54 protein-coding genes (2 of these 54 cut by a window edge) are annotated in these 57671 nt (G+C 44.6%); 15 read left to right on the forward strand and 39 right to left on the reverse strand.

Annotated elements, in window-relative coordinates; translation table 11 throughout:
* The 3 genes in view from AC0YN6_RS24200 to yyaC are tightly spaced (at most 23 nt apart) and all read right to left on the reverse strand, a layout consistent with a single transcriptional unit that may run on beyond the window.
* Positions 1–129: the 5' portion of a DUF6483 family protein gene (locus AC0YN6_RS24200; RefSeq protein ID WP_475749992.1), read on the reverse strand. The gene continues 516 nt to the left of window position 1, outside the view; 129 of the gene's 645 nt are visible here — the first part of the coding sequence; the start codon lies at positions 127–129; its stop codon lies beyond the left edge, outside the window.
* A 23-nt stretch (positions 130–152) separates the two neighbouring features.
* Entirely contained in the window at positions 153–1013 is an 861-nt protein-coding gene (locus AC0YN6_RS24205; RefSeq protein ID WP_475749993.1) for an alpha/beta fold hydrolase, read from the reverse strand.
* Between the two features lie 14 nt (positions 1014–1027).
* Entirely contained in the window at positions 1028–1606 is a 579-nt protein-coding gene (gene yyaC, locus AC0YN6_RS24210) for a spore protease YyaC (protein ID WP_475750094.1), read from the reverse strand.
* A gap of 156 nt (positions 1607–1762) precedes the next feature.
* Between yyaC and AC0YN6_RS24215 the strand changes: the two genes are divergently transcribed.
* The gene (locus AC0YN6_RS24215) at positions 1763–1990 is read left to right on the forward strand and encodes a DUF1128 family protein (protein WP_475749994.1); all 228 of its coding nucleotides are present in this window, start codon (positions 1763–1765) and stop codon (positions 1988–1990) included.
* 115 nt (positions 1991–2105) lie between these two features.
* Here AC0YN6_RS24215 and AC0YN6_RS24220 read toward each other — a convergent pair whose 3' ends face one another.
* The 4 genes from AC0YN6_RS24220 to AC0YN6_RS24235 all read right to left on the reverse strand — a co-directional run bounded on the left by AC0YN6_RS24220 (position 2106) and on the right by AC0YN6_RS24235 (position 6580).
* Entirely contained in the window at positions 2106–2558 is a 453-nt protein-coding gene (locus AC0YN6_RS24220; RefSeq protein ID WP_475749995.1) for a hypothetical protein, read from the reverse strand.
* Between the two features lie 191 nt (positions 2559–2749).
* Positions 2750–4339, reverse strand: a complete 1590-nt coding sequence (locus AC0YN6_RS24225) for a UDP-glucose--hexose-1-phosphate uridylyltransferase (protein ID WP_475749996.1) — start codon at positions 4337–4339, stop codon at positions 2750–2752.
* A 32-nt stretch (positions 4340–4371) separates the two neighbouring features.
* On the reverse strand, positions 4372–5361 hold the full coding sequence (gene galE, locus AC0YN6_RS24230; RefSeq protein ID WP_475749997.1) for a UDP-glucose 4-epimerase GalE: 990 nt from the start codon (positions 5359–5361) through the stop codon (positions 4372–4374).
* A gap of 46 nt (positions 5362–5407) precedes the next feature.
* Positions 5408–6580 (reverse strand): galactokinase, encoded by a 1173-nt coding sequence (locus AC0YN6_RS24235; protein ID WP_475749999.1) that lies wholly within the window; start codon positions 6578–6580, stop codon positions 5408–5410.
* A gap of 194 nt (positions 6581–6774) precedes the next feature.
* Here AC0YN6_RS24235 and AC0YN6_RS24240 point away from each other — a divergent pair, with 194 nt between their 5' ends.
* Positions 6775–7644, forward strand: coding sequence for an AraC family transcriptional regulator (locus AC0YN6_RS24240; protein ID WP_475750001.1), 870 nt, complete (start codon positions 6775–6777; stop codon positions 7642–7644).
* An 89-nt stretch (positions 7645–7733) separates the two neighbouring features.
* Positions 7734–8963: an NAD(P)/FAD-dependent oxidoreductase gene (locus tag AC0YN6_RS24245; RefSeq protein ID WP_475750002.1), complete on the forward strand. Its 1230-nt coding sequence runs from the start codon at positions 7734–7736 to the stop codon at positions 8961–8963.
* 109 nt (positions 8964–9072) lie between these two features.
* Here the strand turns inward: AC0YN6_RS24245 and AC0YN6_RS24250 are convergent, their stop codons facing one another.
* On the reverse strand, positions 9073–9627 hold the full coding sequence (locus tag AC0YN6_RS24250; protein WP_475750004.1) for a hypothetical protein: 555 nt from the start codon (positions 9625–9627) through the stop codon (positions 9073–9075).
* A gap of 192 nt (positions 9628–9819) precedes the next feature.
* Here AC0YN6_RS24250 and AC0YN6_RS24255 point away from each other — a divergent pair, with 192 nt between their 5' ends.
* On the forward strand, positions 9820–11004 hold the full coding sequence (locus tag AC0YN6_RS24255; RefSeq protein WP_475750006.1) for a magnesium transporter CorA family protein: 1185 nt from the start codon (positions 9820–9822) through the stop codon (positions 11002–11004).
* A gap of 58 nt (positions 11005–11062) precedes the next feature.
* Here AC0YN6_RS24255 and AC0YN6_RS24260 read toward each other — a convergent pair whose 3' ends face one another.
* The gene (locus AC0YN6_RS24260) at positions 11063–12031 is read right to left on the reverse strand and encodes a Gfo/Idh/MocA family protein (RefSeq protein WP_475750008.1); all 969 of its coding nucleotides are present in this window, start codon (positions 12029–12031) and stop codon (positions 11063–11065) included.
* 148 nt (positions 12032–12179) lie between these two features.
* Here AC0YN6_RS24260 and AC0YN6_RS24265 point away from each other — a divergent pair, with 148 nt between their 5' ends.
* Positions 12180–12995: a lipase family protein gene (locus AC0YN6_RS24265; protein WP_475750010.1), complete on the forward strand. Its 816-nt coding sequence runs from the start codon at positions 12180–12182 to the stop codon at positions 12993–12995.
* A gap of 97 nt (positions 12996–13092) precedes the next feature.
* Here the strand turns inward: AC0YN6_RS24265 and trhA are convergent, their stop codons facing one another.
* The 12 genes from trhA to AC0YN6_RS24325 form a co-directional block, all read right to left on the reverse strand.
* Positions 13093–13740 (reverse strand): PAQR family membrane homeostasis protein TrhA, encoded by a 648-nt coding sequence (gene trhA / locus AC0YN6_RS24270; protein ID WP_475750011.1) that lies wholly within the window; start codon positions 13738–13740, stop codon positions 13093–13095.
* A 79-nt stretch (positions 13741–13819) separates the two neighbouring features.
* A complete protein-coding gene (locus AC0YN6_RS24275; RefSeq protein ID WP_475750013.1) occupies positions 13820–14515 on the reverse strand; it encodes a lipase family protein in 696 nt (231 codons plus the stop codon).
* A 266-nt stretch (positions 14516–14781) separates the two neighbouring features.
* On the reverse strand, positions 14782–14985 hold the full coding sequence (locus tag AC0YN6_RS24280; RefSeq protein ID WP_475750014.1) for a hypothetical protein: 204 nt from the start codon (positions 14983–14985) through the stop codon (positions 14782–14784).
* A gap of 36 nt (positions 14986–15021) precedes the next feature.
* Complete coding sequence (locus AC0YN6_RS24285) at positions 15022–15939, reverse strand: TRM11 family SAM-dependent methyltransferase (RefSeq protein WP_475750016.1); 918 nt, start codon at positions 15937–15939, stop codon at positions 15022–15024.
* 26 nt (positions 15940–15965) lie between these two features.
* The gene (locus AC0YN6_RS24290; protein ID WP_475750017.1) at positions 15966–16295 is read right to left on the reverse strand and encodes a LapA family protein; all 330 of its coding nucleotides are present in this window, start codon (positions 16293–16295) and stop codon (positions 15966–15968) included.
* A gap of 119 nt (positions 16296–16414) precedes the next feature.
* Positions 16415–17494: a glycosyl hydrolase family 18 protein gene (locus tag AC0YN6_RS24295; RefSeq protein ID WP_475750019.1), complete on the reverse strand. Its 1080-nt coding sequence runs from the start codon at positions 17492–17494 to the stop codon at positions 16415–16417.
* 36 nt (positions 17495–17530) lie between these two features.
* On the reverse strand, positions 17531–19198 hold the full coding sequence (locus tag AC0YN6_RS24300; protein ID WP_475750021.1) for a polysaccharide deacetylase family protein: 1668 nt from the start codon (positions 19196–19198) through the stop codon (positions 17531–17533).
* 39 nt (positions 19199–19237) lie between these two features.
* On the reverse strand, positions 19238–21109 hold the full coding sequence (locus AC0YN6_RS24305) for a glycosyltransferase (RefSeq protein ID WP_475750023.1): 1872 nt from the start codon (positions 21107–21109) through the stop codon (positions 19238–19240).
* A gap of 22 nt (positions 21110–21131) precedes the next feature.
* Complete coding sequence (locus AC0YN6_RS24310) at positions 21132–22445, reverse strand: nucleotide sugar dehydrogenase (RefSeq protein ID WP_475750025.1); 1314 nt, start codon at positions 22443–22445, stop codon at positions 21132–21134.
* A 27-nt stretch (positions 22446–22472) separates the two neighbouring features.
* Positions 22473–23936, reverse strand: a complete 1464-nt coding sequence (locus tag AC0YN6_RS24315; RefSeq protein ID WP_475750027.1) for a polysaccharide deacetylase family protein — start codon at positions 23934–23936, stop codon at positions 22473–22475.
* A gap of 217 nt (positions 23937–24153) precedes the next feature.
* On the reverse strand, positions 24154–25236 hold the full coding sequence (locus tag AC0YN6_RS24320; protein WP_475750029.1) for a Gfo/Idh/MocA family oxidoreductase: 1083 nt from the start codon (positions 25234–25236) through the stop codon (positions 24154–24156).
* A gap of 92 nt (positions 25237–25328) precedes the next feature.
* Positions 25329–25898 (reverse strand): hypothetical protein, encoded by a 570-nt coding sequence (locus AC0YN6_RS24325; protein ID WP_475750031.1) that lies wholly within the window; start codon positions 25896–25898, stop codon positions 25329–25331.
* Between the two features lie 374 nt (positions 25899–26272).
* Between AC0YN6_RS24325 and AC0YN6_RS24330 the strand changes: the two genes are divergently transcribed.
* Positions 26273–27205 (forward strand): hypothetical protein, encoded by a 933-nt coding sequence (locus AC0YN6_RS24330; RefSeq protein ID WP_475750033.1) that lies wholly within the window; start codon positions 26273–26275, stop codon positions 27203–27205.
* A 112-nt stretch (positions 27206–27317) separates the two neighbouring features.
* The gene (locus tag AC0YN6_RS24335) at positions 27318–27563 is read left to right on the forward strand and encodes an NHLP leader peptide family RiPP precursor (protein WP_475750034.1); all 246 of its coding nucleotides are present in this window, start codon (positions 27318–27320) and stop codon (positions 27561–27563) included.
* 45 nt (positions 27564–27608) lie between these two features.
* On the opposite strand, the gene AC0YN6_RS24340 is transcribed toward AC0YN6_RS24335, so the two are convergent.
* From AC0YN6_RS24340 to AC0YN6_RS24365, 6 genes are all read right to left on the reverse strand, one after another.
* The gene (locus tag AC0YN6_RS24340) at positions 27609–29507 is read right to left on the reverse strand and encodes an ATP-binding protein (protein WP_475750036.1); all 1899 of its coding nucleotides are present in this window, start codon (positions 29505–29507) and stop codon (positions 27609–27611) included.
* A gap of 192 nt (positions 29508–29699) precedes the next feature.
* The gene (locus tag AC0YN6_RS24345) at positions 29700–30446 is read right to left on the reverse strand and encodes a hypothetical protein (RefSeq protein WP_475750037.1); all 747 of its coding nucleotides are present in this window, start codon (positions 30444–30446) and stop codon (positions 29700–29702) included.
* Positions 30443–31324 carry an ATP-binding cassette domain-containing protein gene (locus AC0YN6_RS24350; protein ID WP_475750039.1) on the reverse strand — a complete coding sequence of 294 codons (882 nt, stop codon included), beginning with the start codon at positions 31322–31324 and terminating at the stop codon, positions 30443–30445. Before AC0YN6_RS24350 ends, AC0YN6_RS24345 begins: the two co-directional genes overlap by 4 nt.
* Positions 31321–31689 (reverse strand): GntR family transcriptional regulator, encoded by a 369-nt coding sequence (locus tag AC0YN6_RS24355; protein WP_475750041.1) that lies wholly within the window; start codon positions 31687–31689, stop codon positions 31321–31323. Before AC0YN6_RS24355 ends, AC0YN6_RS24350 begins: the two co-directional genes overlap by 4 nt.
* 222 nt (positions 31690–31911) lie before the next feature.
* Entirely contained in the window at positions 31912–32709 is a 798-nt protein-coding gene (locus AC0YN6_RS24360; protein ID WP_475750043.1) for an alpha/beta hydrolase, read from the reverse strand.
* 14 nt (positions 32710–32723) lie between these two features.
* On the reverse strand, positions 32724–33635 hold the full coding sequence (locus tag AC0YN6_RS24365; RefSeq protein ID WP_475750045.1) for a Gfo/Idh/MocA family protein: 912 nt from the start codon (positions 33633–33635) through the stop codon (positions 32724–32726).
* Between the two features lie 198 nt (positions 33636–33833).
* Here AC0YN6_RS24365 and AC0YN6_RS24370 point away from each other — a divergent pair, with 198 nt between their 5' ends.
* The 4 genes from AC0YN6_RS24370 to AC0YN6_RS24385 all read left to right on the forward strand — a co-directional run bounded on the left by AC0YN6_RS24370 (position 33834) and on the right by AC0YN6_RS24385 (position 38650).
* Positions 33834–34892, forward strand: coding sequence for a SepM family pheromone-processing serine protease (locus AC0YN6_RS24370; protein ID WP_475750047.1), 1059 nt, complete (start codon positions 33834–33836; stop codon positions 34890–34892).
* A gap of 179 nt (positions 34893–35071) precedes the next feature.
* Positions 35072–35821, forward strand: a complete 750-nt coding sequence (locus AC0YN6_RS24375) for a DNA-binding response regulator (protein WP_475750049.1) — start codon at positions 35072–35074, stop codon at positions 35819–35821.
* Positions 35822–36778: 957 nt separating this feature from the next.
* Positions 36779–37744, forward strand: a complete 966-nt coding sequence (locus AC0YN6_RS24380) for an ATP-binding protein (RefSeq protein WP_475750051.1) — start codon at positions 36779–36781, stop codon at positions 37742–37744.
* A gap of 27 nt (positions 37745–37771) precedes the next feature.
* On the forward strand, positions 37772–38650 hold the full coding sequence (locus AC0YN6_RS24385) for a tetratricopeptide repeat protein (protein ID WP_475750052.1): 879 nt from the start codon (positions 37772–37774) through the stop codon (positions 38648–38650).
* A 53-nt stretch (positions 38651–38703) separates the two neighbouring features.
* On the opposite strand, the gene AC0YN6_RS24390 is transcribed toward AC0YN6_RS24385, so the two are convergent.
* The 6 genes from AC0YN6_RS24390 to AC0YN6_RS24415 form a co-directional block, all read right to left on the reverse strand.
* A complete protein-coding gene (locus AC0YN6_RS24390; protein ID WP_475750054.1) occupies positions 38704–39726 on the reverse strand; it encodes an S-layer homology domain-containing protein in 1023 nt (340 codons plus the stop codon).
* 163 nt (positions 39727–39889) lie between these two features.
* The gene (locus AC0YN6_RS24395) at positions 39890–41332 is read right to left on the reverse strand and encodes a nicotinate phosphoribosyltransferase (RefSeq protein ID WP_475750056.1); all 1443 of its coding nucleotides are present in this window, start codon (positions 41330–41332) and stop codon (positions 39890–39892) included.
* A gap of 139 nt (positions 41333–41471) precedes the next feature.
* Positions 41472–42071, reverse strand: a complete 600-nt coding sequence (locus AC0YN6_RS24400) for a response regulator (RefSeq protein ID WP_475750057.1) — start codon at positions 42069–42071, stop codon at positions 41472–41474.
* A 28-nt stretch (positions 42072–42099) separates the two neighbouring features.
* The gene (locus tag AC0YN6_RS24405; RefSeq protein WP_475750059.1) at positions 42100–43218 is read right to left on the reverse strand and encodes a sensor histidine kinase; all 1119 of its coding nucleotides are present in this window, start codon (positions 43216–43218) and stop codon (positions 42100–42102) included.
* A 166-nt stretch (positions 43219–43384) separates the two neighbouring features.
* Positions 43385–44440 carry a Delta(5) desaturase DesA gene (gene desA / locus AC0YN6_RS24410; protein WP_475750060.1) on the reverse strand — a complete coding sequence of 352 codons (1056 nt, stop codon included), beginning with the start codon at positions 44438–44440 and terminating at the stop codon, positions 43385–43387.
* Positions 44441–44686: 246 nt separating this feature from the next.
* On the reverse strand, positions 44687–45919 hold the full coding sequence (locus AC0YN6_RS24415) for an aminopeptidase (protein ID WP_475750061.1): 1233 nt from the start codon (positions 45917–45919) through the stop codon (positions 44687–44689).
* Positions 45920–46077: 158 nt separating this feature from the next.
* Between AC0YN6_RS24415 and AC0YN6_RS24420 the strand changes: the two genes are divergently transcribed.
* From AC0YN6_RS24420 to AC0YN6_RS24435, 4 genes are all read left to right on the forward strand, one after another.
* Entirely contained in the window at positions 46078–46968 is an 891-nt protein-coding gene (locus tag AC0YN6_RS24420; protein ID WP_475750063.1) for an ABC transporter ATP-binding protein, read from the forward strand.
* Positions 46965–47777, forward strand: a complete 813-nt coding sequence (locus tag AC0YN6_RS24425; RefSeq protein ID WP_475750064.1) for an ABC transporter permease subunit — start codon at positions 46965–46967, stop codon at positions 47775–47777. The genes AC0YN6_RS24420 and AC0YN6_RS24425 overlap by 4 nt, the downstream gene beginning before the upstream one ends.
* A gap of 166 nt (positions 47778–47943) precedes the next feature.
* Positions 47944–49047 carry a GerAB/ArcD/ProY family transporter gene (locus AC0YN6_RS24430; protein WP_475750065.1) on the forward strand — a complete coding sequence of 368 codons (1104 nt, stop codon included), beginning with the start codon at positions 47944–47946 and terminating at the stop codon, positions 49045–49047.
* A gap of 259 nt (positions 49048–49306) precedes the next feature.
* Positions 49307–50188, forward strand: coding sequence for an SDR family oxidoreductase (locus AC0YN6_RS24435; RefSeq protein ID WP_475750067.1), 882 nt, complete (start codon positions 49307–49309; stop codon positions 50186–50188).
* A gap of 11 nt (positions 50189–50199) precedes the next feature.
* Here the strand turns inward: AC0YN6_RS24435 and AC0YN6_RS24440 are convergent, their stop codons facing one another.
* The 6 genes from AC0YN6_RS24440 to AC0YN6_RS24465 form a co-directional block, all read right to left on the reverse strand.
* Positions 50200–51069 (reverse strand): SDR family oxidoreductase, encoded by an 870-nt coding sequence (locus AC0YN6_RS24440; protein WP_475750068.1) that lies wholly within the window; start codon positions 51067–51069, stop codon positions 50200–50202.
* A 7-nt stretch (positions 51070–51076) separates the two neighbouring features.
* Positions 51077–51886, reverse strand: coding sequence for an adenosylmethionine decarboxylase (gene speD / locus AC0YN6_RS24445; protein ID WP_475750069.1), 810 nt, complete (start codon positions 51884–51886; stop codon positions 51077–51079).
* Positions 51887–52017: 131 nt separating this feature from the next.
* The gene (locus AC0YN6_RS24450; RefSeq protein ID WP_475750070.1) at positions 52018–54603 is read right to left on the reverse strand and encodes a metallophosphoesterase; all 2586 of its coding nucleotides are present in this window, start codon (positions 54601–54603) and stop codon (positions 52018–52020) included.
* Positions 54604–54608: 5 nt separating this feature from the next.
* The gene (locus AC0YN6_RS24455; protein WP_475750071.1) at positions 54609–55874 is read right to left on the reverse strand and encodes a methyltransferase domain-containing protein; all 1266 of its coding nucleotides are present in this window, start codon (positions 55872–55874) and stop codon (positions 54609–54611) included.
* Between the two features lie 40 nt (positions 55875–55914).
* Positions 55915–56697 carry a nucleotidyltransferase domain-containing protein gene (locus AC0YN6_RS24460; protein WP_475750072.1) on the reverse strand — a complete coding sequence of 261 codons (783 nt, stop codon included), beginning with the start codon at positions 56695–56697 and terminating at the stop codon, positions 55915–55917.
* Between the two features lie 258 nt (positions 56698–56955).
* On the reverse strand, positions 56956–57671 hold the 3' portion of the coding sequence (locus AC0YN6_RS24465; protein WP_475750074.1) for an RtcB family protein. It continues 703 nt past the right edge of the window; only the last 716 of its 1419 coding nucleotides appear in the window; its start codon lies off the right edge, out of view; its stop codon occupies positions 56956–56958.

A 57671-nucleotide genomic window follows, 5' to 3' on the forward strand; every position in this document is an offset into this window, starting at 1 on the left:
CGTATCCAGTAGCTCATCGATGAATAGCAAAGCTTCCTCATGTTTGCGCTCTCGTCTCAAATTCAAAATTTGACCAACCGCTTCTGTCATCTGCTCAATCATTCGCATGAAGTAATCGCGCTGAAACATTAGGATTCCCCTCCCCCTGCAATCTACTGCTTCTTGTTCACAAAGTCTAAAATTGCCTTGATCAGCTGCTTCGGCTCTTCAATCATCCCCATGTGTCCCGCACCCGCAAGCTCTACTTTCGTCGTTAATCCGTTAACTGCTGCAAAAACATTTTCTATAGGAATAACCTTATCGGATGCCCCAGCTGCAAGAAGAACAGGCAACTCTGATTGCTCGATAACTTGTGTACGATTTAGACGTGCCTTCATGCCTTTTGCCGTCCCGATTGCACCTTGCAATGAAGTGCCATAACCGATTTTCTTTCCGAGTTCCACCTCTTCAGACATTGCATCCACATTAGCTGGCGCAAACAACTTAGGGATTAGTCCGTCAACGAATGGTATTATACCGCTCTGCTCAAGTGCTGCAACCGCTTTATCCCGATTTTCTTTAGCTGCTTCACTATCCTCAAGCGCTGTCGAATGAATAAGACCAAAACCAGAAAGCTTCTTGGTATATTTCTCTGCAAAGGCAAGTGTGATGTAACCACCTAAGGAGTGACCGAGCAATACTGCATTGTGAATTTGCAGCCTAATAAGCAGCTCAGCAACATCCTCGGCATACATTTCCATCGTATAGATTTCTTCGCTTGGCGCACTGCTTCTGCCATGCCCGCGTGCGTCAGGTGCAATAATGCGTACGGATTGCTCCAGCTCTTCCACGATATTTTCCCAATATGCAGAACTGCCGCAATAGCCGTGCAGCAATACAACAACCTCGGTAATACCGTCAGCCTCGCCTCCGTCATTTGGATGAGAATCATAATAAGCGAGTTCTACACCGCTATTCAAAAAAAGCTTACGCTGTGCGATTGAGTATACGTTTCCGTCGTCTTCTCTTGTCATTTACTTCATTCTCCTTATACAGATGGGATTTGTATATCGTCATTTACGACTGCCAAATTATCCGTTTGCTTGTCCCAAGCTGTGTCGATTGAATTTGCAACCTCTCGCGCCATACGCATCACTTGATAGAGTGACGTAGTTTGCAGCATCCAATATGCTTTGGGGCCGTTTGCATTCACAACGCCGGCAATACTATAATGCCCGATTGCAGGAAGTCTACGGCCAATTGCCTTGCCTGGCTCAAGCGGTCCTTCATTCACGATGAAACGGCCGATAGAGCTCGGCTTGCCAAGGCATGCATCAATGGCAATAACAATCGCCGATTGATACAGCTGCTGTGCGGCTTGCTCAACAGCATGCGCGTCGCAAGGCTTCTGTAGTGTACCGATTACATTCGGCCAGCCGCGTTCCACCAACATCGTTCCCACTAATGGACCGAAGGAATCACCTGTCGAACGGTCGCTGCCAATGCACACAAATACGATGCTGTCGCGACTGCTATATCTATTTGCAATTGTCTTTAAAAAAAGTTCCAATTCACTCTTCGCTAGTTGTTCCGTTGCCCTTGCACCTGCCCTGTAATCGATTGCTATTCATTACTTCGTTTAATTGTATCCAATTTTAAGATACTGTTCAATTTGTGGTCATTCACATTTGAATCATGTTACAATTGCAGCAAAGCTAAACGTTCGAACAAACCTATTCTCTCGAAGCCGCTTACGGCTCACAAAAAATTTAGGAGGCACTCCATGACGAATTTAGACTTACAGACGCAAGAAAATGTGGCGTTTATGATTGACATCATCAAAACAAAGCTGAAAATGGCTTCCGCTGCTGCCATGCAGGCTTCTAACTTTGACCTCGAAAAATATGAGGATATAAAAGATCTGTACGAGGTAGTCGCATTCAAGGATAAATTCAGCATCAGCGAGGTTGAAGCTCTTGTGTCCGAACTCGGAAAGCTTCGTATGAAATAAAGAACTATTTACAAATATTATATTCCATTATCAGACATTTATTTTCGTTTTTCTACAAAAGAAGAACCGAGCAGGCACCTACGCCGAGCTCGGTTCTTCTTGTTTCTCTCAGGAGCTATTCCTGCTCTTCCGTATCCAAATCTGCAGCTTCTATAGACAATTTAATCGATACTTCTTTATGCTCGCCTTTCAGGAAATGTGCGATTCTCTCCAGCTTATCTGCTAGCGCGGGACCGCTGAGCGTTGTATTCAAATGGTAATCGAAGCTGTCTGAAGGCAGCTTGCGATCAGCGAATGCTGACTGCCCTGACCATCCGCGATCTCCGCCAGAATTCGCTCTACTTACGAGTTGCTCCTGTACAGGATAAAATTTATCTGATTTATTTACGACTCTTTCATAAATACGCAGTTTCTTCAACAGCATATAATATTGCGCGGAATGTTTGAAATTCCAAGCTTCTCGGATGTCTTTAAGCGTGTAATCCATCTTCCAGCGCTTCAATTTCTCTACTTGCTCATCTGTTCCGAGCTGCAAAAAATCGTCCAACGGCAGCATTTTTTCGGACATATTGACCCCTCCGATAAATAGTTTATAGAGTATAAATAAAAATAATTAAATTGCTTTGTTTATTATATAAAAAATACCATAAATTTTGTCCCTTTACAAATTAATATAATTTCACATTCCTTGTATATGAATCAATAGAAAACCTCCATTCAATCGCTATATTGCTAGCGTAAATGGAGGTTCTACTATTATTATGCTCTTTGAAGTCCGATGGACGTTAAGAAACGCTCAAAAGCTGCGACGCCATCTGCTGTACGCTTGTACACGCCTGCATCCTTCAGCACTTCTAGAAACTTGCTTCCGGTTGCGGATTCGACGATTTTTTTTGCTTGTTCCTTCGTATTTGATGTACCAAAACGCTGGATTAGAGACAGCAGCCACTCCGCATGCTTATGAAGAGGATGAGAGTCTGCATACAGCTCCTCTGGTACAGCAACCGATGCACCTGACAAATAAGCTTCGATTTGCTCCAGTTCCTCTTTAAGGCGTCCTGGAAGTACCGCAAGTCCCATCACTTCAATCAAGCCGATATTTTCTTTCTTCACATGATGCAAATGCTGATGCGGGTGGAAGATACCGTCCGGATGCTCGTCGCTCGTACGGTTATTCCGAAGCACCAAATCGACCTCGTATTCGCCGTTATCCCTAAGCCTAGCGATAGGGGTAATCGTGTTATGCGGCGTACGTGTGCCGTCCGATTGTTCTGTAAATGCCAACACATCAACAGCAGCATCACTGTAAGAACGCCATTCATCAAGAAGCCTGCATGCAGCATGAAGAACATCAGCTTTCGATGTGCCATTCACCCTTACCACCGACATCGGCCAGTTCACGATGCCGAAGCGGATGCCCGGCAGCTTAGAATCAACAAACAACACATCTGTTGAGGCAGCCTCCATCGGAAACACATGACGACCGCCTTGGAAATGATCATGGCTTAGAATTGAGCCGCCGACGATCGGCAAATCAGCGTTGGAGCCGATAAAATAATGCGGAAACTGCTCAACGAAATCAAGCAACCGCGCGAACGATGAATGTGAAATAACCATAGGCTCATGTACGCCTTTGAAAATAATGCTGTGCTCATTGTAATACACGTATGGCGAATACTGTAGATACCATTGCTCTTCTTGCAGAGTAAGAGGCAAGACGCGCAGGTTTTGGCGAGCAGGATGATCAGGACGTCCTGCGTATCCAACATTTTCGACACATAACAAGCACTTCGGATATTTCGCCTGCGGCATCGTTTTGAGCAACGCGATCTCCTTCGGGTCCTTCTCAGGCTTCGAGAGATTTATCGTAATCTCAAGATTACCGAATTCAGTCTCGTGCAGCCAATACAAATTTTTACGAATGCGGTCCATCCGGATGTAGTTTGAATCAATGCTCAAGTTATAAAAGGCATCCGTTGCTGCCTGTAAGCTCTCTTCTTTCGCCAAACGTTGAAATGCAGCGCTGGCTTCAGAAGGACGCGGCAGCAAGAAGCCCATAATACGTGCATCGAGCAAGTCACGATAAGTCGTCGTATTATCAGGAATTAGTCCGATTGCGTAGCCATAATCAAGCAATGACTCAAGAAGCGGGACTGCACTATCCAGTTGCTCCACTGCCACTTCACCCTCATACGGCTCCGTAAAGCGGAATAGAACGAGTAGTTCGTTTCTTGCTGCATGCGTATCAAGCGGATCATTGAGCAGCTTGCGCTGCATTGCGAATTGTAGCAAGCGCTCTATCAGAATCAGCGCATCGTTTGCTGATATCCCTTGTTGTTCATTTAACATGTGATGCAGCTCCTTTCCATACAGCAGGTAACCTATTTGTCGTTATAACCATTCGGATTCGCTTCATGCCAGTTCCAAGCGCTCTTGATGATATCCTCCAGCTTGTCGCGCTTCGGATTCCAGCCCAGCTCATTGCGGGCCCGGTCAGAAGAAGCAACGAGAATCGCAGGGTCACCCGCACGGCGAGCTTCGAATACAGCAGGAATTTCTTTGCCAGTAACGGCACGAGCAATATCTATAACTTGTTTTACCGAAAAGCCAGTTCCGTTGCCTAGATTGTATACAGAGCTTTCTGCACCGCCGCGAAGACGATCCACAGCAAGAACATGCGCATCGGCAAGGTCGCTTACATGAATATAGTCACGGATACAAGTGCCATCTGGCGTCTCATAATCTTCTCCGAAGACAGAGATATGTGGACGCTGGCCAAGCGCTGCTTGGAGCACGATAGGAATCAAATGCGTTTCCGGGCTGTGATCTTCACCGATTTGGCCGCTCGCATGAGCGCCAGCCGCATTGAAATAACGAAGCGAAACAAACTTGATGTTATGAGCAACGTCGAACCATTTCATCATTTTTTCCATTGCTAGCTTGGTTTCACCGTATGCATTTGTCGGAAGAGTGCGATCATATTCATCAATTGGCACATTTTCCGGCTCGCCGTAAGTTGCTGCTGTAGACGAGAACACGATTTTACGTACATTGTATTCATTCATTTTCTCAAGCAAGCAAAGCGTGCCAAACACGTTATTGTGATAATATTTGCCTGGATCCTTCATGCTTTCACCAACGAGTGAATTCGCTGCAAAGTGAATGACTGCATCAATCTCATTTTCTTGAAAAACAGTATCCATGAAAGCCGCATCGCGAAGATCACCCTCGTAAAGCTTGCCTCCAAGCAATGCTTTGCGGTGTCCTTGCTGCATATTGTCGACGATTACGATCTCCTCGCCGCGTTCCTGCAATGCCGCTACCGCATGCGAGCCGATATAACCGGCTCCTCCAGTTACTAGTACTGCCATAATTCATTTCCCCTCTCCAACTTGGATGTCGCTGCTTTAATTCTATTTAAACAAGGCGCTCTACGCCATTGCCGATTGTGCAAACATAGAAGTCCGCCGTTAAACCTGTTGCTTCATTGTACTTGCTGCCTACCTCTTCTTTAAACGCTTCAACGCTTTCCTCATGAACAAGTGAAACTGTACAGCCGCCGAAGCCTGCACCCGTCATACGTGAACCAAGAACACCTGGCACATGGCGCGCTGCCGCTACCATTGCATCCAGTTCAGCGCCTGTTACTTCATAAAGATCACGGAGCGAATCATGCGACCCGTTCATTAATTGACCAAATTGGACTAGATCGTTTGCTTTTAGTGCTTTAATCGATTGCAATACACGATCGATTTCCTCTACGACATGCTGTGCGCGCTTGCGGACGATTTCATCCTTGATCAAATGCTTGGCGGAGTTGAATTGCTCCAGATTGATTTGTCCGAGCAGCGTAAGCTCAGGGAATGCAGCTTTCAGGTCCTCTACAGCTTGCTCGCACTGCGCACGGCGTTCATTATAGGCAGAGTCAACAAGGCCGCGGCGCTTATTCGTATTTCCGATAACCAGCTTATAGCTGCCAGAATCAAATGGAATAAGATCATACTCAAGCGTATCGCACATTAACAGAATGGCGTGATTTTTTTTTCCGTTCGCTACTGCAAATTGGTCCATGATTCCGCATTGTACACCATTAAACTCATTTTCGGACTTTTGTGAAAGCAATGCGATTTTCACCTTATCCGCTTGCAATCCTTCAAGCGTTTGAAGAGCAAATGCTGTTACGACCTCAATGGAAGCAGAGGAGGATAGTCCAGCGCCATTCGGAATTTCGCCATGGTACAGCAAATCATATCCACTGGACAGCTCTACGCCGGTTTGCTTAAGCGTATGAACGATTCCCTTCGGATAGTTCATCCAGTCATCAGCATCGTCATAAGCAATGGTTTCGAGTGCAAAGCTTTTTGAAGCTGGGAAGTTAGTTGTCGCAAGTCCCAGTTGATTGTCAGAACGCTTGCGAATGAGAAGAGTTGTTCCAAATGTCAAAGCAGCTGGAAATACATAGCCGCCATTATAGTCTGTATGCTCACCAATTAGGTTTACACGGCCAGGAGCATGAAATACTGCGATGTCACTCACGTCTCCGCCGTATTGTTGTATGAATTGCTGTGTTAGCGCGTCAATGTTTGCCATTTGCTATCACGTTCCTTTTTTTGTAGGTTTGAATTATAACTTTAGTATAAGGTAAACAACTGGAAAACAAAATGGCGGCAAGTGCTTTTTATATGGATTAATGTGACTTCTCTGTCCGTCATAGGACATGCTATGATATTGTAAATACTACAATTTCTTATGTTTACATTTAAATAAAAAGCAGGTGTAAAGTTATGCAGCAGGATATGTATACCGTTGCCTCCAACCCGGTTATTGGGGATAGCGCGCAATCGCCTCTTAATGTATTGTTCTCAGGCGAGAGCCAAACGAAGCCGCTCCACCGGCTAGGTCCCAAGGTTTACGACTTCTATTTGATGCACATTGTGCTTGAGGGGAAAGGGATCTTTATTTGCAATGAGGTTAAGCATGAGCTGCACGCAGGCTATACGTTCCTGATTGAACCAGAACAACTAATCAGCTACGAATCTGACAGAGATTTGCCTTGGCGTTATCGCTGGGTTGCCTTTAATGGAACTCTGTCAGCTGAATTGGTTGCTAGCAGCGGCTTTACAACTGAGCGGCAGGTTGTGTTCACACCGGATAAACGGCGAGCGGTTGCCCTGTTTCGCCAAATTTACGAAACCTTTAGGCAAGGCAGCGCTTCATCGGATATGAAGGCAGTCGGCTATTTGCATTTGCTGCTGGCTGAATACAAAACTGTGCTTAACGAACTCAGCGGCACCTCAATCCGTACGGCGCAAGCAGAAGGCGACCACCTGCTGCAGCAAGTTATACATTACTTATCCACGCAGTATGCTCAGCCTGTCTCCATCGAACAAATGGCCGAATCGCTTGGCTACAACAGAGCGTATTTGTCTCGCTTATTCAAGCAGCGGATTGGTGTTTCACCTGTTACTTTCCTGCTTAAGCTTCGTATCGACAATGCGCGCCGAATGCTTCGTGAGCGGCCCGAGCTCACCGTTGAACAAATTGCCGCATCGGTTGGCCTGCAAGATGCACTATATTTCTCCAAACAATTCCGCCGACTGCATGGCCAATCTCCCACAGCATACCGCCTTGCCATGCGGAACTTAGGGGAATAGATACACCCCGCCCCTTTGCTGTCAGTATCAGCTTCCCTGCGCTTCATATTCGTAAATTCGGGTAATACTATCGTAGGGAGTGATGACCAGTGAAGGAGCTACACACCGGTAACTTATATTGGCCGGTTACATTAAACAATCCCAAGGTGTATCCACCCTTGCGGCAAAATAGAAAAACACAAGTAGCTGTCATTGGCGGCGGGATGTCCGGCACCATATGCGCTTCTGTATTTAATCATAGCGGCCTGTCCACCATGATGTTTGAACGAGGACAGGTTGCAGGGGGCAGCACATCCGCGAATACGGGTCTACTGCAATTTTGCAACGACATTATGCTGTGCGATCTCATCGACCAGATCGGGGAGCGGGATGCGCAAATCTTCTATAAAGCATGCAGGGATGCCGTCGAAATGCTCGAAAAAACAGCCGAATCCCTTTCTGTCGATGTCGGCTTTATTAGAAGAAGCAGCTTATACTATGCTTCATCCGAGCAGGAGCTGCCTAAACTCAAACGGGAATATGAGGCACTGAAGGCGTGCGGACTTGAAGTTGAGTTTTGGTCCTCCGACGATATTGTAAAACACTTCCCTTTCCGAAAACCAGGTGCTATCGTCGCACATGGCGACGCAGAGGTGAATCCCTATCAGTTCGTTAACGGTGTAGCAAGCGATGCCGCAGAAGCCGGACTTGAGATTTATGAGCATACCGATGTTGTAGCACATGATACGCTGCCAAGCGGTATCCATCGATTACGTACATCTGATGGCTATGAGATTGAAGCGGAGCATGTCGTTTATGCTGTCGGCTATGAGCCTGAAGAGCTTCGTGGCAAGCTGATCAAGGCGGAGCTTAACCGCTCTTACGTACTCGTGACAGATGTGCAGCCAAATCTCCAAAGCTGGCATGAGCGCTTCCTCATATGGGAAACCGCACGTCCCTATTTGTATATGCGTACCACGGTTGATGACCGTGTCGTTGTAGGCGGCTTGGATGAGCATACCCAGAAGCCTACGCATAGCGATAAAGATAGGAAAAAGCACAGTGAGAAGCTGCACTCACAGTTAAAGGCATTATTCCCAGAGCTGCAAGCTCCTATCGCGTTTGAATGGTGCGCCACCTTTGGTGAATCGCGCGATGGTTTGCCCTTTATAGGCGCTGACCCAGCTTGGAAAAACGTCTATTATTGTTTAGGATACGGAGGCAACGGCACCGTATATAGTATGCTTGCTTCCCATTTGCTTCTTAATCTAATACTCGGTGAAGAGCATCATTTAACCGAGATCCTGAAACTAGACCGCAAATCTTTAGCGAATGTGTAATCAAGCTAAACAAAAAAAGAAGTCTCATCCAGCCGCAACACATTTCTGCGTACTAAATGAGACTTCTTAGTTACTTTCTTTCTTTCATGACTCGAGTCCAACTGGCCGTCTATTCGCCAGCTACTATAGTTGAGGCATTGCATGTGCGGAATACAGCTTCCGCTGCACCGAGCCGCGACAGATCCGGACCGCCATCCTTGTCAAACAAAGCTTTGCTTTCATCCGTTTCTACAATAACGATTAATGCCCCGCTTTGCAGCGCCTGATTGCATAAACGTACCTCTTCATTCTCAAGTCCAAGTGACTGTAAAGTTTCACTATGTTCATCTTCGCCAAGCAGCATAGCCGCTGCAAATGGATAGCCTCCTGCAACAAAAGGCGTTGAACTATATCCTGTCATGCCGTAAACAGAATTAATGCCCGCGCCTCCAAACCCAGCGGCGGCAGCCATGCCAAAGCTGCCTAGCCCTTGACGGTCTGGCATATCCGCCAGCTCTCTGATCTCGTCTACATGGACATCACTCTCAGCTTCCACACGACGGGAGTGCTCGGAGTCCTTCGCCAGCACCTTAAGCTCTCCTTGTACAAATCCGGCTTGCTCTAACTGCCCAATAGCCGTTATTACTTGCTGCTCTGTTTCGAAAATACCAATTTTTTTTGCCATCACCTTAACCTCCTATGCAACATACTTATGTTGGTATACCCTTTTTTTGACGAATTAAGTCGCAACATGCGGAATAAAGGCTCGAAATAACAGAGGATTTAACTAATACGATGATCAGGTTGTGCATCATTGAAGTTCGCGGTATGATGGAGGAATAGATATTGGAAAATCGGACAAGCAGGAGGCAAAGCGATGATTCATCGAATGCTTCGCTATCCCGCAGGATGGGAATGGCATGTGCTGCAGCAAGCACGGCAACAAGCCGTAAGGAATGAACCCTTGCCAAGCAGGAAAGATGCACAACGACAAGCCTCTTCAAATGAAGAGCAAAGGACCATCAAAGCATTCACCAAAAAGGAGCAGGAAACCGCTGAGCAGGCTCGGGATGACCTTAAGCAGCAATTTCCGGAATGCGCCTCTTGGATCGATGAATGCGCTGGCAGACAAACTAATCAAATATCCGTTGGCAGCACTGTTCGTTCGCAGAAGCTGCTCTACGGTACACTTATGTTTCAAGTGACGGAGGATCAGTCGGATATTCAACCCTTTCACTTCTGGTTGACTGAGGATCGTCTGCTCACGATGCATGAAGATATGCGTATTCCACTCCGGCTGCAATCTATAGAGCACGCTTCAAAGTTCGAAAGCTGTGACTCAGCCCCTGAGGCGTTATTTATTATGCTCAGCATTATGTTATCAACCTTCCAAACGGGTCTCGACGGATTTGAGAAGAGGCTCGGCGAGCTGGAAATGACTATGCGCAGAGAAAACCACACAGGTCTTATCGATACTATTTTCGAAAGACGTTATGATTTGCTTCACTGGAGCCATCTCTTCATTCCCATCAGAGAGGTGCACAGCGCTGCTCAAGAAGCTTTCATGGATGACCTTACGGAAACCGACAGCTTCAAGCGAATCTCACACAGGCTGGAGAGAATCGAGTCACTGCTGAAGCATTATGCTCTAGAAATTGACACTCTTATCTCAATGGATGACGCCATATCTAATTTTCGCGGTAATGATATCATGAAAACGCTCACGATATTTACCGTATTGTTTCTGCCTGCTACCATCATAGGCGGCATATGGGGAGTCAACTTTGAGATCCTTCCATTCAAGGAAAACAAATGGAGTTTCACAGCGATGATGACAGTTATTTTTGTCATTACGGTTTTATTGTATTTATGGCTGTGGAAGAAGGGCTGGACAGGTGATTTGCTAAACGGACGCAATCCGAAAGAGATTATCACTACCGACTCACCTATTACAACAAACCGCTCCAATCGTTCCAAGGGAAGCCGTTCAAAGAACACATCCTCGGATGTTTCCTCTGATTCCCCTCTAACGAAGACGCGCACTAAGCGAAAACGAAGCTGATATAAATCAAAAACCGTCCATGAGGATCCTCATGGACGGTTTTCATATTCATCGTATTCTAAAGCTTGATCGGCAATCCTGTGCGAGCAGATTCGTTCGCAGCCATTGTCACTCGATGTGTCAGTACTGCATCCGCATAGCTTGAACGAACCTTCGAAATATCGCCCGTTCGAATAGCATGAAGAAATGCCGCGTTCTCTGACTCATAAGGATCCGTTCGGTTAGCATATTCTGTCTTGCATCCAGCTTCTGTATCGATCAGCCCTCCGTGACTTAACTCCAACACACCTTTATTCGTATAGATATGTAGACCTGACCGATCGCCTGCTGGAATTGCGCATGTATTGCTGATAGTAGCCACAGCGCCACTTACCAGCTTCAGAGTAACCGTACCCACATCAGGGACAGACACGCCCGATTCAGCTTCATGCATGAAACGATTGCCGTAAGCAGCATAGACCTCGCTCACTTCACCTAAAGTATAACGGAGCAAATCTACAATATGCGTTGTCTGCTCAACGAATTGTCCGCCGGACCCTTCCATTTTGCGCCACCAGCTTACGCCAGGCATCGAGCCCATCCAGTAACCCAGCGCCATTAAAGCCGTGCGCTCACGCAGGAGTTCCCTTGTGCGGTCAACACCATCCATATAACGGAAGTGATAGCCTACTGAAGTAATTAGCTTCTTTTCTTCAATTCCTTTCAAAATCACAGAAGGGAGCTGTTCATCGACGCCGATCGGCTTTTCCACTAGAAAAGGAATGCCGCGTTCAACCAGTGCGGTCTCGATCTCTCCGTGCGCGAACGGCGGTACGCATACGTATACTGCATCCAGCTTACGATCGTCAAGCATTTGATTTATGGAATGATAGCCTCGTGCATCTTCAAACTTCTGTGCTGCCGCATCCGCTTTTTGCTGGCTGGTAGCTAAGAAAGCTGCTACCTTGACACCTTCCAGCCTTGCTAGCTTCTCAGCATGCATCATGCCAAACCAGCCTGTACCCGCAATACCTATTTGAAGAGTCATTTATGAATCCCCTTTCATTATCGCTTTACTCCCCGATTATAATTGTATCCACCTTGAAAAGTCCATTTTTTTCCTCTGGTACCCATCTGCCTATCCCATCATATATTACAACATCGGTAAGACTCGGGTTGTTGAGCGGAGGGTTGTTATGAGAGCGAATAAGAGGAACACTTTAATTACGCAAGATCTCGATCTGCGGACTGCCCTATTTTTGGCTGCAGTTTGCGGACAAACGTACATGCAATACAATAACAAGGACGGATTGTTTCTCGTACCGAGATCATACAGCGTAGTAAGTGAATTTAAAGCAAAGGCTTACGAAAGCAGTGATGAGCGTTTTGGTTTTGTCTTAACATCGGAACGCGCATCCATACTCGCCTTTCGCGGCAGCGGCTCCGCTGTTGATTGGGTATCCGATTTCATCGCTCAACAAACAACATACCTCCCAGTCAAAAATGTCGGCCTTACTCACAAAGGTTTTACCGACATTTATATGTCCGCTCGCACACAAATCATTGAAATTTTAAACCAGCTTCCTCCAGAAAAGCCGCTGTTTATTACGGGCCACAGCCTTGGAGGTGCGCTTGCTACGCTCGCTGCTATCGATTTAGCGAGCAATTCTGCTTTTACTGCTCCCATCGTTTACACCTTTGGAGCCCCTAGAGTTGGTGATCCGAAGTTTGCCAGCAGCTATAATGCGACGGTCGCAACGCATTGGCGGTTTCAAAATGAATTTGATATTGTTCCCCATCTGCCAACCCTCGTCTATCAATCGCCAAAGACCAAACAAACCTACTATTACCTGCACGTAAAGGGTGAGGTCAAGCGTTCGTTCCGCAATGGCTCCGTTGCCGGAAATCATGTTATATCCAGCTATTTTGCAGATCTCGCCCATGAATACCCTGCTTTTGCATTATCAATCTGCGCCGAGCCGCCCGGCTGGTGTCCTGCAATCGAGGTTTAACACCTAATTTATTTCCCATAAAAAAAAGCAAATCTCCGCTCCCGCACAGCTTGTCTCATGCGAGTAAGATTTGCTTCTTTATTTTCCAATTAGACCGTTATTTCGCCGGAAGTACATAAAGTAATATAGCGAAAAAATGGACGATCGACCCGCCTAGAACAAACAGATGCCATACTGCATGATGATAAGGAAAAGCACGCCACATATAAAATATCGTACCAAAAGTGTACAGCAGGCCGCCCGTCACGAGCAGTTGTACTCCGCCTGGAGCCAAATGGGTCGTTAACGGCTTCCATGCAAACACGATAATCCATCCCATTGCAATATAGAGGATCGTCGAAGTGAATAGAAATCGTGATGCAAAAAATGCTTTGAATGCAACACCGACTAATGCCACTCCCCAAACTATGCCGAACAATACCCAGCCAAGCGTCCCCTGTACAATATGCAGCAGGATCGGGGTATATGTACCTGCAATAAAGACATAAATAAACGAATGATCAAGCGATTCGAATACCCGCTTTGCTTTTCCCTCTGGAAAGCTGTGTACGAGCGTTGAAGCCGCATAAAGCAGCAGCATCGCTGATCCATATATAGAAAAGCTGACAACATGAAAAGCCGTTCCCTTCGTTGCCGCGAATACGATCAACACCACAAGTGCCGCAATGCTTAGCGCAGCTCCAATACCATGTGTGACCGCATTCGCAACCTCTTCCCTCTTCGAGTACGTATGAGTGTTCGCCAAAGGCTGCTCACCTCCTAAGTCGTAAGCATTCGCCCCTGTACTGACAATGAGCTGCTTACTCTCTCCTTAGTGTAAAGGATCACACCCACCCTTTCAACCAGCCCCGCATGCGATCAATCGTTTTGTCGAGATTGCAAACGGCCTCCTGGTCTCTAAAGTCCTCTGTATGACGGAAATAATCTGCATGCCCGCCTACCGTAGGGATGCCTTCAACATAACCAGGAGCATATTTCATGTTGTTCCATTTCGGCATCGCATATTTATTCATGCTCCAGCCGCCCCATGTACCGATTCGGCTAATCGGATCATTAAGCTTGCCTAAGCTGTCGATGGAATGAAAATAACTAACACGTTCTTGAAGCTTCGGCTCAATCGGCGTTCTCGGTGATCCAATCTGTACGATGCGAAAATCCTCTAATTTCTCTTGCTCGTAGAGCATTTTCGCCGCTTGGTAAGCAGCTGCGCCGCCGCCGCTATGTCCAATCAACAGTAATCGATCACTATCCATCGTTTGTTTTATTTGCGTAAGCGCGAGCTGCCCGCCAATTCGTCCCGCCTTTAAGCGATTGGACAAATCGCTCTTTACTTCAAGCACTTGTCTGATCAAGCTCCGACTGGCATCGCCATATGGGAAGATAACGTGGATAATCGGCTCGACACCGTCCGATTGAAACATTTTTTCCAGCTTTACTTTACATTCGGTAAAAATACTATTGGATGTTGCGACACCGGCAAGCAGGTAGATGCTCATTCGTGATGATTTGGTCGCCGTCATAACGAATCCCTCCGTAATAGAAACATAAACGTCATTCGCTTTCATGTCATATTATATTTTCTAAATTATCGTTGTATATTCATTATGCGGGTTAGCCTCTGGATTCATTCTTTATTATCGCTGTTATTTCTGACCATTCCCTTACAGCTTCCTAAACCCCACCCTGCTCTATACACTTATTATATAAGAAAGAACGCCTAGCTGTTACCAGCTGGCGTCCCTTGTTGGTGCTATTGCTGCATAAAAATAAAAGTTGGTAGCAGCAGCTATACACCCATTTTTTTACGCTGATTGTTTACCTTCTTCGTGTTCTGGCTCTTCAGTGCCTGCGTCCCTGTGGAAAGGTGCGACTGGCCTGGAGCTCCTCCAGCTTTCACTTGTTTCTTCTGAGCGAGCAATTGCTTCGCTTTCTCCGCTTGAGTCAGCTTCTTAGGCTCCTCTTGCGATTGGTTTTGATCGATTGTAGACATAGGTTCACCTCGTTTCATACGCTACATAGTTCTTTCTTATTCTACTACACTTATATATCTGGTAAAAGAGGCTTTACTCAGGGTGGTGCTATTTATGATCCGCCAAGATGCCAGCTCCAGCTGTCTCATGATCGGAACCGTCGTGATAATAACCGCTCTGCTCGCCCACCTTCTTACGCTCTCAAGCATAACAAGCTGCTCCGCTTCTGGCAAGACTGAGCATAAATTATAGGGCATATCCACAATCGCAGCATCGTAATGACCTTCAAGAAGGCGCATATCGCCTAGTCTTACTAGGTCGGGATAACCAAAGTGAGCCAGGTTCGCACGCGCTCCCCTCACGGCAAGCGGATTAATATCCATACCTTCTATGTTCATCCCCATCGACAGGCCTTCAATAAGAACAGTCCCCATGCCGCAGCATGGATCGATAATCCTCATTTGATCAGCAGCTTGACCCGCAGCAAGATTGACGATTGCTCGTGCAGCTCTTGTAGGAAGCGCAGTCGAATAATTTTGCGGCTTATTCTGATGCTTTAACCATATGGCGCTGTTCTCCTCCAACACTCCAAAGTACCAGCGCCCCTTCAGCATCATCAAGCCGAACAGCCGCTCTGCCTTACGCATATCCGCTTTCCCGCGAATGGCTGCGCCAGCAGCTCGCTCAAGTTGTCTCTGCTCCTCATAAGTGAATGACTCATCGCCAGGAGTATAAATAACCTTGAACGTCTGGCCACCGAGCTCAACCGTGGGAAGCAGCATTACCAGCTCTTCTATACTGTTCGCTTCGAACATAACCGCTATGCGCCGTTTCATGAAAGGGCTGCGGTCAACCGAAAGCTCATAGCTGCTGCTCACAACACCTTCATTAACCTCTTGACCTAACAAGGTTTGCAGCTCGAGCTCACACAAAGCTGCTTCATCCTCATGACATGCATACGTATAAATAAACATCCATTGCCTCACGATCTGAAATAAGTTTATTCGTTTTGCGGAGCTTCCGCTGCTTCCTTAGGATCCGTGCGAAGCATTGCTTTGGATAGGCCGAGTCGCTCTGCCTCTGTCGAGATTTCAGCCAGCTGCTTCTCCAATGCTTTGACCGTCCGCTGCAAGCGAATTTGACGAATCATGCCAAGCAAGCCAACAGTGAGGCCTCCAAGCAGTGTTGATCCCAAAATGACGAGAATAAGCGGCAGCGTCGCCGTCGTAAATAAAAAATTCACATGTACTGAATCGATATTAATTACGGCAAATATCGCAATAAGCAGTGCGAATATTAACGCAGATATTAAAATTCCCGGTCCCTTCATACCGATTCCTCCCTTTTCCAAAAATCATACCACATTCCATATCCATTCGCCTATTGAAAGAAGGGCTTCCTTAACTGCTAAATGCAGCTATGGAAGCCCTTCTATTCTGACCTGCACTACTATTTATGAAGCTTTAAATATTCGAGTGAAGGCATCTGTATTTCACCAAGCCTCCATATCGCCGCTTTGTTATAGCCGGCTTGCTTAGCTATCCCAAACCAATGCGATAAGGTTTCTTCGTCTGCATACCATACAGAATGCTTAGCTTTGTTCTCGTCTATATATTCAAAGAAAATGCTCCCGCTCGCTTCGTCCCGCTGAATAGTACTGCCAGTCTGCTTTAACAGCAAATCCGCGCGTTCCTCGGTTAAAGCAACAACCTTACCATCCTCACGCCAATCAAATCCGCCAACTGAAAAAGCGATATACGGATTACCAGGAAGATAGGCCATTCTGCCTGCCAATTCCTTAATGAAGGTCTGATCAGCTTTTGGACCCGGTCCGCTGTGTGTGCCATATAAATTGTAAGCCATCATGACATAGTCAGGGCCTTCCGGAAACATTAATTGTTCAATCTTAACCTTTGGCTCCAGTACAATACGAAGCGTTTTCCCTTTTTCCTGTAATCGAGTATACAGCTCTGCATAAAATAACAGCACCCGCTCCCAATCCTGTTCCTCGACTCGCTCATAGTCGATTTCAAGGCCGCTTAACCCGAATTGATCCACAACTTTAATCAACTCATCCACATGCTTCCTGCGGCTCTCCTTCGTCGCCATCAACCTTGTGATTAAGCTCGAATCCTTCTGAACCGTTTCCCCGTTCCCCATAATTTGATCATTCACAATTGACAGATCCACGTGAAGCGGCTCGTTCTGCCCATACGTTTTTGAAACTTCAGGCAGCACCCGTAATAATTTATCCGTAAAATAAAGTCTGTCCTGCTCATCGAAATAGGCAGCGAACAGCTGCAAGCTTGTTAATCCATCTTTTATTATTCGCAGGTCCTCAATTCCTTGCTGCCATTGCCAGTCCACAATCCAAACTGACAGCTCCGGTGGTGCAATGGCTTCAGTCGGAGCAGCTAAGTCAACGGATGGATGCTCTTCTTCTTCGGTACGATCCGAAAGAGTAGTTATTAATAGTACTATGCCTATAAATAATACGAGCAAGAATGCGCCAATAATTCGTTTTCTCATTAAATTGTACACCCCGAATTGTAGGTTCTAAAATAGCTAGAAGGTATCAATCGCCCAGTCGAAGGATGTATTAATAATGTTTTTGATTCTGCTAATTATCCCTTTAATACCAGTATATCCATTCACGTATAATCGCTCCTGAACACTGCCGTCCTCCGTTAGGGACATTACTTTTATATCGTCAAATACAGCGTCGTAGATGTCATCCTTGTTATTGCCCGGGCTAGCTTTAGATGCAAGCGCAATCTCACCGCTGTCAATTGTACTGCTGATTTGCTGCTTGTCGAGCAACAAATCACTATCCGCCATTACGGTCAATCTATCCCCTGACAAGTTGATTTCAATCTGCTTGGCCCGCTCTGCTGCTTCGGCCTCAAGCTTGCGGGTAAGCAGACGCTCTACTTTGCCTGTTGCTGTCTTTTGTTCTACTATAACGGTGTTATCCTCGATCGAAACGCGAATATAAGAATTCTGCTTGCGATCATACCGAACATAAATCGATTGATTGCCGGCAACATGGCCGCCAAGTGTGGCGCTGAGCTTAACATTATTATATGCCGTGCTGTCATTCAAGAAAAGTAATCCGTTTCCAGCTGGCAGTGAGGTTAAGACAATTCGATTATTAGCAAACTCAGCCGCACCGCTGAACAGTGACCATTTGGCAGACTTCTTATCATCACCTTTTATGAAGCTGACTTCCTCCCCAGTGTCCTTGCGAATTTTCATAAGTAAATGATTCGTATACCAGTAGGACGTAGGCTGCACCCTCGTCAAATTATATAAGCTGTCATCCCTCTTATTTAAGGAATGTCCTTCCCGGTTAAAATGCATCTCAAACAACGCTTTAATGTTGCTGTCATTCACATTCTCAACAAGTCTGTTCATTCCCCCATAAAGAAAGTTGGCATGCATAATCATATAGACATTAGGCACAAAACCAAGCGTCCTAGTATAAATTTCATTCATCGATTTATAGTCTGCGTTCACGCGTGCTTCCATTTCTGCTCGATGCTCCGTTGGCACGCGATTCTCATCTCGAATGAAATCCATCAAATAGTGAGTGTAGTAGCTCGTGTTTTCCCTATTCTTAAACTCGTTCTCATCCTTAATGCCAATCTGCTTGCCATCCTTGTCAAAAATATTAATATAAGACAAGCGGTAACCGTTGCTCCCCAGCTCCCAGAAGCCATTCTCTATCATGCTGAGCAGCTCCTTAGGCTGAAGAAACTTGGATTCTTTGCTGCCTATCTTGTTCGCATAGGTCAGAATGGTCGCTTTATAATTATATTTCTCCAGCAAAGGCTGGGCGAATAAGCTTGAATCGTTCCTCCCGTCCTCGAAGGACAGGAATAGCGCTTTCGTCGGCAATGGTTTCCCATGCTTATAAAAGTCGATAACATCCTGCTGAGAAATGGTTATATAACCCTGATCATACAGTGCCTTCAACTGCTGATCCAATCTTTTTTTGGCGATCAGCTCGGATGTGCCATTTCGCGCTACGCCTAAATAAGACAAAGCAATAAACCCGTCATGATTGGTCCACTGCGCCTTATCCGGCTCCTCATATTGCTTAATATCGAATATGGCATGGAAAAGAAAGTAGCCTAAGACAAGCAAGATGATCGTCTGAATGGCCGTTCTGATCACCTTTCTTTTGTTTTTCCGTTTATAGTCGAAGGCGCCATCCGTATACCACTTATTCATAGCGGTCATCCTTTATCGTTGATACAGACAGCTGCCGCTTTAAAGCGGCATGTCCATATTCTTGTTGTTTTTGTTCTTTCTAGCTGCTTTCTTATTTCTTGCTTCAATATCCTGCGGCGTTTCTCTTGTCCCCCAGGTTGATTTCCAGAAGGTAACCCATGCAACAGGCATTTGCCACAGCAGCACAAACTCATAGAAGATACAAAATACGAGTCCAAAAATCCACAGCTTACTCTTACGAAACAACAGGTGGGCAAAGCTCATCAGCAGTGCCATCAAGAGCAGCCCCATTAGGAAGGTGCTCGGAAAAATATGATGCACAATGGGTACGTAAACTAAATTGTACAAAACGACAACTGGTGCTGCGATGGGAACGACGAGGCCAATATAGAAGAACAAAGCCATAAACGGCTCCTTGCGCCAAATAAAGCCCCCTGCTCGCAAAGATTCCCGCAGCCACGAACGCTTCCACCGCATTTGCTGCTTTAAGAACACATTCATCTCGGAAGGTACGATCGTGGAGCAGATTGCTGTATCCTGATAGCCGGTTCGATGTGTCTTGAGAATAAAGTTAGTCATGCTGCGGTCATCGCCAAAGGTCGCCGGCTGCCCTAGAAACTTCTGAGTCAGCCAAGCATCCTTATGCTTCAAAATCAAATCCTTACGGTAGCAGGAAAGCGGTCCCGACAAGCAGGTTACGCTGTCAAACCACGATTCGGCTGCCTTCATAATACGGAAGGCAATATAATAGCGCACGGTCTGAAGTTTCGTGACGGTATTCGTATATTTATTCTCAACGTCAGTCCGACCTGCTACTCCGCCCATTTGAGGGTCCTGAAAGGGCTGTACGAGGTTTCTAATTGCCGTCGGCTCCAGAAAGCTGTCAGAGTCCACAAATACTACCAGCTTGTGCTTAGCCATCTCCACGCCCTTTACAAGCGCTGTACGTTTTCCGCCATTTTCGGCCATTACGTGCATTTTCAGACGATCCTTGGTGCCAAACCGCTCCGCCTCTTTATGAACGAGATCGATCACCTTCTGAATCTGCTCCACTGAGCGATCCTTAGAGCGATCATCCACAACGATAACTTCTAGCTTATCCACCGGATAGTCCTGATTCATACAGCTCAAGATCGTGCGATGAATCCATTCCTCTTCATTAAAACAAGGAATAATAATCGATACTCCGGGTGTATAGTGTGGATTAACTGGCACATCACGGTGCAGCGCACCGAAGAAATAGCGTGTCAGCAGGAATGCAGCTGCCGTAATGCTGTATAAATATAAGAGGAAGTTGTATTTAAAATAAATGATGCTCTCCACACGCATGAGCATAATGATGCCTACAGCTACAAACAGCAGGCTGCTCGCCATATAAACGGAATAGCCCCACCGTTTTCTCTGAAGATACTCAGGCAGTGGCTTCTCAAACTGGAAGGCGACTAGCTTCTTCGGCCCATCTTCACTTTCGCGTGTAAATGTCCTTATGACAACAGCTTCGATTTTCACAGACGATTCGAAGCCCTCAGGCATCGTCCCAGGAGGTATATCGAAGCTAAGCTTATACCTGCCTCCCTCCATGAATGTCTTCATACTATCAGCAGTATCCAGCTCAATCAGCATGCCTGTCGAAGAAATATCCTCAGCTCTGCCCCGCATTCTCGTATTCTTACTGCGTCCATTGCGAAGCAACCATACATCAAAGCTCGCTTCATATCTCAAGCTGAGTTCGCGAAGCTTATGCATAGCGGACTTGTCATCCCTGCCGTCTTTGTTTAGCCCCTCGGTATAACCTCTTCGATCCATTTTTAGCCGTTGATTCTCCGGATCAGGGACACTCCAAAGGGTGCGCCTGTCCTCTCTTGGAACAGACAGCACTTCTATAGGCTTATTTTTTTGTCGTTTAAACACAGCTGCTGTCTCCAATCCGGCTCTATAGGCGCCAATAGTCGTATCCATTTTTCTCGAAGAGCCGTTTATCAAATATTCCTTTTATATCAACCAATAGCTTCGTTTTGTTATCCTCGTACAACCTGTCGAAATCCATTACGCTCATCTGAGTGAATTGGCTATGAGGAACCGCTACAATAACGACATTCAATCCGCTTAATTCCTCAAGCTCGCTTAGCTCAATACCGTACTCCATATAAACCTGCTGCTTGTCCACGTTCGGATCAGCCACCAGCGTTGTTATGCCATACTCCTCAAGCTCCTCAATAATATCTGTCACCTTCGTATTACGAATATCAGAGCTGTCTTCTTTATAAGAAAGGCCAAGAAAGCCTATTTTTGCTGTATTTATATTTTCCTTCAGCTTAACCAGCCTCTTAATGATTTGCTGAGCTACATATTTGCCCATACCATCATTAATATGACGTCCTGCCAAAATAATTTTGGAGTGATAGCCGGTATCCTCGGCCTTGTAAGTCAAATAATAAGGATCAATTCCAATGCAATGACCGCCTACCAAGCCCGGTGTGAAGCTGAGAAAATTCCATTTGGTGTTCGCTGCTTGCAGTACTGCTTGTGTATCAATACCCATGCCGTTGAACAACATCGACAACTCATTCATAAAGGCAATGTTAATGTCACGCTGAGCGTTCTCGATAACCTTCGCCGCTTCCGCTACCTTGATGCTCTCCGCCCGAAATACGCCTGCATCTATGATCAACTCATACATGCTTGCGACCATTTCAAGCGTATCCTCGTCCATACCCGATACAATCTTCGTAATATTCTCCAATCGGTGAACCTTATCGCCGGGATTAATTCTCTCGGGTGAGTAGCCCACCTTAAAATCAATACCGCAGCGAAGCCCCGACTCTTTCTCCAAAATAGGAACACAGATTTCCTCGGTCACACCTGGATAGACAGTGGATTCGAATACGACAATCGTACCTTTCTTTAGCTTCCTTCCAACCAGCCTGCAGGCGCTGCTTACATAATTCAAATCAGGAACATTCCCGCTTTGAACGGGCGTCGGCACAGCAACTATGAAGAATGAAACGTCTTCAAGCTCATTCTCATCCGAAGTAAAACGAGCTTTACTGTTCATGAGGACATCGTTACCGACATCTCCTGTTGTGTCGATTCCGCTTCGATATAATTCAACCTTCTCTTTGTTAACGTCGAATCCGATAACATCTACTTTGTTCGCAAAAGCAACGGTTAGCGGCAAGCCCACATAACCTAATCCAATGACAGCAATTTTCTTCTGCCTTGAGACAATTTCATCGTATAATGTCATTTGTCCATCTCCATCTAGTAAAAACTATTATTTAAGAGACATTTGCGACATGGGAACAAACTTATAACCTTTACTTCTCAGCTTCTCGATAACGTCTGGCAGCGCCTCGATGGTATGAATGTTATCCAGCATGTGTAGTAGAACGATGCTTCCATTAACCGTTTGCTCTAAAACACCTTTTACAATTTGATCGGCGTCAGTGGCAGCGTCCCAATCGAATACTGTTACGTCATACATCGCAATGGATGTATATCCCGTTGAAGCTACAATCCTCGCCCGTTCATCATCAATTTCACCAGTCGGCGGTCTGAATAGCATCGCTGGTTTCTGCTGGATCGCTTCGGTGATGACTTGATGAGCCTTCACGACTTCCTCTTGTAATTGATCAGGTGTTATCTTCGTAATTACAGGATGACTATAGGTGTGATTAGCAATATCGTGACCCGCTTCTGCAATCGCTCTAGCCAAGTTTGGATTTTTCTCCACCCCGTTTGCTCGCAGAAAAAAGCTCGCCTTCACATCATGCTCATCCAAGATATCAAGCAGCTTCGTTATGGTGTAGTCAGTACCCCAATCATCAAAGGTAAGCGACACAACCTTTTCATTGGTCCCCAAGTTATAAATAAGCTTGTAGTTCGATGGTTTATCGTTCTTATTGATTTGAGCCGCATCAAATCCTGGAATTTGCTCAAGAGGCTTTCTCTCATGTCCGTTGTCAATCAGCTTATGTAACGGAATCAGCTTGTAGCCAACATCGGCAGCTGCCTTCACAATCAACGGAATGGATTCGAGAACATGACTATCCAGCTCCGTGTCCAAAGCAATGATTCCGCCGCGAGTCACATATTTTCTAACATACTCAGCCTTCTCCTTGTCCGTTTCCTTCTGCCACTCATGTAAATTAAGACTGTACGATACGACAGCCGAAAGTCCGCTCTGAGCAGCAGCCTGCCGAACCGTATCATTGTAATCACCCGATCTTGTCCGCATATATTGAGGCTTTACGCCTACTTCCTTCTCGATAATCTCATTGCTCAGAGCAATCTCTTTATACACCTGCTCGTAGCTTAATTGAGTTAGATCTAACCGATTCAGCGTATTGTTCTCGATGCTATGACCTCTGGACAAAATCTCCTTCGCGATTCCCGGCTCCTCAGCCACCCGCATGCCAGGCAAAAAGAAGGTTGCCTTTATATCATAGTGATCAAGTTCATCAAGCAGCTTGAGCATCACATCTTCATCGCCCATTCCATTGAAAGTAAGAGCTAATTCCTTATCTGTCGTGTACACAAATGGAATAGCTTTACTCTTTTCACTGCCTATAGGGACTAGAGGTTGATTCGTCGTCCCTCCAGCATCATTCGTCTCCTCTGACTTGCCGCTGCCCTGAAATAATCCGCAGCCAGTAACCAGAATAGCAGTCATTAAAAGCATCAAAATAAAAACAATTGGGAACTTTTTTTTATTTCTTTTGTCATATAAGGATGGCATCTGTTTACTCCTTTATTGCTTCTTTACCCATCAATCACGCATTCGAAAATCATTTCTTAAGGAAAATTTATTAAATTTATGGAAATTCCGACTATTTAACACAAAAAACGACCCGATCACAATGATTGTGAATAAGAGTCGTTTCACTTTAAGCTAATTTTAACATAGGAAATGCATAACATTTGCATGTAAATGGCACCAGTTTTGGCTGACTGTTCTATTCGGGCATCCATACTTGTTTTTGTGTATGCACCTTTTGTCCCGAAGCGATTGCTTCTCCCATCAAGAGCGCCAAATAGTGATCTTGCGCTGCCTCAGCGAGACTATAGAAAGAGGTTCCCTTGCCAGACGCCAGAAGACCCATGCGCAGCAAACATGTAGCTATTGCAATCTCATCATCACTAAGCCTTGCGGGAGCAACCGGGTTCCGATACAACCATTCTCCATCCGCGGTAACACCTCGATGATAATAGCCCTCTAAATTGCCATGATGACCTGTATCTACCCTGCGAAGCTCCGTATGAATTGGTGTCTCATAATCCTTTAAGTAGCTTACTTCGGAGTCTACAAGCTCACCCTTACTACCTCTAACGAGCATTCGACTGCGCCGTATCCAAGAGAAATATTGATCGCCCGTAAAATCATATAAAGCAAGCTTGTCACCAAATCGGAGAGTTGCGATCCGCTGCACGGATTGAACCATTCGCTCTTCAAGCGGATCACCTTGCCTGCTAGGTCCTTGCATGATCATGGATTCAAACGTCTGCCCGCTAATGCTTGCCTGCTCGAAGCCTACGCCAAGAAGCTGTCTTATTAAGCTGATTCCGTGATAATCGTGGGCGGCCGACACCTGCGCCTGTGACACTTCACCCAGCTTGCCTGAACGGACAATTTGAATTCTCGCAGCATGCATCGGTTGGAACAAATACTGTTCAGCTACTTGTACCATTGCATCCTTCGGCAGAGAGGCATACAGTGCCGTTAATTGTTCCAAATCAACCGCTGGCGGCGTTTCCGCAAGCACAGCAATTTTCCGTTCCGTTAACTCTCTGATGATCGCAGGTGCCGCCGTTCGCGGTACGGATACGACCGCAAAGCTAAACTGCTTCGCAGCGGCAGTAAACTGATCCATATTACGAACCGTTCGAATACCCCATTTGGACTCCAACAGCCGCCCTTTTTCCTCGTCCCGCACGAGTATCGAATGGATATGAAATTTTTCTGGCAGTGCTTCCGCGATACGTATGTAAAACTCTGCTCTCCAGCCTCCGCCGATAATACCGAAACTTATGATGGACATTGTTAACCATCTCCTAGATGTAATTGGATTTTTGTTACTCTACCTTGATCTCGATAAAAAAAAGAAAAAGATCTCAACATGTGAGATCTTCTTTATGCTGTTCGAAATGTTCCTGTTGCTTTTATTTCCTCTTGAACGCCTGTATAAGTGTGCAGCTTGCCGTGGTAAACTAACTCTAGTACTGTTGTTTTCTCCAAATCAGCAGGGGTTACAAAGAAGGACGGCTTATTAACCAAATTCACTCCGCTTTCCTCAAAGACCGATGCGACAAACTGCGAGCAAAAGTAAGCGTATTCTCGTTTCATCTCGATATTAAGCATGATGCCAAACATACCAAGCAAGTTGTATTTATATTGATCCTGGTTTTTCTCCATGTAATGAATTTGATTTCTAATATTAATATAAGAGCAATGACTAATCGTACATCTGTATAATGCACAAGTGGAATTCTCAAAGAACTCGCCTCGTACATCCTCTTTCACGAATCCAGCTAAAAATGGATTGCTCGGATTTTTTCTACCGAAGCTGTATACCTCATTCAAATTACTGTCAAACGCGATTGATGCGTGATTCAGCATATTTTTTGTATACCATCTGATTGTTTTTGAAAATAGTGTTCCCGTGTTCGTTAAGAGAACATAAATTTCAACATCTCTATTCATGCCAAACTACCTCCACATTAAAGAACTTTCATCTAGGTATTAACTTTAATGCAGGAGAACTAAATTCTAAACCTGCTCAGGTAATAGATTCATCCCCGACCTAAGTCCAGTTCTGTAAGCATAGCGTGACAGAGGATCATCTATTATCCACACCTGATTTCATAACCTTATTTCATTTTACTGGATATTCTCTTTTTACTCAATAAGCACTTCGACTTTTTCTTCCTCATGCTTAAAAAAATGTTAAGATTTTCTTGCTATTAAAGTGATATAGTAGGGAAGGATTTACATCTTCTCTATACTATTTATATGCGTCAGCTCCTCATTTAGTATAGTCATTTGCCATCTAACCAATCGATTCGGAGGACATTTTAATGGAATGGTATACCCGTTATATCGGGCAGCTAGAACGTGTTTTCGCCATCGCCGAGAGCCGTATCGCGGCTTTCCCAGCACCTCTTTGCAGCATAGGTCTCTCCTATGCCCATAAATTCAACCCAGTGAAGCAAGACAGCACCAAAGATTACATATGCAGCCTTCTCCCCTTCTGGATCAAGGAGCCGAGCGGGATTAATGAATCTCAGTGTGAAGCGCTTGCATTAGCTAATGTATATGGGATGCTCTATTTTTTTATTCAGGATGACGTGATGGACAGCAACCCTTCTTCTCTTTGGAAGGAACAGCTGGCACTTGGCAATCTGCTTATGCTCGAAATGTTTAGTGTATTTCGCGGGCTATTCCCTTCAGATTCGCCGTTTTGGGGTTATTATCACCATTATGTAACAACCTGGGCCGAAAGTGTAACCAATGAAGATCGCGAGAATTATTTTGTTACCAATCCCATCCGCACAGCAGGTAAAGCAGGTCCCGTCAAAATCGCCAGCACAGGCGCACTTCTGTTAGCAGGACGCTCAGAACAGATTGAGAAGATGGAGCTAGCGATCGATATCGTGTTGATGACGCTTCAAATGTCGGACGACTATATGGACTGGAAGGAAGACTTGGCTGAAGGCAGCTATAATGGCTTACTTGCGATGATTGCTGCTAGCAGGACATCTGATGAGCCTTTAACTGAACAAGAGATTGAGAATGAGATCTTTATTCGGGGATGCATGAAGCCCTACGTGCAGTTGGCTACCGATAATCAAAAACAGTTAATAGAGCTCAATGCTGGGGCTAGTGAATTAATAGAGTTTCACAGCTATATTCTAAATCATTTGAACCAGACCTATGAGACGTTAGAATCAAATAAACAATTGCTGAAAAAGGGCGGATTTGACTACCTTTTATCTAAATCATCAATTTAATAGGTACAATAGAATCTATTAATTGTCGAATAATTGAAAACATATATAGAATTTGTCGAAAGGACATGATAAACTTGGTATGGTAAACTTATACATATCAGGAAGGGTGATTATGATGTCCAAAGAACAATCATTAAAAGAACAAATCATTCAAAAAGCTTGGGAAGATGCCGAATTCAATAAGCAACTGATCGCCAATCCGAAAGAAGCCGTTAAAGAAGCATTCGGAATCGAAGTTCCAGATACAATCGAAGTAGAAGTTGTTGAAGAATCGGCAACTAAACTATATTTGGTGCTCCCGCAAAATCCTAAGGAAATTGAGAATGTAAAGCTGGTCGCTGAAGCTGCATGGCCTTGATTTTAAAAAAAGCGCTATCTACTCTCTTAAGAGCAGATAGCGTTACTATTTTGCTAAAGGAATATGAATAATAGCTTCCGTACCAACACCCTTCGAACTAATAAATTCAACCTTACCCTGCATGATTTCAATAATTCGGAAAGTCACCATCAGCCCTAGCCCTGTTCCCTTTGTTTTATTAGAGTAGTAAGGCTCTCCCAGTTTTTTAAGATCATTTTCGTTCATACCCTCACCATTATCTTTAATACAAATGACAACATTATGGGAGTCATCCTGATATGCACGAATGGAAATTATCCCTTCTACATGCAAAGCCTCAATACTGTTTTTTATAATATTGATTAGTGCTTGTTTAAACTTAGATGAATTTCCACGAATGTATAAATCTGATGAAATATCAACCTTAATGACTCCACCCTGCATTGTAGCAAGTGGTACCAATATCGCCTCGATCTTTTTGATTTCATCAGTAATATTAAGAAGTGTCGTGTTCTCAAGCTGTGGTTTGGCAAACGTTAAAAAATCCGTAATAATGTCAGAAGCCCTGTCGAGTTCATCTATGGCGAGTACCATATACCCCTTCTCTTTATCGTTCGTAGATTTTTCTCCGAGCAACTGAAGAAAACCTCTTGTTACCTGAAGTGGATTACGGACCTCATGCGCGACCGATGCAGCCAACTGACTTATTATTTCCATCTTTTCAGATCGTTGCAGTTCATTATTAAAAACCTCAAGCTGTTTCGAGTATTTCACAACCTGTTCATAGTTATGTAATATTCTTCTGGCAAGAATAATAACAAGGGAAGTAATAAAACTAAAAATGCCCCACTTCCACAAAAATAAATCATAGTTCATATCGTTTATTAAATACCATATTACTTCCAGGACCCCGACTCCAGCAAAAACACAGAAACCTATTGTTAAAATGATTGCTTCTTTATTTTTTTGTAGACAAAGTCTTAATAAATATGTCAACAGCAATATATTTCCGACAACAACAACTCCACCAAAATATATCATTGAGACAAATACATAGTAACTTGAAATTTCCCCCAAAAAAATCGATGAAAATGACCAAGTAATAAAAACCACTGCCATAATTACTAATATCTTTCTAAACCAAGCAATCAGTCCCAAAGGACCCTTTCCAAATATTTTCTCAAAAAAGAAAAAAACGGAAGGCATCAATAAAGTTGATCCCACGTCAAACATATAATATATTACCCTTCCATAATCCGCATAAACCATATGCAAATACGTAGATAAAGAAAGAATCATTAATCCTATTGAAAAAATAATGACACTAAGTGAACTTAAACCTTCTAAATAAGATTTATTCAGAAATATAAAACATAACAACATTGCGAACGAAATAATTAAAAGTGATACCCCAATAAAAACGTCAAACATCTCTTGCTTCATAAACAGCATATTAAGAGACTGCTCTTCACCGACAACAATTGATTTCTTCAGACCTAACCACTCTGAATCCGTATTCAGAAGTATGTAGACCATGTGATTTGCTTCGGCTTCCGATACTGACAAAAGGATCTCGTTTTTATTGAAAGGATAATTCCTCTTGGACTCATAAACGAGTTTATTGTCGATAAATATCGAAACATCTTTGGCAGTCAGCTTACTTATCAATAATGATGGCCTAGCTAATTCATAGTCAGGAAGCTGAAATCTTAGCCATGCTGATTGAATATTAGCAGGTTTAACTGGTAAATTATCGCCGTAAGAAAACGGCTGCCATTCGCCTGCCCTCGTACTAGAAGCAGCATTTTGAACAGTGCTGTTCGGATCACTTTCCCACATCATTTCCCATTCCGTAATTTTTATAGTTGGCGTATCCGATATTGCGTAGGATGTTGTAGCTTGGATAGGAGTAACTATAAAAAGCGAAAAGAACAAAATCACAAAAAACTTCCCCAATACTTTCATCCTGCACCTCAAAAAGTGATGTGATAAATGTAAATGCTTCAATACGACTATATTTCGACAATGTTCGATAAGTTCCCTTCTAAAATTTACCTGCTATCAATAAAAATTGCAAGCCACAATATTTGAAACAACGGAAAAGAAAAAGCTGCCCTAAGATCATCACGATCTTGAGAGCAGCCTTGATACTATTTATTAAAACAATTTTTTCTTAATGACTGCACGACGAAGCATCGCATAGTTCAACACCAATATAAGAGCCATGAGTAAAATGGCAAGGAGTACGACTACTGCAAACGGGGTTCGTTCTACCCCGAATATCGTCTGCAGCTGCTCACCTATCCAATCGGAAGAAAATATAACCTCAATCACAATCAATGGCAGAAGAGCAGCTAATGAAATCAGCACACCTATTTGCCAATTAAATCGATAGAATCCAGAGCCGATGAGCCATCCGCTGCCAAAGTAGACGAAGAACAAACAAAAATATTCAAAAATGATCCGGCATACCTCTGAAGCAGAAGAAAATACTTGCGTATTCCCCAGCTCAAGCATCCCATCTCCACTACCATAAATACTCTGCTCGATGGGTAGGAGGAGCATCATCATAAATGCAAATATGACTGAGATTATGGTTAGTACTAGGCACACTCCGCCAACAAAATTTCTCCTCGTAACTCCACTAGATACAAAGCTTGCGAGCGATGCTGGTGTCAGCAGAATTCCGATGACAAGTAAAAAGATCTTCGGAGATACGCTTGTGCCCTCCCCAGCCTCTTTTCCATCAAAATCATTGCCTGCTATAACTTCCAAATTCGTTAAAATACCAATACCTACAAAAACTAAGATGAATATGATCCAATAAAAAATAATTGTCCATCGATAACTGTACATAATGTGCTGAGCCACATTAATTGCGGGATGTTTTCTTTTACCAATCATTGTCCATCCCCTCTTTTCTTGGTCAAATGAACGAACAGATCCTGCAACGATACAGGCCCCAGCTCCAGCCCTTCGGTCACTGCTTGCTTACGCTTTAATTCTGTGAGCTCTCCGAATACAGTCACCGACTTCGTTTTGCCAAGCTTCTGTTCTCCAAGCACCGTCAAACCTTCGACAAAACGGTCCACACTCTCACTTGAACCGGTTATAGATGAACCGCGTGCTCGCAGCGCCTCTGTTTCCTCATGTATGATCAATTGCCCTTTATCCAGAATAAGCACCTCTTCAAACAATGAGGCTACTTCCTCGATTAAATGAGTGGACAAAATGAATGTACGAGGAGATTCCATATAATCATTCAGAAGCTCTTCGTAGAAGGTATAGCGGGACGGGGCGTCCATGCCAAGATAAGCCTCATCAAAAATCGTAACCGGGGCGCGGCTGGCAAGGCCTAACGTCACGCCAAGTGCAGACTTCATTCCTCGGGAGAGCGCTGCGAGGCGTTTCTTTAATGGTAGATCAAACATACGAATGAGCCTCTCAGCATAATCAGCATCCCAATTGGGCCAGCAGCTGGCAGCCAGCTTTAAAGTATCGCGTACGGAAGATGTCTCGGGCATATGGCCGCTTTCTTGGATGAAGCATACTTGCTCCATGATGCGTGCATTCTCAAAGGGGGCTTCACCATCAATGGCTACTTCGCCATTCGATTGCTGACGATATGAGGCTAATATCGATAGCAAACTTGTTTTGCCAGAGCCGTTCCGCCCAAGCAGTCCGTATATTTTACCGCCTTCAAGCCTGAATGAAATATCTTGCAGCGCTGTAAATGAGCCATACCGCAGCCCCAGTTGACTAACTTCAATACCCAGTGTCATTCATAATCTCTCCCTTTCACCCGTTCGATTCGTCCTATAATATCGGATAGCGGCACGCCGATCTTCTCCGCTTCTACAAGCATTTTATCGACCACCTCTTCAAAAAAACGCTCTCTGCGCTGTGCCAGCAGCGACTGCCTTGCTTCACTATTCACAAACATGCCGATACCCCTTTTCTTATACAAAATGCCTTCCTCCGTCAATAAATGAAAGCCTTTTGCTGCTGTAGCGGGATTTATACGATAGAATGCAGCATATTGATTTGTAGACATGACCTGTTCATCTTCCTGCAGTACGCCGCTTATAATGTCATCTTTTATTTTGTCAGCAATTTGCTGGTAAATGGGACTTCGGTCATCAAACACGTCGTCACCCCCCTCAGGTTATATGGTTCATTACTTATGTAACTAACCATACAACCATTCCTAATTCATGTCAAGCCTATTTGGTAACGGCACGTCCTATTGAGATTTCGCTTAAAATAAAACAACAAAAAAAAGCTGTCTCCTGGTCAAAGACCTTATGAGACAGCTTGCTTGTTTTATAATGATACGATGGATAACTTACCAAGCCAATTAACCTGGCTTTTACTCACTTACTTGAATTCCTTTCATCCACCCGATCAGTTCCTTGCTAACTTGCTCTAGCTGTTCTTCTGGTTGGATGCTTGCCGGACGATCCCCTTTTTGTTTGCCATAGGAACCAAACTGTGCGTGATTCCCGCCCTCAATGGTGACATATTGTGTGGAGTTTGGCATGAACTGCTTTCCTTTACCCCAATCTTCCCAGTTCAGTACACCATCGTTAGATGCGATGATTTGCAATGCTGGCAGCTTAGAGTCTGCAAGACTTCCTGCCTTTTCCGCATAGGCCGCAAGAAAGAAGATGCCATCGATTTGATCTAAATGTTCCGCTGCATATCGTGAAGCGAATACACCGCCTAGTGAGTGACCGCCTATAACATAGCTATCTTCAGGATGCTCAGCAATAAAATTATCAGCTTTATTTTGCCCCATAAATGCAAGATTGAGCGGCATACTAGCAATGTAAACACGATGCCCTGCTGCTGCCAGCTCGCGAGCTAATGGCGCATAACTCTTAGCGTCTACCATCCCGCCTGGATAAAAAATAACATTGGGCTGTACAATGTTCGCTTCTCCAGCAGTCGGTTCAAATCGGTAGCCCGCTTGTCCAATACTGATCGTAACTTGCTCATCACTCTTCATAGCTGCCTTAGCTGTGACCGAGGGCGAGTATACCATCATTTGATATACAACTGCAATCGATAAGAATAGTACCAACACTATGGCTAACGACCATATTAGTACTCTTTTTTTCCGAACCTTCTTCTTCGGCTTTGACAACGCCTTTGAATCATGACTCATTTCTAATTCTCCCTTTATTCCAGCATACTCATTAGCATACGTTGTGATTTCAAAGCTTCTTCACCATTTACGACTGGAATTTTATCCGTTATGAGGCATTGTATGAAGTGATGTACCGCATCCTCAAAGCCGCGCTGTTTAAGGATCGATTGCCACGAGGACGACAGAGTACTCGTAATCATATCGTCCTTCTCCACTTCGAGCAAACTCATATTTTTCACGCGTACAATCTCGCCTGCAGAAACCATTTCAAGCTGTTCCAAGCTCGTTCCGGCACTGCGATGCATCGCAGTCGATAACGTGTATCCGCTTGGCGTACTGTAATGATGCTGCGTATAAAGCAGCTGATCATGCTCGTTGATGCGGACGATGCCGTTCACAACTGACGATTCTCCGTCTGCAAGCCACCTTGCCGTATCAACCACATGCAAATAATCATCCAACATCGTATAAGCTGCATTTTGCGGACCAACTGCATTCGTTCGATGTTTCTCCATTCTAATCCATGCTGTTTCCTTTATTCGTCGTTTCACTTCTATGTATAAAGGTGAAAAGCGACGGTTAAAGCCCACCATCAGCTTCCTTCCCAGCTTCTCGCTAAGCTCCGCAAGCTGTTCTGCCTCCTGTAAAGTGGCAGCAAGCGGTTTATCCACATACACGTCCTTACCCAACTTGAGCAAGGTTGACACAACCTCATAATGAGAATCTGTAGCGCTATGTACAAATAATGCATCACAGCTGTCTGCTAACTCGGCTAAGCTTCCGTAAGAAGCAATCCGGTACTGATTACATATTGCCAAACGCTTCTCCGCATTAGGTGAATACGCCCCAACGAATGTCCATTCCATGGCTCTTGATAATATGGGCAGATAGGCCTTCTGTGCAATGCCTCCAAGTCCTACCATACCGATACGGGGCTTGGTCATTTTCAACCACCTCTTCATAAATTTCATCATTTATAGAATACCATCTAAACTATACACTTATTTGTGCAAGCTGACATTTTATTAGCCAAATCATTATGGTTATTCATATTCCATTCCATATTTTAACTCAAACATCGACATCTTCTGTTAAAATAATCTTATACTTAACGGACTCCCATCAGAAAGAGGACACGTTTCATGAAGGTATATACAAAAGTCGCCAACACCAAAAGACTCATCTCGCTGCTTTTCTTTATCATTATTTTAGCTGCACTAACCTTGGTCCCGCTGCCCTATTATATATATGAACCAGGCACAATTGAAAATCTATCTAAGCTCGTAAAGGTGGAGGATGGTCATTCATCAAACCAAGGCAGCTTCAACCTTACGACCGTTCTCTCTCTAAAAGTAAATAATGCGCTAACCTTACTATATGGGTTGGTTACAAAAAATACCGAAATCCGGAGCTCCAAAAATGTACGAGGCACTTTAACGGATACCCAATACGGAGCCCTACTTCATCATATGATGAAAAGCTCGCAAAACCATGCCGCTGTTGCAGCCTTCGAGGCAGCCGCAAGGCCTGTTCCAATAACGTACGTTGGCATCTTCGTACAGACACTTTATGGTGATTCCAAAGCAAACGGTGTGCTCTTCCCTGGAGATGTGATTATCGAAGCTGAAGGCAAGCCGGTCGCACAGATGAGTGAGCTCGCAAGCGTATTACTAGATCAAAAAAAGGCTGGCGATATGCTTGAACTAGTCGTGCAGCGCGGTCAAAAAAAGGTTACGCTGAACATTGAACTATCTAGTTCTGCTCCATCCTCTTCTGGGGATGGCACTGCTGCAGCAGTGCCGCGAATCGGTATTGTATCCGAAGATCAATATACGATTGACCCACCTGTAGATGTGACGTATACCAAATCTGAAATCGGCGGTCCGTCAGCCGGATTAATGTTTTCTCTGGAAATATTGGATCAGTTAACGGAAGGTGAGCTGACTAAGGGGCGAATTATTGCAGGTACTGGCACCATCGATGCGAATGGGAACGTCGGCCAAATCGGCGGTATTCGTGATAAAATCATCGCCGCGGCGCGTGCAGATGTAGACATTTTCTTTTGCCCGGCGGACGTGAAGTCTTTCGACAGAAATGAGCAGGATGCATTGGATGAAGCTTCTAATCAGGGATACGACGTTAAAATTGTGCCTGTCCAAACACTTGCAGAAGCAGTCAATTATTTGGAGCAGCTTGATTAGAATAATCGTTAATTAGTGATGGATTATAAACTCAGGTGCACATGCTACTAGCTTGATTTGGCTAGTGACAGCCAAGCGCTGCTTGGTTACAATTACTTTAGGTGAAGCACACCGCTCGTACTTCGGACAATTGTTCGTAGTCGAGCGGTGTTTTTTTATTTTATAAGGATGGGAGCGAAATGTTACGTATGATGAATCGAAGCGTATTAGTCGGCAATGATGGTGGAGGTGCGGATCATTTGGGGACAACAGAACTAGCATACAGGGAATGGATAATTAAGCATACTGCACTGCGTGAGCCAACGAGCGAGCGCAGGCGTCGGCTTGAGGAGCGCGATGATCATGGTGAGCAGCAATTTGCAATCCATATATGGTGGCCCGTTCTTGGCAGCTTTGAATACTTGCATCCGGAATATGAAGTGAATGATTATCGGGATGGAAGTAGATTTCTCGATTTCACCTATATTCGCCCACCTTATCGGGTCTCTATCGAAATCGACGGCTTTGGTCCTCATCACAGACATGCATCAAGGCGGAAATTTTCGGATGATCGCTTCCGCCAGAACCAGCTGGTGCTGGATGACTGGATCGTTGTTCGCTTCTCCTACGACGACATTCAAGAACGACCTAGACAATGCCAGCAGTATCTTCAACAGCTGCTAGGCAAATTATACGGCCTTGGTCGCACAGACCCGCTGGAAATACAACTCGCCTCTCCTTTGCGAGAACTGTTGAGATGGGCACAGCGGTGCAAGAGAGGCTTGAGCTTCAACCCTAAGGAGGTAGAGAAACTGCTACGTGTAAGCCACTGCACAGCGCTTAAATACTTGCAACAACTGCTGCAGCAGGGATTCATTGAACAAGCATCCGGAATCAAACGTGTACGCAGCTACCGATTAACGACCAAAGCAGCTCGTTTACATCTTTAAAACTAACAGGCACAATCGAGGTGCGCGAGCTTTTGAGCCACAATCGAGGCGCGCGCGACCTAATTAGTCTAGTTTCTAGATCTATTTGTGCAGATGTGCCTGGTTCCGCGAATTTAGATCTAGTTTCTAGATCTAATCCCTCAACGCATGAGCTTTTGAGCCAATATCGAGGCGCGCGAGACTTGATTAGTCTAGTTTCTAGATCTATTTGTGCTGTTTTTCCATGTTTGGCGAATTTTGATCTAGTTTCTAGATCTAATCCCTCAACGCATGAGCTTTTGAGGCACATTAGAGGCGTGAGCGATTTGATTAGTCTAGTTTCTAGATCTATTTGTGCAGATGTGCCTGGTTCCGCGAATTTAGATCTAGTTTCTAGATCTAATCCCTCAACGCATGAGCTTTTGAGGCACATTAGAGGCGTGAGCGATTTGATTAGTCTAGTTTCTAGATCTATTTGTGCTGTTTTGCCATGTTTGGCGAATTTAGATCTAGTTTCTAGATCTAATCCCTCAACGCATGAGCTTTTGAGGCACAATCGATTCGCGCGAGACTTGATTAGTCTAGTTTCTAGATCTATTTGTGCAGATTTGTCTGGTTTGGCGAATTTAGATCTAGTTTCTAGATCTAATCCCTCAACGCATGAGCTTTTGAGGCACAATCGATTCGCGCGAGACTTAATTAGTCTAGTTTCTAGATCTATTTGTGCAGATTTGCCCGGTTTCGCGAATTTAGATCTAGTTTCTAGATCTAATTCCTCATCGCATGAGCTTTTGAGGCACAATCGAAGCGCGCGAGACTTAATTAGTCTAGTTTCTAGATCTATTTGTGCAGATTTGCCCGGTTTGGCGAATTTAGATCTAAACCAGCATGTTATTTTATTTTCATGTATAAACACCCATCATACTTTCAAAATTTGGTACACTATAATTAAAAATTGTTTTTAAGAGGATGATGACTATGTCAGATCATAATGACCGCGATGATCTCGCTGATCGACGCCGTAGTAAGCTGAAGGTGCTGCGCTTTGATAACAATGGCAAAGATTTAGTAGAATCCGAGAAACCGGAAGAAACATTTGCGGATGTTGGCGGGCTTGAGGAAGTGAAGAAGAAAATTCGCATGAACTTCATCTTGCCGCTGAAGCAGCCTGAGCTGTTCGCAGCATACGGCAAGGAAGCTGGAGGAAGCCTTCTGCTTTACGGACCACCCGGCTGCGGGAAAACGTTTCTAGCAAGAGCTGTTGCCGGAGAAATCGATGCGAATTTTATGCATATCGAATTGCAGGCTATTCTTGGCATGTACGTCGGTCAAAGCGAGAACAATTTGCATGATATTTTTGAGAAGGCTCGGGAAAATAAGCCCTGTGTCATCTTTATCGATGAGCTTGATGCAATGGGCGGCAGTCGCAATCAGATGCGTCAGCATCATGACCGCATACTCGTTAATCAGCTGTTGATGGAGCTCGACGGGCTTCGTACATTTAATGATCAAGTATTTGTCATCGGCGCTACGAATACACCTTGGTATCTTGATTCAGCGTTACGCAGACCAGGACGATTTAATCATATGATCTTTGTACCGCCGCCGGAGGAATCGGAGCGCTCAACCATCTTGCAGCTTAAGCTTGCTGGGAAGCCGCTTGGCTCGCTTGATCTAAGCAAAATATCGAAGGAAACGAAGCATTTCTCAGGAGCCGATTTGGAACAAATCGTGAAGGATGCCGTTGAAAGCGCGCTGGAGAGAACTCTCGATATTGGAGAGATTCAACCTATTTCACAGGATGATCTCAAGAAAGCAGCCAAGCACCGGAAAGCCACGACACTCGATTGGTTTGCTACCGCCAAAAACTATGCTACATTCAGCGATATCAACCAGGACTATCAAATCGTTCTGGAGTATATGAAGCAAAGCGGTTTGAAATAATTCCTATATAGCGAGGTAACCATAGTTATGTTTGAAGTAGAAGAAGAGATGAGCAATAAGTATTACGATAGAATACAACAGCTCATGGGTTGGAAGAAATATAAAGAAGCTTCTGCTGAAGCTCTTGTATTAATTCAGGATACACCAGAGGACCCCTATGCTTATGCACTGCTCGGGCAGGTTAGTCTTCTTATGGATAATAATGATCAAGCCCTTCATTGGGCTGAACAATCTTTACAGCGCGATCCAGAAAATGAATTAGCCTGGTTCGTTCGCAGCAATGCTTATTACACGATGGAAAACTGGAAGGCTGCCGCGGAAGCAATTGCAGAAGGACAGCGGCTTGATCCCTATGAACCGCACTATTATTTCTTGCGCGCTAACATGTTAAATAAAGTGAGAAGGTATGATGAAGCGAAGGATCTACTTCTAAAGGGACTTGAAATTTCCCCGGAAAATCCGTTGTATCTTGCCAATTTAAGCTACAACGAAGCGCTGCTGCACCATTTTGCAGAGTCTAAAATGCTTGCCAATCAGGCTTTGCGGCTGGATGTTGAGAACGATATGGTTTACTTATATTTGGCATGGTCCGCGGAAAGACGGAACGACTATGATGACTATCTGCTCATGCTCAAGAACGCCATCAGACTAGACCCCGAAGACAAGCAAATTCGCCAAGAGTTTATTGAAGGCCTTCAAAAGAATTATAAACTGTATCGTGTCATGCTCTTGCCTAGCAAACTGGCGAAAAAAATGAAGCCTTGGCAGATCCTGCTCAGCTGGATCGTATTATGGATTTTATTTAAACCGCTCATTATCGTTTTTATTATTCTCTATGTTGCCACGCATTGGATCACAAGGCTGATGGTGCATGTAAAAATATTTGGCTGGAAACGAGGAAGGTGAGCAGCGTGTGCTCACCTTCCTCTCCTATATCTCGTTGTTCTAATCCCGAAAAATTATCCAAGCACAGCAGCTAAACGAACAATAGTCATATAAGCCTGCTGACGAGTATACGTGCCTTTTGGACTAAACTTATTATTCCCTGTACCTTTCATCACATCGTACATTGCCACGAAATTCACGCTCGATTTGGCCCAGCCCGCTATACTGCTGTTATCGGCAAAAACCGCGGCATCAGCTGTAACGGCATATCCCAGTACCTCTGCTGAATTCGCAAGCATAACAGCTGCCTCTTGCCTTGTAATGCTTCCATACGGATCAAATTTCCCATTACCCTTTCCATTTACAATCCCCATCAGATTAGCGGCAATGACCTCCTTCACCTTCGTATCTGTGAATGGATTATCAGCGAGGCTCACTTCGTTTTCTTCTAAAATTTCATCAATCGTTTGATTGGTTTTGACCTCTAGCAGCTTAATAATAATTTTTGTGAAATCTGCACGAGTAATTTGTTTCTTATAGTTGCTTTGCAGCTCCTTTGGAATAAGTCCAGCAGCAATCGCTGCATCTACCTCCATCTTAGCCCAAGCATCAGGCTGTTCACCTGTAGGTATACTCTTGTCAATCTTGAAAAAATAGCTCGCCTTGTCACCTGTTGCCTCATCCAATATGAACAATTCATAATAAGGAACGTTATATTCAAAGGTTACCATTCCCTTTGTATTAGCGGGCAGTGCATTGACGAGCTCCTTCTTGCCATTTATCGTCCATGGGACTGGTTTGGAGACCAAAACACCGTTCTCCAAGCTGTATCCAAATACGACAACGCTAGTATCAATCTTTCCTGTATAGCTGAGTACTGCATTTTCGGGAACGAGCGTAGAAGTAATTGTGACATCCTTATAAATGTCACCTAAATCATTGAATGTTAGCGTCTCTGTCACTTCAGTTGATTTTTGAGAAATCGAATACGTATACTTATCCCTCGGAATCTCAGCTGCTCCCGCTGGCATTACGAATGAAAATGACATTAAGCATATCGCCAGCCATATAAATATTGCTTTATTACTTCTTTTCATATCCTTACCTCCAAGTATTTAATGAAATGTATCCGCTACTATTTCAACAATACTAGAGGGATTCCCTTCATTTTCGACAATTCCCGAAACAACAAAAGACATTTGCGCACGAGAGTGCAGCAAATGTCCTTTGTTTTTTGAATATCATCTTCTACAGCAGCTGTTACTGCTGGTGCCGCTGAATCAGTTCCCGTTTCAGCTCCCATGTCGCTTCGCTTAAATTAACACGGTACGCTTCCGCATTCAGCTTACGCAAATATTGAGGCCAGAATAGCTCAAATTGTCCTTTATGGCAGCTCCGAATTTGGTCTAAGCTTGGCAGGTCATACACCAATTCACCCTGAACAAAAATCGGTTTTAACAACTTGACCGCTTCGTATTGCGTAATATATTTGTGAATATAGGAATGAATCGGGTCAAAGAGCTTTATCCTCTCTCCCTTTTTCACTTGCTGCTCGTCCTTCAGCGTAATATAATCCGCTTCTGCTTTTCCGGTCGATGTATTAATTATTCGGTACAGCTCCTTGAAGCCTGGTGTCGATACCTTTTCTGGATTCGCTGAAATTTTAATAACCGGCTCATAGCTGCCGTTTTTCTCACGTGCGACAAGCTTGTACACTCCTCCGAGCGACGGCTGATCCGCTGCAGTGATCAACTGCGTTCCAACGCCCCATATGTCAATCTTCGCACCCTGCGACTTGAGATTAGAAATAATGCCTTCATCCAAGTCATTAGAAGCAACGATCTTCACATAGGATAGACCCGCTTCATCCAGCATTTTTCTCGACATTTGTGATAAATACGCAAGGTCGCCGCTATCAAGGCGGATCGCATTCATCCGTTTCCCTTGACTCTCCAGCATATGGGCAATTTTAATCGCGTTTGGAACCCCGCTTTTGAGTGTGTTGTACGTATCCACGAGCAGTGTTACAAAGTCAGGCAGCGATTCTGCATAGGCGCGGAATGCCTCCTCCTCCGAATCGTGACCTTGCACCCATGAATGAGCATGCGTGCCTTTGGCTGGAATACCGAAGAGCATGCCTGCACGCATATTAGAGGTTGCATGGAAGCCGGCAATATAAGCCGCCCGTGCTCCCCATACAGCAGCATCTGCTTCCTGCGCTCGCCTTGTTCCGAACTCAAGCAATACATCATCTGGAGCAACCTGCTTGATTCGTGCAGCCTTCGTTGCGATTAGCGTCTGATAGTTCATCATATTGAGAACGGCTGTTTCTATTAGCTGAGCTTCAAATATGCGTGCTTCTACGCAAAACAGCGGCTCATTCGGAAAGACGAGTGTTCCTTCCTCTACGGAGTAAATATTGCCTGTGAATCGAAAACTCCGCAGCTCTTCAAGAAATTCCTCTTTGTAATTCTCTTCTTGAGTTCGTAAATATGTAATTTCCTCTTCTCCAAATTGCAGAGAGCGGATATAGGCAACAATTCTCTCCAAGCCTGCGAATACAGCAAATCCGTTGCAGAAAGGAAGCTTACGGAAATAGGCCTCAAATACGACCTTCTCATTCTGACTTCCTTGCAGCCAATGCGCGTACATCATATTAATTTGGTATTTATCCGTATGGAGTGTCAAATTTGTATAACTCATCCCATTAACTCCCTTCCTTAGTACTCTATCCAATACCCATTCCTTTAACTCTAGAAAATAAAAAAAGCGCCGTTGAGATCACATGGCTCGTCTCATTAGCGCAATATGGTTTATACATTACTGCTCTTATCCCTGAACATTATTTGAACCAGCCCTTCTCTTTAAACCGAGTAATCGCCTCTATGCGATTACTGACATCAAGCTTATCGAGAATGACGGAAATATAGTTTCGCACTGTACCTGTTGTAATAAAGAGCTCACTTGCAATTTCCTTCGTGTTTTTTCCGTCAGCAACGAGTACAAGCACTTCTTTCTCTCGCTCTGTTAATGGGTTTTCTTGACCGTATGCCTCATCAACCAACTCCGAAGCGAATATCCGACGTCCAGCCATTACGCTTCGAATCGAATCGGCAAGCTCCTCACTTGGGCTGTCCTTTAACAAATAGCCGCTAACTCCCGCCTTGAGCGCACGTTCAAAGTAACCAGACCTTGCAAATGTCGTCAAAATAATAACTTTGCAGTCTTGCCCCTTCAGCTCCTCAGCAGCATCAAGCCCCGTCTTAGCCGGCATTTCAATATCCATAATACAAATATCAGGCTTATGCTGATGAACAAGACTTATTGCGTCTTCTCCATTGCTTGCTCTTCCAACGACCTTCATGTCCTCTTCCAAATCAAGCAAGGAAGCGAGGGCGCCCAGCAGCATGCGCTGATCCTCGGCAATGACGATTGTTATCATACCCCTCAATCCCTTCTTTAGCTAAGCATTAATTTTGTTTAATCACGTTCGGCACACGAATAATGAGTGTTGCCCCATCATTCGTCACAATATCCAAGCTTCCATTCACGAACTCAAGACGCTCCTTCATGCCCTGAAGGCCATGCCCGCCGCAATTTTTAGCATCCTCAGGAATCCCTACGCCATTGTCTCTCACCTGAAGCGAAAGTTCTCTACGCGATGACTGGATCGTGACTGTGCATGTGGACGCACCGCTGTGCTTTACAACATTCGTTACGGCTTCCTTCAAACACATGCTAAGTACATTTTCAATCAGTAAATTCGTATTGCCCAGCTTCAAATCTCCTTCAAGCTTGAATTCAATTTCAGCTGCCTTCAAAATCTGCTTAATCCGAAACATTTCGTCTTCAATTCTCGTGCCGCGCATCTGTGTAACCATTTCCCGTACTTCCTTCAACGCTGTTCTCGCCGTTTGGCGAACATCATTGATTTCAGCCTGTGCTTGTGCAGGGTTTTTGACCATCAGCTTGCCAGCGAGATCACTCTTCAAACCAATGAGAGACAGCTTCTGTCCAAGTGTATCGTGCAAATCACGTGCAATTCGCTGTCTTTCCTCAAGCTTAACCAGCTCTGAGATCCGCTTATTCGCATCTTCCAGCTGTCCTTCCAGTTGATCCTGCTTATTCCGATTGTACGTGTTGAAAGGCAGAAGAATTACGACGATCAGACTGATGAGGATGAATGGAAATTGCGTGAAAAATAAGGCGTTTTGCGTTGCAAAACCATAATTGACGGTTACGAAAGTACTGACGATATGAATCGTGTACAAAGTGAAAAATCCGGCTCGATTCTGTATGTTTCCAATAAAAAAAGCTAGAAAGATCGAGAAATAGACGTAGCTGAACAACAATGTCATCGCGATAGAAATAACAATTTGCACACTGGTCCAGAAATAGACAAGCCAGCCTTTGGAAACAAACGAGAGACGGTAACAAATAAAAAACAAAATAATCATGATAATCCCCGATACCGCTTCATAAGGGGAAGACGAACGAAAAATAAAGTAAAAAGGCAAAATACAAAAGACGACCCACACATATGGGCTTAGACCTGTGTTTTTATGAAAAATCTGATACCACTTGTTCATGGTCGTTCATCCTTTATCCCAAGCCATGTTATGGTTATGATTAACTCTTATCATCATTTTAGCATATACAACTTTTCAAGTATTTACTTTCCTTATCGTTAGATACATAGAAGCCAGCCTGTGAGGGCGTGGCTTCTGTGTTTTTGTATGCTTGTATAGGTTAGAGTTACTTGAATTTCAAACTCGGATTCGTTGTTTTCAGCTTCTCTGAAGCGTCTTTTGCTTTCTGAATGCGATGCTTAATTCTTTTGAAGCTGACAAATTTTTTGTCTGTTTCGTCCCAAAGACGGAACTGAAGTGATTCTAAGCTTTCGCTGATTGTGATAGTCGTCGCTTTGTGAAGCGGCGGCGTCGCATTATGCGCTTTTTCCAAGTTGTAGTTAGGAACCTTAGGGCTCAAATGATGAACGTGATGGAAGCCAATGTTGCCAGTAATCCATTGCAATACTTTTGGCAGCTTGTAGTAAGAACTTCCTTCAACGGCAGCTTTCACGTAGCTCCATTCGTCTTCATTCTCAAAATAAGAATCCTCAAATTGATGCTGCACATAGAATAACCAAATGCCGAGCAGACCAGATACAAAAAATACAGGTCCCTGTACAAGCAGGAAGGCTTGCCAGCCAATTGCCCAAATGAGAAGTGCATATATGCTTACGATCAAAATATTCGTTAAATAAGTGTTCATTTTTTCCTTGCGTCTAGCACCCTTTACATTAAAGCGATACTGAATAAGGAATACGCCGATCGGACCAAGTCCAAACATAACAAGCGGATGACGATACATACGATAAGCAATCCGGCGCAGCAACGGCGCAGCTGCATATTCTTCTACAGTCAGAATCCACAAATCGCCAACGCCCCGTTTGTCGAGGTTACTGCTCGTTGCGTGATGAATGGAATGTGAATTTTTCCACTGTCTATAAGGAACCAGCGTAATAACACCCGTAATTGTGCCTATGATGTCATTTGCCTTTTTGCTTTTGAAAAAAGATCCGTGAGTGCAGTCATGAAAGATGATGAATGTACGAATAACGAAACCAGAAGTAATAAGCACCAACGGAGCAGTAAGCCAGTACGATATCGAGAGACTATAGTAAGAGGCATACCAGAACAGAACGAGTGGCACTAAGGTGTTAATAAGCTGTCTGATGCTCGACTTTAAATCCGTTTTCTCAAATGGGGCAACTTCTTTCTTCAGGTGAGCTTGTTTCGGCTCTGTCATCGCATTCTTCCTCCTCAATATGACGCTTGGAGAGTATCCCGGACGTCTAACGCAGTATTCTAACTTTATTGTAAAGAAAAGTGTCACGTCATTGTAGTCATAAACGTCAATACGAAGACATGACATTTGTCATATAGCCCACTGGGAAGTTGTCTTATTTGTGTAAAATAACCCATAAAACAGAAAAAAAGCTATCCAAAAGAAGCTGTCGCTTCTCTCGAATAGCTCTTCGTCCTGCGTTTCTTATTAAATCGCCCAATTTCCTTTACGGAAGATTGGCACAACCGTTCCATCCTTCGTAATACCATCGATATCCATCTCAGCAGAGCCGATCATGAAATCGTTATGCGTGATGCTGGCATTAACGCCATTCTGAGCGAGCACTTCAGGAGACATTGTTTTTCCGCCCTCGATATTGAAAGCATAACCGCTGCCGATTGCCAGATGATTAGATGCATTCTCATCAAACAACGTATTGTAGAACAAAATATTGGACTGCGAAATCGGCGACTCATGCGGAACAAGAGCAACCTCGCCAAGATAATGTGAGCCCTCGTCAATATCTACCAGCTGCTGCAAAATGTCTTGCCCTTCCTCAGCTTCTACTTTAACAATACGTCCATTCTCAAACGTCAGCTTGAAACGATCGATAATGTTCCCGCCATAGCTGAGCGGCTTCGTGCTTGATACATATCCGTTCGCCCCTGTTTTGAGCGGAACTGTAAACACTTCCTCGGTAGGCATATTAGCCATGAAAGGAACGTTGTTTACGTTCGTGCTGCCTGCAGCGACCCAAATGTGCTTCTCCGGCAATTCGATCGTAAGATCTGTACCAGGAGCGGTGTAATGCAGCTTATGAAAACGATTTTTGTTAAGCGTCTCGCCTTTGCTGTGAAGGCTCGCGTTATGATCTTCCCACGCTTTAACTGGATCATCCGAATGCAAACGAACAGAATCGAAAATCGCCTTCCACAGTCGCTCTACCGCTTCTTCTTCCCCTGCTTCTGGGAAAACCTTCGCTGCCCATTGCTTGCTAGCAGCTGCAACTACCGTCCAGCTCACCTTATCGGATTGAATTGCTCTGCGGAACTCCATTAAGCCTTGTCCTGATGCTTTCTGGAAGCTTGCAATACGTCCTGAATCAATCCCTTTCAACAAATCAGGACTAGATGACACGATAGAAATAAACGCTGCTCCACGTTCCACGAACGAGTTGCGCTTGGCCGTTTCCCATTCAGGGTACCGCGCAAAAACTTCATCCGCTGCTTGCTCATATTTTAATCTGGACAATGAATCGTCAGTCCACTCCACATGCACGTTGCTCGCACCTGCTGCATAGGCTTTGCCGGCTACAAGTCTGACGAGCGCTGCTTGATCAACAGCACCTGTTACGAATACCTCTTGTCCCTGCTGAACGTTCACACCAATTTTTACAATCAACTCTGCATAAGTATCTAAATGATGTTCAAATCCACTCATAATTTCGTATTCTCCCTTCATTAACGCCTCTATGTACATACATGCTATAGTCTAAATTGTATCGAATAAACAAGCCCATAGTCAAATAAGATAGACTTACGCTGTAGGACGTAAAAGAACAGATGAATGATCATATGAAATGCGAGGTGCGGCGATAGATGTTAATCGTTGAGGGGCTGACAAAGCTTTTTCCGAATGGCCGAGGCATTAAGGACGTTTCATTCACCGTAAATAAAGGTGAAGTATTCGGTTTTTTAGGTCCGAATGGGGCAGGTAAATCAACGACTATCCGTCATATTATGGGATTCATGAAGCCGGATCATGGCAGAGTATCCATCAAGGGGCTCGACACTTGGACGAAACAAGGCAACGTGCAGCAATTTGTCGGCTACTTGCCTGGGGAAATTGCATTTATCGAAGGAATGACCGGCAAAGGTTTTCTTGAGTTTTTATCTGCAATGCAAGGGGTGAACAGCTCGGACAAGCGAAGCAGGCTCATAGAACGTCTGCAGTTCGACGTTAACACGCCCATTCGGAAGATGTCCAAAGGAATGAAGCAAAAAGTCGGAATCGTCGCCGCATTTATGCATGATCCGGAGTTAATCATTCTTGATGTGCCAACGTCTGGCCTTGATCCACTAATGCAGCAAACATTTATTGAGCTCGTTCTGGAAGAGAAAGCGAAGGGCACCACATTTCTAATGTCCTCCCACAACTTTCCCGAGATCGAGAGAACTTGCGACCGCGCTGCTATTATAAAAGACGGGACAGTGATGACCGTCAAAAACATTCATGAGCTTCAATCGATGCAGCGGAAGCTGGTTGAGATTGTTTTTGAACATTCGGAGGATGCAACAAAGTTCATGCATACGGGCATTTTACCAATCGAATCTTATGAAGGCAGCCGGATCACCGTCGCTGTACAGGGCAATTATAATGAGCTTATTCAAGAGACCGCCAAATATCCCATTCGCAGCCTCGATATAACTGCTCAAAATCTTGAAGATGTTTTCATGCACTATTATGACCGGAAGGAGAATGCCCGATGAACGCATCTCTCTTCAAACAAATGATGAAGATTAACCTAAAAGGGATAAGCAACTATGCCTTCGGCTCTGCTTTCTACATATTGCTTATGTTCTGGCTTTATCCTGGAATCGCAGAGAATACGGGAGCTCTCAACGAGCTTATGTTAGCTCTACCTAGCAGTCTCGTTAACGCTTTCGGCATGGAAGCCGGCTTCGGAAGCATGGAATCGTTCATCTCAGGTGAATATTACGGACTCATATTGCCCCTTCTGCTCTCGATATTCAGCGTTATGGTGTCAACCAGTCTTATGGCGAGACTAATTGACCAAGGTTCTATGGCTTATCTGTTGTCCACACCAACGACTCGGCGCCGTATCGCCGTAACACAAGCAAGTGTGCTAATTGCCGGATTACTGCTGATTATGATTGTAACGACAGCTTCGGGATTAATCGGCTATGAATTATTTATCGGTGATCGCTATGAGTTTAACGGCTCCCGTTTTATTTTATTAAATGTAATTGCATGGATGCTGTTCTTCGCGGTAGGCGGCATTTCATTTTTCATTTCTGCTCTTTCCAACGATGAGAAGCAAGCAATGGGAATCTCGGGCGCCATTACGTTCGGTATGTTTGGTCTCGATATGCTTGGTAAAATTAGCGAAAGTGTCGAATGGCTCCGATTCGTCTCTGTATTTTCTTTGTACAGACCGAGTGAAATCGCGAGCGGCGGCGGTGATACATTTATGTCCTTAGTCATTCTGGTCATGATCGGATTAGCAGGCTTTACCGCTGGGATCATCGCCTTCAGCAAACGCGACTTGCCTTTGTAGGGTACAAGGAAAAGGGGCTGTCCCAAAAGTCATCAATGATGACAATGGGATAGCCCCTTTATGGCTACGTTTAAAAGTTTCATGAACTGTCAAGGATGACTATAGAAAAACAGAGGGACCTAATTTCAAAAGAAGCCATGATAGCCAGCTAAGGGAGAGGGATTCGATGCCTGAAAGCGAAAAAATTTCAGTCCGTCAATTCAGGGTTTTAGTGATTTTATTTACCATTGGAACCTCCATTCTAACGATTCCAGCCCCTTTGGCTACTGAAGTGGAACAAGATGCTTGGATTCCAGCTGTTCTGGGTTTAGTCAGCGGTGTGTTCGTCATTATGTTATACAATAAGCTAAGTCGGATGCATCCAAACCTCACATTGGTCAAAATGATGGAGGCCGTTTTCGGACAGTGGTTCGGTAAAACCCTTGCCTTTTTATTTTTTTCCATGGCACTTATATACGCGTCAACTCTTTTATATTATACCGGTGACTTCATGATTACTCAGATGATGACTGAAACGCCCCTCGAAGCCATCATCATTTTAATGGCGTTGATTATGGTAATAGGAGTCAGACTTAGGCTTGAAACCTTTGCGCGTACGGCAGAAATTTTTATTCCCTGTTTTTTTATCTTGTTTTTCATTTTCGCTGTTTCGAATGCCCCAAAAATGGACATGGCCAACCTTCAACCGATGTTCGAACTCAAACTCCAACCTACCATACGTGCAACTCTTCTTGTGGTGACTACGTCTTCGATGAATGCTGTGGTTTTCTTGATGGTGTTTCCCATCAGTATCAATGACCCAAAAAGGGGTCAAAATGCTTTTTTAATCGGGAACATAATCGGTGGATGTGTGGTGATTATCATGACTTTGTTATCTCTTTTAGTTCTTGGCCCTTTCCATTCCTCCACACAATTGTATCCGGGCTTTTCTTTAGCCAAAATGATTGATGTCGGAGGTTTTTTCACACGGGTTGAAGCGATAATGTCGGTTCTGTGGGTGATTGCCCTTTATTTTAAACTCATTCTTTACTTTTACGCCTCTGTTATAGCAATCACACAGATTCTAAATTTGAAAGACTATCGCATCTTGACGATGCCTTTAGGTATGATTACGACTGTCCTTTCTCTGGTGGTTTATCCAAATGTCGCTTACCAACAACATTGGGATTCGACAACGGCTGTTGTATATACATTAACGATTGGGTTGTTCATACCCTCATTACTATTAGTGGGAACTATACTGCGAAAAACATATAAAAAAAGTAAGTAGTATCACTTTTATCCTGATGAGTTCCTGAGCTTTGCCGACTTGCTCTTTAAGCTCTGCCAACAGTTCCTGGGAGTAAGAAACGCCTGCAACTGCTTGACTTTTCTTTTGGAATTCCTCGATCTCTTGAATAACCTCCTGAGCTGCTCTAATCCGTTTCAAGCTTTTTTTTCAAATTAACATGAATATATGACAGTAGCTGTCGTTATGGTTTGCTATACTGACAAAGAGTAAACGATAGAAACAGGAGCGGAGAGATACAATGAAACCTTTAGAGGGTAAAATAGCACTCGTTGCCGGCGCCACTCGCGGAGCTGGCCGAGGAATTGCTGTAAGCTTAGGAGAAGCTGGCGCTACTGTTTATTGCACAGGGAGAAGCATTCGCGGTCAAGCCTCTGATCTGAACAGACCTGAGACCATCGAAGAAACAGCCGAATTGGTCACTGCTAGAGGCGGCGTAGCAATTCCAATTAAAGTTGATCATACAATTGAAGCGGATGTTCGAGCCTTATTCGAACGAGTCAGCAGGGAACAGAATGGGCAGCTCGACGTGCTCGTCAATAACATTTGGGGAGGAGAATCGTTAACAGAATGGAGGAAGCCCTTTTGGGAGCATTCTTTAAGCAAGGGGCTGTTAATGCAGGAGCGCGCCGTGAAGACGCATCTGATTACGAGTCATTATGGAGCGCCATTAATGGTGCAGAGAAAGAAAGGCTTAATTATTGAAGTAACGGACGGAATCGATTACCGCTATCGCGGCAGCTTGTTTTATAGTCTAGCCAAAATTTCACCAATCCATCTTGCTGCGGCAATGGCAGCTGACCTCAAACCATACGATGTAGCTGCTGTTGCAGTAACACCCGGTTTTCTTCGTTCTGAGGAAATGCTGGAGCATTTTGGAGTAACAGAAGACAACTGGCTTGATGCGGTGCATAGCGGCATACCAGACGCCGATCACTTCGCTCAATCCGAAACTCCTTACTTCATTGGGCGTGGCGTCGCAGCACTAGCAGCAAGCAATGACTTGCTAGAAAGATCAGGACAAGTATTCCCCAGCTGGCAGCTGTCTGATGAATTCGGCATTGCCGACATTGATGGCAGACAGCCGCACTGGGGTAATTATGCCAAGCAGCATGGCTTCTAGCTGTTCGGTCTTTATCCGTTTACAACTTCACCGCCGTTAATATGCAGCATTTGGCCGGACATATAGCTTGAATCCTCACAAGCTAAGTAGACGTAAGCAGCAGCTAGCTCATGGGGCTGACCAGGACGCTTCATTGGCGTATCTGAGCCGAACGTCGCCACGGACTGATCATCGAACGTCGAGGGTATAAGCGGAGTCCAGATCGGTCCGGGAGCGACACCATTAACTCGAATGCCTTGCTCTGCCAAATTTACGGAGAGCGCACGTGTAAACGAGACGATCGCGCCCTTAGTTGCCGAATAATCAATTAAGGTTGGATTGCCGCGATAAGCCGTTATTGAAGCTGTATTAATGATGGAGCTGGAAGCTTTCAAATGCGGCAATGCAACGATTGTCAAATAGAACATGCTGAATACATTTGTACGGAATGTCGCAACGAGCTGATCGGAGGTAATGTCCTCAAGCTTCTGCTGCAAATGCTGCTCCGCTGCATTATTAACCAAAATATCAAGCTTTCCGTATTCCTTTATCGTCTGCTCAATTACACTCTTGCAGAATGCCTCGTCACCTATGTCGCCAGCAATAAGCAAGCATTTAACGCCTGCCTTCTCGACAACCTCCTTTGTCTTCTTCGCATCCTCATGCTCATTCAAATAAACGATGACAAGATCAGCACCCTCTTTGGCATAGGCAACCGCTACTGCACGACCGATACCGCTATCTCCTCCGGTTATGATGGCCGTCTTGCCCTTCAGCTTACCTGCTGCTTTATAGGCGGCAGATTCGTAGACCGGCAGCGGATTCATTTCAGATTCAATGCCAGGCTGACGGTTCTGATGCTGTGGCGGGTTAACTTGTTTTGGTGACGAAGAATTAGACATGAATATATCAGCTCCTTATATTTTTTCCATAAAAGATTTCGTCCATTTCGGTCTTCAATCTCCGCGTAATCTCCTCTTGCTCTTCCATCGACAATGAATCCTTCGTATAGCCAAACAAATAATTGTTTAAATCAAACTGCTTCAGCTTGCATTTCGTATGAAACACATTCTCTTGATAGATGTTAACGTCGATCATGTCATACAAAAGAGATTCTTTCTTCGGTATGTAATTTTGAATCGAGTTAATATCATGATCAATAAACAGCTTGTAACCATTAATGTCGCGAGTGAAACCCCTCACACGGTAATCCAGCGTCATAATATCGGTATCAAAAGAATGAATCAGATAGTTTAGCGCTTTAAGCGGTGAAATCTCGCCGCAGGTAGACACATCAATGTCTGCGCGGAACGTGCTGATACCTTCATTCGGATGATATTCTGGATACGTATGAACCGTGATATGGCTTTTATCCAAATGCATAACGACTGAATCAGGCAAGGGACCCGGCGATTCTTCAAATGACTCATTAGGTCCACCTACAACAGGCCCTTCCGACACAAGCAAAGTAACGCTGGCGCCCTGCGGCTCATAATCTTGTTTCGCAATATTCAGCACATGCGCTCCTATAATATCCGACACCGTTTCCAAAATATTCGTCAGCCTATCTGAATTGTATTGTTCGTCTATATAGGCGATATATGCTTTGCGCTCTTCTTTCGTTCTCGTATAACACACATCGTACATATTGAAGCTGAGCGACTTCGTCAAATTATTGAAGCCATGCAGCTGAATTCGCTGTTCCTCTGTTAATTTCAATTGTGCATCACTCCTTTTCAATAAGTACTATTTCCTTTTACCCAATTACCGATGCGGCAAAACTTCCTTAAAACACAAAAAAAGCATTTCACACTCGGTTCTCGCCGAATGCAAAATGCTTTCATCATCACTTATAGACGCGGATCAATTTCCTTCTCTTTAGCAACCTCGAACAAAAGATTCGCAACAGCCGATTGATACACTTCGTTGCCTGGGGCAATTTCAGCAAAAGGAATCGCGAGCATTTGCTGTCCTAGCCGGTACTCGTTGAGTGATGTCCGAAGCTTCATATTGATACTTTTTTGTTTAATAAGTTTTTTGTACTTATAAGGGAAACGATAATCGTAGCCGTAAATAATCGACATGTATTGTTTATTACGCACCTTCATATATGGAACCGTGTATGGCTCCTGCAGCTCTGGCTTGATAACGACTCCCTCCATATGGTTATCTACCGTAAGCGTGATGAAGTATTTCTCTGCAAGCTCATAGCTCCCCCTATCTGCCAGCTGCAGCTTAACGAAAGGATCGTCGGAGAGGAAGCGATACATCTCAGAAGTCTTCCATGCTGGAAGGGTCTCAGTTCCATCCTCGTATACAATTTTGAGCAATGCAAATGGCTTATATTCCAGTTCACCTGCTTCAGCATACAGCTCAAGCTGCTTCTTATAGGTTTCATAAGCATGAATATGCTCGTCAATAGGCATATGCTTCTCAAGAACCGTATGCACATGCTTATAGTTCTGATAAGCCGTTAAGCCATACTTCTCATTAATAGCCGCTTTACTAAGGTGGAATTGATCCTTTTCGAACCCGCTCTCTTTAAACTCATGCACAAGTTTCCCGAAGGCATCCTCGAACCCGTTCTCCTTAAGGAAAGCTAGCTCGGTTTCAAGCGCCTTCTCGATCGGCTTAAATTGCCTATCGATGAGACCATCTCCGAGTGCCTCCCAAGGCAGCAGTTCTCCGTCCAGAAGCAGCATCGTTATATTGTTTTCCTTCATATACTTGTCGAACCTTTGCAGCAGTCTCTCAAATACAGCGGTTAGGTCAACCTTATTGATTTTGTAGCCATTGCGGCTTACCGCAAAACACTGCTCAATATTTGCATGCAAATAGACATTGCATCTTGATCCCATGTATTTTGGCTGCAGCACAACTTCCTTAACACCGCGCTCCGCAAAATAGTCCAGCCCTTTCCTCAGCGATTCCAGCTCATTCGCTGCTTCATCCTTATCTGCAGGGGACATCGTCCCGGATATAAAGTTGACTCTATTGAGCGAGCAGTACTGCAATCTGCGAGCTTCATCATCATCCAGCTCATGAAGAGACACCTTCCGTTCCTCTTTGAACAGAGTAGGCAGACCTTCATCCATAACAGCCTGAGCAGATTTCTGTGATTTGAAAAACAGCTTAGCCGAAATGGTTACCGAGGTTAGCAGATTGCCGTGCACTGCTCCGGAATCTAGATGAATTTTGTTTTTGATCCGGAAGGTGTTCTTAGCTGCGACATGTCCAAAGATATGATAAGGCTGATTTCCTGCCGCATCCCGCTTCAGAAACGCTAGCTGCCCCTCTACAGGTGCTGATCGGTCAAGTCTAAAATTACGCTGATGACGGATCGAATTCACGTCCAGCTTGCCGATATATTTATTCTCACATGGCGCATGCGTCACATAATAGGAAGGTCCTCTTTTTCCAACTAACCTGTAGAACGGCTTCGAAAGCATCACGAGATGATTAAACTTCTCCAATAGCTCATGATCGCCTTTCAGCACTTCCGTTGAATCAAAGTAAGCATGCAGCAGCTCCTCTTCAACGCCTTTAATTTCACCCTGCATATACTTGTATACGAAGTTCTCATGGTTGCCTAGTACGAACAAAAACTTATCTTTATTGCTATATAGAAACTCAATCGTATCCTTGGTACGGTTCCCTTTATCGATCCAATCTCCCACTAGCAATACTTTCGTACCGCTGACCTTTCCCGTCACTATCAGCAAATCGCCTTCAAGCTGGAAGCCATGACTAACGAGTAAAGCCTTCAACTCATCGACGCATTCATGAATATCCCCTACGATAATCGTCTTCTGGTCCAGCGGCAAAATCGTATCCAAATACTCGTCGGCATCCTCGATAACTACCTTATAATCAGTATTCGCCATTCGATCAGCAGGAGAATAAAAGTCCTTCGCCCGTACTTTATGGATTTTGGCATACCTCTCCTTCGAGAGTGAGCCAAGCACCTCTTTGCGCAACCGATTAATATGGCTCGTAATCAGCTTCTTCGATCGCTCCGACGAATAATAGTCATCCCGCTTCCGATAGTCGAACAGCACAACCTCAAGGTTATAGTTATTATCCTTCGCAATCTCCTTCACTTTCGCACGGAAGTCCTCTGACAAGCCGGTTGTATCCACCACAACAAACTCCGCATTAATCGGATAGGTAGTTACCATACGCAGCTTCTCGAACAAAAGGCGGAAAGCCTGATCGCTCGCTTCAAGCATAATTTGATCATATTTATCATAATCGGAGCCTAGCAGCTCCTGCCTTATACTATCTGATGAAATATATTGAACATTCGTATTCATGCCTTTGCTTTCATCACTGAACCGCAGCTGCGGCAGCAGCACTTCTTTTGCAAATGTTGTTTTGCCGCATTCCGTGGAGCCAATCATCATAAAAATGGTATGGACTCTCGTTCTAATTTCCATTTCTGCTACTTCCTCCTTTTCCGCAAAATAGCACCCTGGGTCGTTTGTACACCATTAACGCCATCACCAATTGCAATAAATTCACTTTCCACGTTTTGCTCTTTCACTGCTTCATTCAGCCACTCCTGAAACTCCGCTTGCCCGAGCTCCCATTTATGATCATCATGTCGGAAGTCACTTAGCTCATAATAAGCATTAAACTCGGCATTGGGCGTCGTTAGCACAAAGTGATCAAAATCAACAAATTCGCATATTTCCCGAATAAGCGCCGCTGCCTCATCCAAACTCATATGCTCAATAACCTCGGTCAATACGACATCGACCTGCTCGCCATTATACGTCTCTAGGAAGTGTGCAATGGAAGCAAAGGTTGCAATGTTGTCCAGCTCCTTCGCTTTTGCCTTCCTTTGCACGATCTCAAGCAGCGGCTCATTAATATCAATTGCGTAATAGCTCGCTTCGATCTTAGACGCGAATGGAATGGCATAAAACCCCTCGCCACAGCCTACATCCAATATCGATTTATCGAACGGCAGCACACTCCCAATATAGCTTCTCCGCTGCTGTGCCGTTCCGCCAAAGGCCAGTTGAATCGCATAACGATCCGTTTGCTCCAGCTCTGATTTATACTTCTTAAACTTTTCTCTAGAAGAAAGGAAATTGCGGGCAAACAAGCTGCGTATATAGAAGGGAGCATCAATAATTTGAATGCTCTTCACATATTTGATCAAAATGTCATCGGAAATATCGATATACTCATCGCTGAACATCGATAGGAAAAGACACAATACACTTACGACATGCATCAGCTCGTATAAGGATTTATGTGTCTTGATCGTAAGTGAATAGCTCTTATGCGCTTGATGCACCGCTTCAAACGTATAGTCCGGAAGATGCTTCTCGAAAAAATGAATATACCGCACAAGCTCAATATGGATCATATTGATATGGAAGGTATGCTCGAATTGCTCCGTGTCACTTGTATGCTGTGCTTTCAGAGGCGCCGCAAAAAACTCGTTGATCGCTCCAAGCACAAACAGCGGTGTATTGTAGCGTGATACGTTCAAATATTCAAATTGATCCTGCCTATGCTGCTTATATGAAACCTCATTGTCAGCATCCTTGAAATAAACGTTAAATGTTGATTCATCTGTATACCAACCGTATGCCATTCCTTTACGAACGGCGCGCAGCAGCATTCCTGACTGCGGATTTTTTCTGATGACGAATGAAAAGCTTGGGTTCGTCGATTTCACTTGCACGATTGCCATCTTTACCTTCCCCTTACTTATCAATTAGAAGCAGCACCGTTTAACTCCATACCTCATGCAAAGCGCTGCGAAATAAATCATCGAGCTGTGTATCCTGAGCACCTTCTCCTTGTCCCAAGGCAAATGCGATTTGTTCGAAATGAGCGATTCTGTCCTCCAAATAAAGATTAATAACATGAAGCCTAGGTTCAAAATCGAGCTCCTCGCCCGCTTTCTTCCGTCTTAATAGCTGCTCAATTGTTGAGAGAAGCTCGCTCTGCTCGGGAATAAGCGCCTCTACCAATCGATCAAATTCAATCGGGGGCATCGTGTTATATTTCTCTATCCAGCCGCAAGCAAGGATAGGCCTTAACACGTAGAAGTATTTTTTAATTTTCACGAAATCTCCCTGCAGGTACTCTCTGTAGTTTCTCTTTGCCATATGGAGATAATGGTACATGCATGACTTAGGCGAGAAGGTTAATGGAGAGACACTGCGGATTTGCTTGGCGACCGAATATTTCGTAAAATACGGAATCGGTGATTGCAGCCATTCGAGCAGAGGCGGGTTTGATTTACGAAACAGATTAAGCGCTTTGCGTAAATCCCATCCGTTAATATCGAGCAGTTGACTGATCGGTCGTTCAATCACATCTCTTTTGTCAAAGATTGATAAGTACCATTCCACCGGTCTGACATAGATGAACCGAACGTCATAATCACTGTCTTTGGAAGGGAAGCCCCACGCCCTGCTGCCCGATTCACAGGCGTATAGAATACGAACCTGCTCCTCTTGCTCGATCTTCCCAAGCTCTAACAAAATATTTCCATGTATATTGGTCATTCCAGACACTCCTTTATGTAGCTTCTTCACAAAAAAAGACTATGGACGTATTCGTCCATAGTCTAGTAAAGGAATAGGCAGCGATACGGCTAACACGAAGTCAGCGCATCCTTCCCTTCCATTATGGAACGATGGGTCCGAAGAGTACAGCTATTCTGTTTGTAGATGCACAAAAAATTAGATTCCTCATTCACGTTTAATAACTGATTTTCTAGATATTGGTTAAACATTCTCCTCGTCCCCCTTCTTTTCCTCTATTTAAATTCCTTTTACAGCAGCAAGCGGCTTACATTTCGCAACAACCTGCGCGAGCCCAGCTCCTACTACACTCTCAATAATTTGATCGACGTCCTTGTATGCCTGCGGAGATTCATCAACCAGCGACTCCATCGAGCGTTGATTCACGACGATTTCATCATTTGCCCCTACACGCATTGCAGCAACGACCTCTTCAACCGATATCAGCTGTTTCGTCGCATTTCGTGACCTGATTCGGCCTGCTCCATGACAGATCGAGTAATGATTTGCCTTGCCTTCCGAGCTTCCGACCATAATATACGAGGACGTTCCCATTGATCCTGGGATAAGAGCGGGATGTCCTGTACTGCGGTATGGATCTGGATTATCCGGATGTCCCGCAGGAAGCGCTCTTGTCGCACCCTTGCGATGAACAAAGTACGATTGCTCATCCTGCTCTTCCTCCCATGCGTAGTTATGCATGAGGTCATATAGTGTCCGAAGTTCAAATTTGGAGCCGAACACATCCTTGCCGGCCTCTCGCACCGCATAAGCAATCAAGTGACGATTCACAACCGCATAATTTAAGGCGGAGTACATGAGATTGACATACGTTTGTCCGAGCGGGTGCGAGAGCGGGGCATAAAGCAGCTTCGGATCCGCGGTGCCTATTCCTTCATGACGCATCATTTTTGCAATGTCCGTACTGCAATATTGACTAACCGCTCCGCCCCAAG

This window comes from Paenibacillus sp. J22P15 (assembly GCF_056269345.1).

Coding starts and splice junctions, on each gene's coding strand:
- AC0YN6_RS24425 (WP_475750064.1), top strand. CDS start 46,965: ATGAACGCATCTCTCTTCAAACAAATGATGAAGATTAACCTAAAAGGG.
- AC0YN6_RS24320 (WP_475750029.1), bottom strand. CDS start 25,236: ATGTCCATCATAAGTTTCGGTATTATCGGCGGAGGCTGGAGAGCAGAG.
- AC0YN6_RS24380 (WP_475750051.1), top strand. CDS start 36,779: ATGTCAGATCATAATGACCGCGATGATCTCGCTGATCGACGCCGTAGT.
- AC0YN6_RS24440 (WP_475750068.1), bottom strand. CDS start 51,069: ATGTCTAATTCTTCGTCACCAAAACAAGTTAACCCGCCACAGCATCAG.
- AC0YN6_RS24405 (WP_475750059.1), bottom strand. CDS start 43,218: ATGAACAAGTGGTATCAGATTTTTCATAAAAACACAGGTCTAAGCCCA.
- AC0YN6_RS24435 (WP_475750067.1), top strand. CDS start 49,307: ATGAAACCTTTAGAGGGTAAAATAGCACTCGTTGCCGGCGCCACTCGC.
- AC0YN6_RS24345 (WP_475750037.1), bottom strand. CDS start 30,446: ATGATTGGTAAAAGAAAACATCCCGCAATTAATGTGGCTCAGCACATT.
- AC0YN6_RS24400 (WP_475750057.1), bottom strand. CDS start 42,071: ATGATAACAATCGTCATTGCCGAGGATCAGCGCATGCTGCTGGGCGCC.
- AC0YN6_RS24385 (WP_475750052.1), top strand. CDS start 37,772: ATGTTTGAAGTAGAAGAAGAGATGAGCAATAAGTATTACGATAGAATA.
- AC0YN6_RS24450 (WP_475750070.1), bottom strand. CDS start 54,603: ATGGAAATTAGAACGAGAGTCCATACCATTTTTATGATGATTGGCTCC.
- AC0YN6_RS24205 (WP_475749993.1), bottom strand. CDS start 1,013: ATGACAAGAGAAGACGACGGAAACGTATACTCAATCGCACAGCGTAAG.
- AC0YN6_RS24280 (WP_475750014.1), bottom strand. CDS start 14,985: ATGTCTACAATCGATCAAAACCAATCGCAAGAGGAGCCTAAGAAGCTG.
- AC0YN6_RS24215 (WP_475749994.1), top strand. CDS start 1,763: ATGACGAATTTAGACTTACAGACGCAAGAAAATGTGGCGTTTATGATT.
- AC0YN6_RS24300 (WP_475750021.1), bottom strand. CDS start 19,198: ATGAATAAGTGGTATACGGATGGCGCCTTCGACTATAAACGGAAAAAC.
- AC0YN6_RS24430 (WP_475750065.1), top strand. CDS start 47,944: ATGCCTGAAAGCGAAAAAATTTCAGTCCGTCAATTCAGGGTTTTAGTG.
- AC0YN6_RS24415 (WP_475750061.1), bottom strand. CDS start 45,919: ATGAGTGGATTTGAACATCATTTAGATACTTATGCAGAGTTGATTGTA.
- desA (WP_475750060.1), bottom strand. CDS start 44,440: ATGACAGAGCCGAAACAAGCTCACCTGAAGAAAGAAGTTGCCCCATTT.
- AC0YN6_RS24295 (WP_475750019.1), bottom strand. CDS start 17,494: ATGAGAAAACGAATTATTGGCGCATTCTTGCTCGTATTATTTATAGGC.
- AC0YN6_RS24365 (WP_475750045.1), bottom strand. CDS start 33,635: ATGACCAAGCCCCGTATCGGTATGGTAGGACTTGGAGGCATTGCACAG.
- AC0YN6_RS24250 (WP_475750004.1), bottom strand. CDS start 9,627: ATGGCAAAAAAAATTGGTATTTTCGAAACAGAGCAGCAAGTAATAACG.
- AC0YN6_RS24390 (WP_475750054.1), bottom strand. CDS start 39,726: ATGAAAAGAAGTAATAAAGCAATATTTATATGGCTGGCGATATGCTTA.
- AC0YN6_RS24360 (WP_475750043.1), bottom strand. CDS start 32,709: ATGAGTCATGATTCAAAGGCGTTGTCAAAGCCGAAGAAGAAGGTTCGG.
- AC0YN6_RS24235 (WP_475749999.1), bottom strand. CDS start 6,580: ATGGCAAACATTGACGCGCTAACACAGCAATTCATACAACAATACGGC.
- AC0YN6_RS24395 (WP_475750056.1), bottom strand. CDS start 41,332: ATGAGTTATACAAATTTGACACTCCATACGGATAAATACCAAATTAAT.
- AC0YN6_RS24225 (WP_475749996.1), bottom strand. CDS start 4,339: ATGTTAAATGAACAACAAGGGATATCAGCAAACGATGCGCTGATTCTG.
- AC0YN6_RS24460 (WP_475750072.1), bottom strand. CDS start 56,697: ATGACCAATATACATGGAAATATTTTGTTAGAGCTTGGGAAGATCGAG.
- AC0YN6_RS24340 (WP_475750036.1), bottom strand. CDS start 29,507: ATGAAAGTATTGGGGAAGTTTTTTGTGATTTTGTTCTTTTCGCTTTTT.
- AC0YN6_RS24290 (WP_475750017.1), bottom strand. CDS start 16,295: ATGAAGGGACCGGGAATTTTAATATCTGCGTTAATATTCGCACTGCTT.
- AC0YN6_RS24260 (WP_475750008.1), bottom strand. CDS start 12,031: ATGACTCTTCAAATAGGTATTGCGGGTACAGGCTGGTTTGGCATGATG.
- AC0YN6_RS24220 (WP_475749995.1), bottom strand. CDS start 2,558: ATGTCCGAAAAAATGCTGCCGTTGGACGATTTTTTGCAGCTCGGAACA.
- AC0YN6_RS24265 (WP_475750010.1), top strand. CDS start 12,180: ATGAGAGCGAATAAGAGGAACACTTTAATTACGCAAGATCTCGATCTG.
- AC0YN6_RS24325 (WP_475750031.1), bottom strand. CDS start 25,898: ATGAATAGAGATGTTGAAATTTATGTTCTCTTAACGAACACGGGAACA.
- AC0YN6_RS24420 (WP_475750063.1), top strand. CDS start 46,078: ATGTTAATCGTTGAGGGGCTGACAAAGCTTTTTCCGAATGGCCGAGGC.
- AC0YN6_RS24285 (WP_475750016.1), bottom strand. CDS start 15,939: ATGTTTATTTATACGTATGCATGTCATGAGGATGAAGCAGCTTTGTGT.
- AC0YN6_RS24455 (WP_475750071.1), bottom strand. CDS start 55,874: ATGGCAATCGTGCAAGTGAAATCGACGAACCCAAGCTTTTCATTCGTC.
- AC0YN6_RS24370 (WP_475750047.1), top strand. CDS start 33,834: ATGAAGGTATATACAAAAGTCGCCAACACCAAAAGACTCATCTCGCTG.
- AC0YN6_RS24335 (WP_475750034.1), top strand. CDS start 27,318: ATGATGTCCAAAGAACAATCATTAAAAGAACAAATCATTCAAAAAGCT.
- AC0YN6_RS24330 (WP_475750033.1), top strand. CDS start 26,273: ATGGAATGGTATACCCGTTATATCGGGCAGCTAGAACGTGTTTTCGCC.
- AC0YN6_RS24375 (WP_475750049.1), top strand. CDS start 35,072: ATGTTACGTATGATGAATCGAAGCGTATTAGTCGGCAATGATGGTGGA.
- AC0YN6_RS24350 (WP_475750039.1), bottom strand. CDS start 31,324: ATGACACTGGGTATTGAAGTTAGTCAACTGGGGCTGCGGTATGGCTCA.
- AC0YN6_RS24275 (WP_475750013.1), bottom strand. CDS start 14,515: ATGACGGCGACCAAATCATCACGAATGAGCATCTACCTGCTTGCCGGT.
- galE (WP_475749997.1), bottom strand. CDS start 5,361: ATGGCAGTACTAGTAACTGGAGGAGCCGGTTATATCGGCTCGCATGCG.
- AC0YN6_RS24240 (WP_475750001.1), top strand. CDS start 6,775: ATGCAGCAGGATATGTATACCGTTGCCTCCAACCCGGTTATTGGGGAT.
- AC0YN6_RS24255 (WP_475750006.1), top strand. CDS start 9,820: ATGATTCATCGAATGCTTCGCTATCCCGCAGGATGGGAATGGCATGTG.
- AC0YN6_RS24315 (WP_475750027.1), bottom strand. CDS start 23,936: ATGCCATCCTTATATGACAAAAGAAATAAAAAAAAGTTCCCAATTGTT.
- AC0YN6_RS24310 (WP_475750025.1), bottom strand. CDS start 22,445: ATGACATTATACGATGAAATTGTCTCAAGGCAGAAGAAAATTGCTGTC.